The organism is Roseibium algicola (assembly GCF_001999245.1).
In the GTDB taxonomy this organism is placed as follows: Bacteria; Pseudomonadota; Alphaproteobacteria; order Rhizobiales; family Stappiaceae; genus Roseibium; species Roseibium algicola.
Genome location: NZ_CP019630.1, coordinates 4233198 through 4290868 on the forward strand (window position 1 = coordinate 4233198; position 57671 = coordinate 4290868).

Consider the following 57671-nt stretch of genomic DNA (forward strand, 5'->3'; position numbering starts at 1 on the left):
GGCTGACTTAAGCTCGTCGCGGATTTCGATCAGGACGTCGATTTCCGACGGGCCGGTCTTGACCTCAGGCTCTACGTCGTCCGGCTTTTCAGCCATGGACTTGATCCGATTGACCGACTTCACAAGCATGAAGACGACAAATGCGATGATCATGAAGTTGATGCAGGACGTCAGAAAGGCGCCATAGGCGAAAACGGCGGCTCCGCTTTCACGAGCAGCGGCAAGACCGGTGCCGGCAGGAACCTCCCCGGACAGAACGACATACATCGAGGTGAAGTCGATGCCGCCGATGATGAGCCCGATAATCGGGTTGATCAGGTCATTGACCAGGCTGGTGACGATGGCGGTGAATGCTGCGCCGATGATGATGCCGACGGCAAGGTCCATGACGTTGCCCTTGGCGATAAAATCCCGAAATTCCTTGATCATATGCATACCCCAAAAGTCTTCGGATCGCTGACCAGAGTGCGCGCGGTAGCACCTTCAACGAATTGGGCTGCGGCGGGGCTTCTTGTCAGAAAAACTGATAATCCTGCTCTGGGAGGCTTTGTCCATCACAAAGTGAGGGCACTGCGACCAGTCCGAGGTGCGGTTCTGAAAGGTTCCGAACGGAAAGTGGCGATCAGCCCAGCTTCCGCTCGCTCCAGTGACGGCGGCAGAGCGAGACGTACTTGTCATTGCCACCAATAACGACCTGGTCGCCTTCCTCGACGATCTTGCCGTCCGCATCCAACCGGGCAACCATGGTTGCCTTGCGTCCGCACCAGCAGATGGTCTTGATTTCCTTCAGATTATCCGCAAGCGCCAGCAAGGCGGCGCTGCCGGGGAAGAGCTTTCCCTGGAAATCCGTTCTGAGGCCGAAGCACATCACAGGAATGCGCAGCGTGTCGGCCACGCGGGCGAGCTGCCAGACCTGATCTTCCGTCAGAAACTGGGCTTCATCGACGAAGACCGCGTCGACCTTCTTCGCTTCGTCGGCGCGCAGTATGTGATCAAAGACGTTGTCAGCCGAGTTGAAGACATCGGCATCCGCTCCCAACCCGATACGCGATGCGATCCGACCCTTGCCACCGCGGTCGTCGAAGGCGGCGATCAGGAGCAGCGTGTTCATCCCGCGCTCCTCGTAGTTATAGGCGGCCTGCAACAGCACTGTCGACTTGCCGGCGTTCATCGAGGAGTAGTTGAAATAGAGTTTGGCCATGCGGAACTTTGGGAATCGGTCTTGAAGTTGCGGGCAGTTTTCAGGAAACCACCCGAAGCCTCAAACACTTTCCGGTTGAAGTCACAGCCAATGTCGCAATTTTCAGGTGCCGGGCGCAGATCGCCGAAGTCAGTTGGTCGGCGTCTGGGCGATCTCCACGATCAGCGGCAAATGATCGGAACCGATATCGGGGCCAAGCGAAACGTTGACGATCTGGATGTCCCTGGAGACGGCGAACTGGTCGACAGGCGCGCCGAGGATCCAGTGCAGGCTGTAATCGAAGAAGAAGCGCGTCGTCTGCGGCCATCCGTCCGGATAGGCCGTTTTCAACCCGTTTCGTGTGAGTGTCTGCTGGAACCGGGCAGACCAGGGTGAACTGTTCCAGTCGCCGATTGCCAGAATGTTGCTGCCGTTGTCGGCCTTCAAGGTATCGATGACGCTATCGGCCTCGTCGAAATATCGGCGCTTGTTCTCCCAGCGGATCTTCGAACGCGGGCTGTCGGGATGAATGACCAGGAGATGCAGCGGAGCCGAACCGGTGTCGACGGAGAGAGACAGCAGTTCCCTGTCGCCATCGTAATAGACATTTGCCCCGGGAGGGACGTCGCCAGAGATGACACGGGTTTCCTCCGACGTCAGCGGAAAGCGGGAGTAGACCGCCAGGCCTCCCAGGTCTCCGACCTTCAGGTATTCGGGAAATCCGTTCTTGCCGGCACCGCCAGCCGGCAGCCCCAAGCGTTGCCAGCGGCGTTCCTGAAGCCACCACAGCACTTCCTGAAACACCACGACATCAGGCTGCTCCTTTTCCAGAAAGGCCTGCAACACCTTGTCCCCCAGAAACAGGTGTTCAAGGTTGATGGAGACGATCTTGAGCGGACGATCTCCTGGCGCGGCGGGACCAAGGGGCTTGGTGTTGGCAAGCGTGCGAGCTCCGGTGAACCCGGCCAGGCTGAGAAAGGCGATCACGGCCACGAACCAGGTCAACCGGTACATCAGACGAAGCCGGTGCCGAACGAGGAAACCGGCCGCACCGCCAAGACACCCCGCCAGGCCAGCGGCCAGAAACTGTCTCAGGAAGAAGCTCATGTTGTCCGCAAGCCAGACGTCCGGCGCCAGAAAGGCAAGCAGGCCGAGCACACTGACTGCAATGGCACCAAGGCTGCCACACCAACCAATCAGGGATAATACGCTATGGATCAGGGAACGCGGTTTAGCCTGGGGCTTTCGAAACATGGCAGCCTGGGTCCGATTTCATGAGAAGGCGGCTGTGCTTAGCACGGACTGCGCGGAAGGTGCGACCTGTTTTGCCGCAAAGTCAGTTCGCCTTTGCCTCGAGCGCTGCCAGCAGCGGCTGAATATGCGCTTGATAAGCCTTCCAGCGCCCGACGGACGAGCCATAGACAGGTCGACGTGCCTGCTCGCGGCTGAAGGTGAAGATCTGGGTGGTCTCGTCAGGGGGCTTCAGGCAATCGTCGTCCCAGTCCAGGCCGGTATGGGCGAGCAGGGCCCGACTTTCCGTCTCATTGTCGCTGACAAGGCTTTCATAGGACTGATGCCTCAAGGCAACCGGCAGAACCTCTGACCAGTGGGCCATCAGATCACGGTAGAGATTGAAATAGCGACCGAGTGAAGCCTGGCTCTCGTTGTAGGAATGATGCGGCGGTAGCGGCGTCATGTAGATCGAAAGACAGGTGTCTTCCGCGGTCCGCGTCACATGCACGAAACTGGCGTTGGGAAAAAGAAGGGCGAGAAGCCAGAGGTTTTCGAAATTGTGAGGCATCTTGTCGATTACACGGTGTGCTCTCTTGTCGATAACCTCCAGATGGGAGAGATAGCGGCGGCCGATGCGCTGAGCCTCCTGCCGTGTCATCTGACGGGCTGCCTCAAAGAGGCGCGGGTCGTGTATCCGGCCGGACGCCAGATCATGAATCCGATCGGGGATGAACTGAAGCTCCCCCGCAGCCCGTGCGGCAGGGTGCCGGCCGATGATCCGCTCGACCAGGGTCGTGCCGGAACGAGGCATGCCGAAAACGAAAACCGGCCTGTCACTTGAAAGCGCCCAGTTCTTCCGCTGTTCGAAAAACTCCCGGTCAAAGGCGGCCTTGCAGCTTTCCACGAAGGCTTTCTGCACGCCCGGATCGTGGGCGGGGTAAAGGCCCGTCCGGTATCCGTCGAAAAAGGAAAATGCCTTGCCGGTGTCGCCTGCGGCGTCGCAGATCTTGCCTGCGGCAAACGCAAGACGGGTGACTTCGGCGGTTGCGGCGCCTTGTGGCAGGTTCGCAAGGTGCCGTTCAATTCCGTCAAGGACACTCACCTTGAGAGTTTCGTCCTGAGCTTCGGCGGCCGCGGTCAGGATTGCGGGATCGGAAGGGGCCTCTGTGAAAGCGATGTGAATATGGTTTTCAGCAAGGTCCCGATTGCCGAGTGTCATTTCCAGTTCGAAGAGGCCCAGATGAGCACGTGGCGACTGCGGATCGGCCTTCAGAGCCTGCTCGAAGGCCTGCCGGGCAAGTCCGGAGCGCCGGAGATCGGCGTAGACTTCACCAAGGACGCGTTGCGCGTATTCAGACCCCGGTGCGAGCGACGCCCCCTTGCGCGCATGAGGCAGTGCGTCTTCGCTGCGCCTCTCGATGTTGAGCGCGCTTGCGAGTGTGGTGTGAACCACTGCTTCCTTTTTCGCGCCTTTTGCGGCCTCTTCCAGATGCGGGATCGCCTGCGCGGTCCGGCCGAAGGAAAGGCAGGCGATGCCCAGGCCATACCGTGCGCGGGCATTGCGCGGATCGTTCTGGAGCACTGCCTCCAGAAGCGTCTGAGCGCGGTCGAATTGTCCTGCTTGAAGAAGAGCGAAAGCTTGTTCGGTCGGATCTGGGTGCATCTTTGTCCGGTGGTCTGCACCGCACAAGCGGCTGGTCTCGCGAACACACCCGTTTCCAAAAAAGGCGCGAAAGATGCGCCGGGTGCCGGTTTGTCGCTACAGCTTGTGATAAACCGGCCTGAAGATGCAACCCTCCGGTGTCAGGTTTCGATCTCTGCAAGTCCTTCGAGCAGCGGGCCAATGTGATCCCGGTACTTTTCGAAACGGTTCACGGCCCCAGTATGAATGGGTTGCCTGACCTGGGCCATGGAGAAGGTGAAGACCTGCGCCTCATTGCTTTCGTGATGGCGGCAAGCCTCGTCCCATGCCAACCCGGCGTGACTAATCAGTGCGGGGCGCTCCGTATCCGGATCGCTCACAAGGGTTTCGTAGGACTGATTGCGGATCTCAACCGGCAGCACCGTGCTCCAGTGCGTCATCAGCTTTCTGTACTGGCGATAATAATGGGCGAGCGATTGCTGGCTTTCACAGTAACCGTGCTTGCCGGGCAGGGGCGTCATGTAGATGGAGACGCAGGTGTCGGCCGGGTTGCGGCTGACATGGCAGAAATGCGCGTTTGGGAACAGGAGGGCGATCAGCCAGAGGTGCTCGAAATTCTGCGGCATCTTGTCAATCACGCGGGCACTTTTCTTGCTGAAACCGTCGAGCAGGGTCAGGTACTTGCGGCCGATGCGCTGGGCGCTCTTGCGGTCGAGGGCCAGGGCGGCGTCGAAGAAGGCGTTGTCACCGGTGTGGCCTGCCGTCAGGCCATCAATCTGTTCGTCAAAGAAGCTCAATTCACCTGCGGCAGTCGCCTTGGGATGAGCGGACAGGATGGCCTCCACCAGCGAGGTGCCTGATCGCGGCATGCCGAAGACGAAGATGGGTCTGTCGTTGGTGAGGGCAAAATCCTTGCGGTCTTCGAAAAACTGTTTCGAGAAGACTTCCCGGCAGGTTTCGACGTGGCGTTCCTGCCGGTCGGCATCATAGTGACCGTAAAGGTCGTCTCGATGCAGGCCGAGGTAATGGAAGGCCTTGGGAATGTCGCCGGTGTCGTCGCAGATCTTGCCGGCTGTGAAGGCAAGCCTTGCCCGCTCGACCTTCGCCATCGGCCGGTCCGCATCGTTCAGCAGGGGCTCGATCTTTTCCAGCGCCTCTTTCTTCAGTGAAAGGTCGGAGAGGTCCCTTGCACTGATGAGCACCGAGGGTTCCTCGGGAGCCAGTTCCAGCGCCCGCCGGAAATGGGTTTCGGCCTCGTCCATCTTGCCGAGCGAGACTTTCAGCCGCGAGAGCGCCAGATGCGCGATCGCCGATGCCTCGTTGATGGCAAGCGCGTTTTGAAAGGCATGTTCGGCCATGACGGGCCGCCGCAGTCTTGCGTAGATCTCACCCAGGGTGCGGTGGGCGAATTCGGACTTGGCGTCGAGAGCGACTGCCTTGCGCGCATATGGCAGGGCCTCCTCGAAACGGTTGTCGAGGGTGAGGGCATCCGCAAGTGTTGCGAAGATGACGGCTTCCTTCTTCGCGACCTTCGCGGCAGCTTGTAGATGTTCGATTGCCCGGGATGCGTGACCGTGGGTCAGATAGATGACACCAAGCCAGTGATTGACCTGAGGATCGCGCGGATTGGCTGCATTGAGATCGGTCAGGATCTCCAGCGCCATGCCGTAATCCTTTGCGTCGATGCACCGAAGCGCGGCTTCCAACGGGTTTGACACTCTCAGAATTCCTTGGCTTTGGCAAAATCATTGGCCGGGAGGAAACGCCGGCCGGACGTCCTATTCATGAAAATGGTCATAGACCAGTTTGGCAATCGCCTCGGAAATGCCGGGCACGGCGGCCAAGTCGTCGACCCCTGCCTTGGAGACGGCCTTGGCCGTGCCGAAGTGGCGCAGCAGGGCCTTCTTCCGCGTCGGACCAACACCCGCGATCTCATCCAGCGGGTTCCTGGTGATGTCCTTCTTGCGGCGGGCCCGGTGGCTACCGATGGCAAAGCGGTGCGCTTCGTCGCGCAGGCGCTGCACGAAATAGAGGACGGGGTCGCGCTCGGGCAGCATGAAGGACTGCCGGCCGGGGATGAAGAATTTCTCCCGTCCGGCATCCCGGTCGGGCCCCTTGGCGATGCCGACGAGCGGGACATCGGTGATGCCGAGGCTTTCCAGAGTCTCGCGGGCCGCTGTCAGCTGGCCCTGGCCACCGTCGATCAGGACCAGTTCCGGCCAGGCCGGTACGCCGGTATCGGCAGGGGCCGTTTCCTCTTCGCCCTCATCGGTATCCTGGAGGGCTGGGTCGACCGCCTCCGGTTTGCTGTCTTCGCGGGCATGTTCCTTCAACAAACGGGAGAAGCGCCGCGTCAGCACTTCGCGCATCATGCCGTAGTCGTCGCCCGGGACGAGATCCTCCGACTTGATGTTGAACTTGCGGTACTGGCCCTTGGCGAAGCCTTCCAGGCCGGCAACGATCATGCCGCCCACCGCATTGGTGCCCATGATGTGGGAGTTGTCGTAGACCTCGATCCGGCGCGGCGCTTGGGGCAGGTCGAAAGCTTCCGCGACGCCTTTCAGCAAACGGGCCTGGCTGGAGGTTTCCGCAAGTCTGCGGCCGAGCGCCTCGCGTGCATTGGTCAGTGCGTGGTCGACCAGCTCCTTCTTTTCCCCGCGTTTGGGGCAGGCGACGTCGACTTTTCGGCCTGTGCGTTCGGAGAGCGCCTGCGCGAGAAGGTCCTGTTCGCTCAGTTCGTGGGAGAGCAGGATCTGCCGTGGAGCCGGTTTGTCGTCATAGAACTGCGCCAGGAAGCTTTCCAGAATATCGGCTTCCTCGAAGGACTTGTCGGCCTTGGGAAAGTAGGCCCGGTTGCCCCAGTTCTGTCCGGTGCGGAAAAAGAACACCTGCACGCAGGTCTGGCCGCCTTCCTGGTGGATGGCGAAAACGTCGGCTTCCTCGACCGACTGCGGATTGATGCCCTGATGCGCCTGAATGTGCGACAATGCCGACAGGCGGTCGCGGTAGATGGCGGCGCGCTCGAACTCCAGATCGGCGGACGCGGCTTCCATCTGCTTTGCAAGCTGAGTCTTGATCAACTGGCTGCGGCCGGAAAGGAAGGCCTTGGCCTCCGACACCAGGCCGGCATAATCCGCCGGATCGATTTCCCCGGTGCAGGGGCCTGCACAACGCTTGATCTGATACTGCAGGCAGGGCCGGGAGCGGTTTTCGTAATAGCTGTCCGAGCAGGTCCGGATCAGAAAGGCTTTCTGAAGCGCATTGATGGTGCGGTCGACCGCGCCTGCCGAGGCAAAGGGTCCGAAGTACTCGCCCTTGCGCTTGCGGGCACCGCGATGCTTGACGATCGCGGGGGATTCATGGTCACCGGTCACCAGGATATAGGGAAAGGACTTGTCGTCGCGCAGCAGCACGTTGAACCGTGGCCGAAGGCGCTTGATCAGGTTGGCTTCCAGAAGCAAGGCTTCCGGCTCTGTCTGGGTGACGACGAATTCCATCGACGCCGTCGCCAGGATCATGCGCATGATCCGGTTGGACTGGCCCTGCAGACGCGTGTAGCTGGTGACCCGTTTCTTGAGGCTGCGGGCCTTGCCGACGTAGAGAACCTCGCCGTTTTCGTCCAGCATCCGGTAGACGCCCGGCCCGTTGGGCAGGCGCTTGACCTCGTCGGCAATGACCTCGACACCCTTGCGTGCGGGGGCATTGCCGGTCTCCGGCGCGGATACGGCGCTTTTTCCAGAATCAGTATCGTCCTGCATGCCAGACATTTAAGCCGCGCAAGGCAATAGGGAAAGAGGCGGGTGCGGCGAAGCGGTGCTCTGCTGCCAACCGGCGGCCAAAAATGTCTTCAGGAGGTGTGACCCAGCACATAGACGGTGGCGATATAGGCGCAATAGGCCGCCGTCATGACTGCGCCGGATATACGGCCGAGACAGATGCGCATTCCAGCCAGGATTGTCAGCAGGATCGCACAGGCCAGCATCACCCAGATATCCAGCTTGAGGACTTCCTGCGGCACGTCGATCGGCACGATGACGGCGGTGATGCCGATGATGGCAAGCAGATTGAAGACGTTGGAGCCGATGACGTTGCCAATGGCGACGGCACCATGCTGGCGAATGGCGGCCATGACCGTGGTGGCAAGTTCGGGCAAGGAGGTGCCGAGGGCGATGACGGTCAGGCCGATGACGGCTTCGCTGACGCCCCAGGAGGTTGCGATCGACGTTGCTCCACTGATGGTGAAATGCGCACCGAGCGGCAGACCGACCAGACCGAGAAGAATATAGGCAAGCGCGATCCAGACGGAATCGGGAACATCCTCAACCTCGTCCAGGCCATCATCGTCTTCCATCGGGATATCGGCAGCGGCGGCGCCCGCGGATGCGGCGGCGATGGCTTTCTGCTCTTTCCTGTGCTTCTGCGCCATCATGGTGGAGGCTGCAAGGAAGACACCGAGCAGTGCCAGAAGAATGAGGCCGGCGGTCAGGCCGATGGGCGTGAAGAAACAGAGCGCCATGAAAACAATGGTGACTGCGACCATAAACAGCGCATTGCGCGTTGCGCCGGTTTCACCACACGGGGTTGCCGCAATTAGCGCGGGCATGCCCAGAACCAGAAGCACGTTGGCGATGTTGGAACCGACCACATTGCCGATGGCGATGCCGCCGGCGCCTTCCAGCGCGGCTTTCAGGGAAATGACCAGTTCGGGAGCAGAGGTGCCGAAGGCGACGATGGTCAGACCGATGACCAGATTGGGAATGCCCAGACGCTGCGCAATACCGACCGAACCCCTGACCAAGACATCGCCTGCGATAATCAGAACAACAAGTCCGCCTGCGAGGCTGATGTAGTCAAAGAGCATTTACGAATTTCCGGTTCGGGTCAGTTTCAATCTTCGAAGGCGGCTTCAATGTGGCAGCGCCAATGTTCAACTTGGCGCCTTATACGCAATAGATCGGTGAGGGGAAAGCCGCGGACAAGGATCTTTCTACCGGCCAAATGGGGTTCCTGAATGCAAATTGCAATTGTCTTTACGGGTCTTTCATCCTGTCAGAATGTTGCCTCCATTTGTCATCAAAACTCCCCATTCTCAATCCTGATCCGCCACAAACGATCTCCATATCTTGTCACTGGGGGAGAGTGAGGACGCGGCTGTATACCCGTCCAACTCGCAACTGGCCGGCAGTTTCCGGCCAACGCACTAATGGATAAAGTGGATCTGGAGTACTCAAATGAAACGTCTTGCACTTGCTGGCATGGCCCTGACAGCCGCGACGGTCGCATCGGCGCCTGTCCTGGCTGCGGATTTGCCGCAGTCGCCGGCACCGGCCTATGAGGCGGTTCCGGCTCCGCAACAGAGCATCGATTGGACCGGCCTTTATGTCGGTGGCAATCTCGGATGGGCTTTCGGCCAGTTCGACAACAAGGCCGGCAACAACACCGGGCTTGGAGTGGATGCCAACGGCATCGCCGGCGGTCTTTACACCGGTTACAATTTCCAGGTGACGCCGAACATCGTGGTCGGCGCGGAAGCGGACTTCAGCCTGACCGACCTGGAAAAGTCCAAGTCCAACGGTGGCCTGACCCTGCGGTCCAAGTCTGACTGGAACTCCAACTTCCGTGGCCGTGTCGGTTACGCCTTCGACCGTTACATGGTCTATGGCGCCGGCGGTCTGGCGATTGCCGACCTGGAAGTTTCCGGCAATGGCGACACGGACAGCAAGACCGCCCTGGGCTGGACCCTTGGCGCAGGTGGCGAAGCAGCCATCACCAACAACATCAGCGCCAAGCTGGAATACGTCTACCAGGATTTCGGCGAACAGGATTTCAACCTGAACGGAACCGGCGTGAGCTCGGATTTCAACAATTCGCAGGTTCGCATGGGTATTGGCTACAAGTTCTAAGCCAGCCTCCCGGCCGATACGGAAAACCCGGTACCGCAAGGTGCCGGGTTTTTTCTTGTCTGCTTTCCGGGTGTCTTCGGCCGGCTGCGGCAAAGAGAAGCGGCTGACGGGCGAACAGGCGGCCGGCGTATACAAGACGATACAAGTCGTTACAAGCTTTTCAGAATTTCGCCCCAGTACCGTGTTACTTAAGGGACCTGACGTTAAGTGCCGGTGCCCGGGTGACTTCCTTACACCCCGCTAGTCCGGCCCTTCAGGTGGAGAGGCGAATGCGGTTTCTGATGCGCGGACTTGTCGGTCTGGCATTGATGGCGATCATGATCGGGTTTGCCGGTTTTGGCGGCTACCGTCTGTATACTGCCATGACGGCAGAAGAGACCGCGCAGCGACGTCCTGCCCGCGAACGCAGCTATTCGGTCAATGTCGCCGAGCTGACATCGCAAACCGTCGCGCCTGTCACGACTGCCTACGGCCAGGTGGAAAGCTGGCGGACGCTGGAACTCAGGGCCAGCTCGGAAGGCAGGCTTGTCGAGGTTGCCTCCAAGTTTCGCGACGGTGCCGCCGTCGCAAAGGGCGAACTGCTGCTGAGGATCGATCCGGCCAATGCGGAATTCCAGGTGCTGGACGCGGAAGCGGCCCTTGCCGATGCCGAGGCCCAGAAGGCGGAAGCCGCGGAAGCCATTGTCGGTGCCGAGCAGGAACTGGAAGCAGCCCGGCGCCAGCTGGACTTGCGCAAGCAGGCGCTGGAGCGCCAGCAGCAGCTGAGGGACAAGGGTTATTCCACGGCCGTACAGGTCGAGACCGAAGAACTGGCCGTCGCCTCCCTCGAACAATCGCTCAGCAATCGCCTGCAATCGGTCATCACTGCACGCAAGCGCATCGAGCGGATGGATCTGACGGTCAAGCGAGCCCGGCTCGCTCTGGACGATGCCAGGCGTACCCTGGAGGAAGTCACTCTGACGGCCCCCTTCACAGGCTACCTTTCTGAGGTCAACGCCACGCTGGGGCGCCGCGTCAGCTCTTCGGAGACGCTGGCCCTGTTGATCGATCCGGCGGCGCTGGAAGTTCGTTTCTCGCTGTCGACCGACGAATTTTCCCGGCTGCTGGATACCAGCGGAAGTCTGGTGAAGGCACCCGTCACAGCAGTCCTGCAGCTGGGAGGCCGGTCGATCGAGGTTCCAGGTACCATTGACAGGGCCGCGGCCGTGGTCTCTGAAGGCGAAGCGGGGCGAACGCTGTTTGCGACGCTGGATCTGGAGCCGGGTACGGTGCTGCGGCCGGGCGACTTCGTGAAGGTGAATGTGCTTGAACCGGAGCTGACCCGTGTCGCGAAGGTGCCTTCGGCGGCGCTCACGGAAAACGGCCGCATGCTGATCGTTGGCGAAGGGGATCGGATCGAGGAAATCAAGGCGACGATCCTGCGCCGGATGGGCAATGAAGTCATCGTGGCCAATGTCCCCTTTGGCGCTGATTACGTGCGTGAGCGCTTGCCGCAGCTTGGCACCGGTCTGAAGGTTACTCCTCGGCGCAACACCGGGGGGCAGGATGACCCGCAACCTGGCGAGCCAGCGACGGCGCAAGCGCTGGAGGCAGGCGAAGCGCGTCTCTCCGGCGACCTGGTGGCGCTGGAACCTGAACGACGCGCGGCGCTGATCGATCAGTTGAACAGGTCCGACATGCCGGAAAACCGCAAGGCCAGGCTGCTTGCCCTTCTGAACAAGCCGATGGTGCCGAAAGAGCTGATCGAACGGCTGGAGCATGGCGGCGGCAACAGCGGCTGAACACCGCTGCAAACCCTGTCACATCCGACCTGATATTCTGATTGGAGTGTCCCGACATGCGTTCTCCTGGCGGATCGCAATTTGCCTCGCTGCTGGACTACATGGTCCGGCACCGCACAGCGGCGAACCTGCTATTGGCCATGATGCTGATCAGCGGGTTCGCGGCCTCGACGCAGATCCGGACGCAGTTCTTTCCCGATTTTGTCCGCGAGGAAGTGGACGTCGTCGTCAATTGGTCGGGCGCGGGGCCCGAGGATCTCGACCGGGCCGTTGTCGAAATCCTGGGGCCGCAACTGCTTGCCATCAACGGTGTCGACGAAGCCACATCCGTTGCGCGCGAGGGCCGGGCCAGCATCGAACTGGAGTTCGAGGACGGCTGGGACATGGGCCAGGCAACCGACGAGGTGAAGGCCGCCGTCGATCAGGCCCGCTCCAGCCTTCCCGAAGGCATTGACGAACCGGTGGTCACCCGCAGCGTCTATTCCGACCGGGTGACAGATGTCGTCATGTATGGGCCGGTCGATATCGACCAGCTTGCCCGCTTTGCCGAAGATCTCCAGACCGTCTTTTTCCGCCAGGGCGTCACGCGGGTCACCATTCGAGGACTGGAAGACCCGATCATCCGGGTGAATGTCGGCGAGAACATGCTGGTGCGGCATGGTCTGACGCTTGCCGAAATCGCTGACGTTGTTTCGGCGGAGATGGAAACGACGCCCGCGGGCGATGTCGCCGGCAGTTCCGCCCGGCTGCGTACCGGCCAGACCCGGCGCAGCGAGCAGGAGCTGGGAGAGATCGTTCTGAAAGCGCCCTCGCAGGGGGAAAAGCTTGAGCTGCGGTCCGTTGCGGACATTGTCACCGAAGGGGTGGAAAGCGGCCGGGCCTATTATCACAAGGGCATGCCGGCGGTGGTTCTGCGGGTCAGCCGCAGCGCCCAGGGAGACACCATCGAGATCCAGCGGGCCGTAGAACGGATCACGACGGACTTCCAGCACACCCTTCCAGAAGGTGTTGTCGTTCAGCTGACCAACACCCGCTCGCAGGCGATCATCGACCGACTGGACATCCTGGTTGAAAACGGCATCTTCGGGCTGGCCCTGGTGCTGTTGTTCCTGTTCCTGTTTCTTTCAGCCAGAACGGCCTTCTGGGTGGCCGCCGGAATTCCGGTGGCGATGGCCGCCACGATCGGCCTGATGTATGTCTTCGGGATCACGCTGAACATGATCTCCGTGTTCGCGCTGATCATCTGTCTCGGCATCGTCGTGGATGACGCCATCGTGGTCGGCGAGCATGCCGACTTCCTGCACAGGCGCGGCTATTCGCCAGCGGAAGCCGCCAGTCTTGCGGCAAGGCGCATGACGGCACCGGTCTTCTGCGCCTCCATCACCACGCTGATTGCCTTTGTCGGGCTGGTTGCCATCGGTGGGCGCTTCGGCAGTCTTGTGGCCGATATTCCCTTTACGGTGTCGGTGGTGCTGATTGCCAGCCTGGTGGAATCCTTCCTCATCCTGCCGGCCCACATGAACCACGCGCTGAAGGCCAGCAAGAAGAAACACTGGTTCGACCTGCCCAACCGCCTGTTCAACCGGGGCTTCGTCTGGTTCCGGGAAAAGCTGTTTCGCCGGTTTGTCGGCTGGGTTCTCGCCGTGCGGTATCCGGCTATCGGCTTTGCGCTGATGGTCCTGGCGCTGTCGCTCACCTTGGTTTTCGACAAGTCGGTTCGCTGGCGGTTCTTCAATGCGCCGGAACAGGCGGTGGTTTCCGCCAGCATTGCCATGATGCCCGGGGCAAAACGCGATGACACCAAGGCGATGATTGCGGAGATGGAACGCGCGCTTGACGTGGTCAACCAGCGGTACGGCGAGCAATATGGTGCCGAACCGGTGGTCTTTGCGCTCTCCACCGTCGGTGCGACGGCGGGGCGCGGCCTCATGGGGGCAGATACCAAGGATGCCGACCAGCTTGGCGGGATTTCCATAGAACTGCTCGACCCCGACCTTCGGCCCTATTCGGCCTTTCAGTTCATCGGCGACTGGCGCGAGGAGATCATAAATCCGCCGCTTCTGGAAACGCTGGCCCTGCGCGGCGAGCGCTCAGGCCCGGGGGGCGACGCGATCGACATCAAGCTCTACGGCAACTCCACGGAAAACCTGAAAGCTGCTGCCGAAAGCCTGAAGCAGTCTCTGGCGCCTATGGAAGGCGTCAGCGCGCTGGAGGATACGCTGGCCTATGACAAGCCGGAGCTGAACCTGACGCTGACACCACGCGGCGAAGCCCTTGGCTTCACCACGGAGGAAATCGCCCGCATTCTGCGCAACCGGCTGGAGGGCATCGAGGTTGCCGAGTTTCCGATCGGCAGGCGAACGGCAACGGTGAAAGTGCTGTTGCCGGATGAGGAAACGGATGCCGCGTTCCTCTATTCAACGCGGGTGCGCACCGATGCCGGCACCTATGTTTCCCTGAGCGAGATTGTGAGCATCGACAGCACCTACGGCTTTGCCTCGGTCCGCCGCAGCGACGGGCTGCGCACGCTGCGGGTCTTCGGGGATGTATCGGAGGACAATCCGGCAGCCGCTGCCCGAGTGACCGACATGCTGCAGAACGAGCTTCTGCCACAGCTTGCCGCCGACTATGACGTCGAAAGCGAGATGAGCGGGCTGGCGGAGCAGGAACGCTCGTTCCTCTCCGATGCACTGATCGGCTTTGCCATGTGTCTGGCCGGCATCTACCTGGTGCTGTGCTGGATCTTCGAATCCTGGACCCGGCCGCTGATGATCATGATCATCATTCCCTTCGGCTGTGTCGGCATGATCTGGGGCCACTACCTGCACGGCATTCCGCTGTCGATGTTCTCCGTGGTCGGTTTCATCGGCATGGCGGGCATCATCATCAACGACAGCATCGTGCTGGTGACCACTATCGACGAATACGCCAAGGACCACCCATTCCGGCAGGCAGTGGTCAACGGTGTTTGCGACCGGTTGCGGGCGGTCGTGCTGACGACTGCAACGACAGTGTTCGGCCTGGCGCCGCTCCTGTTCGAAACCAGTCGCCAGGCCCAGTTCCTGCTGCCGACAGTCATCACGCTGGCCTACGGGCTGGGCGTCGGGCTGTTCCTTGTCATCCTTCTGGTGCCGGCTCTGCTGGCGGTGCAGAAGGACTTCGGTCAGGCGATCACCAGTGGCAGGCGCCTGCTCAAGCTTCGGGGCAGGGCACCGCTTTCCGGCGGACAGGCGTGACCGCAGGGGGAGGGGGTAGTGATGGACTGGAGCAAAGCCTGAAACCGGATCGGAACACCTGATCCAATCCCGACGTCTTACCAGAAAAGTACCTGATCAAGGTCAGTTCAATCAATCGTGGAAGGAGACACGCATTGGACCGTCGTTGGCTGGGCGATCGTGCCCTGTCTGTGCCCGTTCTCAGCTTGGGGACGGCGAGTTTCACGTCCGGGCCATGGTCTGGCAATGATGCGGGTGCAGCCCGGCGTCTTGTCGACATCTGTCTCGAGGAGGGGCTGAACATGTTCGACACCGCGGACGTCTATGCCGGCGGAAATGCCGAAATGGTGCTCGGACAGGCACTCAACGGGCGCCGGGACAAGGTGATCATCTCCACGAAGGCGGGTTTGCGGACCGGGGCGGGCGAACATGACGTGGGCAGTTCACGCGGCCACCTGCTGACTGCTGTCGAGGGAATGCTGAGCCGTCTGCGCACCGACTATATTGACCTGTTCCAGCTCCATGCGTTTGACGCAATGACACCGGTCGAAGAGACCATGGAGGTGCTGGATGACCTGGTGAAAGCGGGGAAGGTTCGGCACCTGGGTGTCTCGAACTATGCCGGCTGGCAGTTGATGAAGTCTCAGGCTGCGGCACGATACAACGGTTGGCAGCCGCTGGTGGCGCACCAGGTGTATTATTCGCTCATCGGCCGCGATTACGAATTGGAATTGATGCCACTGGGCCTGGATCAAGGCGTTTCAGCCCTGGTGTGGAGCCCGCTTGGGTGGGGGCGCCTGAAGGGTGGCGGGAAGCACGCTTCAGCAGGCCGGCACAAGGACGCAACCCCGGACTATGCACCGCCTCTTTACGACGAAACCCTTCTGGAGCGCGTACTTGCAGCGTTGGGGGAGGTGGCTCGTGACACAGGCAAAAGCGAAGCCCAGGTCGCACTGAACTGGCTTCTGCAGCGGCCGACCGTGGCTAGCCTCATCATCGGCGTTAGCAGCGAAGCTCAGTTGCGCAACAACATGGAGGCCACCGGCTGGGAGATGGATGCCGAACATATGCGTCTGCTTGACGAAGCCAGCACCACTCCCGTTCCCTATCCGTATTGGCACCAACGCGCATTCCCGGAACGCAATCCGCAACCGGTCTGATCATCGTTTCATCCCATGCCTGAGGGGCGGGTGTGAAAGTCCTAACTGGATCAGAAGGGTCAGATTGCGGCCAATGTCACATGCCGGTTTGCGGGAGCATGCCGAGGCCATGCCATACGGCCTGATCCCGCGTTTGGGGGCATTCAACATGCCGAAATGCTCGAATAGCATGCAGTGTCTGCGAGACAAATCTGAAAGGATGGCTGCTCACGAAAGGTGATGTAACGGATCCCGGCATCGTTGCAGCTAGGCTGGCGAGCACGTTTCCCACCCGGCAGCAGCATCCACAGTCCCCGACCTGCGTTGCTTCAACGCCTCCTTGCAAGCAGCCCGGTTCGCGGCTTTGTACTTCGCTTGAGCCCTATGGCTCATGCCTCCCAGGTTATCAATCCGGGTTTACGCAGTGGATCCCTCTTTCGATTTGTGCAAAACCGCATCATGTGCTTAATTTTTACGCGAATATTAACTGGGGACTAACCCCGTCGATTTTGATATATATAGTACAGGTTGTTTACCTGTGTGGTTCCAAATGAGTGATCATCAGTTCAATACCTCGGTCAGGATGGGCTCCGAACGGAATTTCGGGCTGGTCTTCGCTGCGGTCTTTTTGCTGATCGGGCTGTGGCCGGTCACTGGTGGCGCCGCGCCGCGATGGATTTTGCTATCCCTTGCGGCTGTTTTTATTGCCCTTGCCATGTTTGCGCCGCAGAGCCTGCGCCTACCCAACAGGTTGTGGTTCAAACTGGGTCTGCTGCTTGGTGCCGTGATGGCGCCGGTGGCGATGGCGGTTGTCTTTCTTTTAATCTTCATTCCCATCGGTCTTGCGATGCGAGCCAGCGGGAAGGATCCGCTTTCAAGGAAAGTGGATCCGAATGAAAAATCTTATTGGATTCCCAGAACCGACCAGCCGAAGTCCATGAAACTGCAATATTAGGACAAAAATACCGGCACGGTTCCCAGACAAAGCAAGGAATTGCCTCTATGTCGATGATCGCCGAATTGTGGGGTTTTCTGCGTGATAGGCGGAAATTCTGGCTTTTGCCAGTTTTCATTGTACTGGCGATTTTCGGAGCGCTGATCGTGCTCAGCCAGGGCTCGGCGGTCGCCCCCTTCATCTATGCGCTGTTCTAGACCAGTGACCGCGATCCTGGGGATCTCGGCGCTGTATCACGACAGCGCCGCTGCACTGCTGGTCGATGGCCGGATTGTGGCCGCCGCGCAGGAGGAGCGCTTTACCCGGCGCAAGCACGATGCGGGCTTTCCCGCCCATGCCATCGCCTATGTGCTGGACGAGGGCGGGCTGGACCTTGCCAGCGTCGATCACGTTGCGTTCTACGACAAGCCTTTCCTGAAGTTCGAGCGCTTGCTTGAGTCCTATCTGGCCTATGCCCCGCGTGGTTTCAATTCGTTTCGGATGGCGATGCCGGTCTGGCTGCGCGAGAAGCTGTTCCTGAAGGACCTGCTGAAGCGAGAATTGAGCCTTTTCGACCCGGGCTTCTCCGTGGACAAGCTGCTGTTCGCCGAACATCACATCAGCCATGCCGCCAGTGCCTTCTACTCGTCACCCTTCGAAGAGGCGGTGGTGCTGACCATCGACGGGGTGGGGGAATGGGCGACGACCACGGTTGCGATCGGACGCGGCAAGGATCTGGAAATTCAGCGCGAACTGCATTTTCCGCATTCGCTGGGCCTGCTCTATTCCGCCTTCACCTATTACACCGGCTTCAAGGTGAATTCCGGCGAATACAAGGTGATGGGTCTGGCCCCCTATGGGCAGCCGCGATTTCGCGACCTTATGCTGGATCGGATCGTCGACGTAAAGCCGGACGGCTCGTTCCGGCTGGATCAGCGCTACTTCAACTACGCGGCGGGTCTGACCATGACCAGCAAGGCCATGGAGGACCTGTTCGGCCACCCCGTGCGCCAGCCCGAGACGGAACCGCTGACACAGTTCCACATGGATATCGCCGCCTCTGTTCAGGCCGTGACCGAGGAGATCCTGCTGCGCATGACCCGCGCGCTGGCGCAGGAATACGGGATTCCCTCGCTGTGCCTTGCCGGCGGGGTGGCGCTGAACTGCGTGGCCAATGGCAAGATCCTGCGCGACGGTGCCTTTCGCGACATCTGGGTGCAGCCGGCGGCGGGCGATGCCGGGGGCGCGCTCGGGGCGGCGCAGGCCGCGTGGCATATGGAACTGGGCCAGCCCCGACAGGCAAAGCCCGGCGATGCCATGCGGGGCGCCTATCTGGGTCCAGCCTTCGACGACGACCGGATCGCGGCGGATCTGACAGCGGCGGGGGCCAGCTTTACCCGGCTGGACGAGGGTGAGATCCTGGCCCGCAGCGCACAGGCGCTGGCGGATGGCAAGGCCGTGGGCTGGTTTCAGGGACGGATGGAATTCGGGCCGCGCGCCCTTGGCAACCGATCTATCCTTGGCGACCCGCGCTCGGGCTCCATGCAGAAGTTGCTGAACCTCAAGGTGAAATACCGCGAGAGCTTCCGGCCCTTCGCGCCCTCTGTCCTGCGCGAGCATGTCAGCGAGTGGTTCGATCTGGACGGGGACAGCCCTTACATGCTGCTGGTCGCCGATGTTGCCGAACGTATCCGGCGCCAGATGACGTCCGAGGAGCAGGCTCTTTTCGGCATCGACAAGCTGAACATCCGCCGCTCGGACATCCCCGCCGTGACCCATGTCGATTATTCGGCCCGCGTGCAGACCGTGCATCGCGACACCAACCCGAAATATCACGCGCTGATCTCCGCCTTTCACGACCTGACCGGCTGCCCGCTGCTGGTCAATACCTCGTTCAACGTGCGCGGAGAACCGATCGTCTGCACTCCGACCGACGCCTTCCGCTGCTTCATGGGCACCGGGATCGAGATGCTGGTCGCCGGCAATTGCCTGCTGGAGAAAGAGGCGCAGGACGCCTCACTGCACGAGAATTACGAAAACATGTACGAACTGGACTGACCGGAGGAGCCCTTGCACATCTTCGGCCGCCATCGCCGGATCGCTACCATCTTGTGCCTGATCCCGGCGGGTTACTTCCTGCTGACCGCGATCTTTGCGCTGGTGCATTTTGACGATTTCGCCTCAGACCTGCCCAGGCTGCTGCGTTATGTCCTGGGGCCGCTGGCAATTGCCGCGCTGCTGGTTGGCTGCGCCTGGCTGCTGTCGCCCGACAACGCGCTGACGATGGGGATTACAGCCTGCTCGATCCTGGCCGGGATGTTCATGTTCGAGGGGTACATGCGCTGGCATAACCTGCCGCAGCGGATGGGGCTGGCCGGGATCGTCGATGGCGGAACCGATCTGGAGCGCTATGGCGGCGCCATGCCTCCGGCCTATACGATCAAGGCGCTGAATGCCAAGTTGGGGACCGAAACTCTGGCCGAGGCGGTGCTGGCCGGGACGCCCGGAGCCGAGATGCTGCTGTGCAGCCGTATGGGCGTGCCGGTCACGACACGGATCGACAGTTACGGTTTTCGCAATCCGCAGCCGGAAACTGCCGCACCGGTCGATCTGATGATCCTCGGCGATTCCTTTGCCGAGGGGATTTGCCTCGACGATGGCCAGCATTTCGTCGACCAGATGCGTGCGGGCGGGGCTTCGATCCTGAACACTGCCAGCCGGGGCGCAGGCCCCTTGTATGAACTGGCGGTCCTTGGCCGCTATGGCCCGCATTTTCGCCCCCGCATCACCGTTCTGGCCTTTTTCGAGGGGAACGACTGGGAAAACCTGTCCGTTGAAACAGAACAGCCGTGGCTGCACGAGGCCCTGGCGCCGGAGGCTGATTTCGGCCCGATCGAGTTGGATGCGGCGCGGCGCGCGGACGCGGCCCGGATCATTGCCGGCTGGTGGCAGGGCACTGCTGCCACTTTGGAGGAATATCTGAGCCGCCGGGCCTATTTGCGCAATTTCCTCGCCCTTCAGGAAACCGCCAGCATCCTGGGCCTGCACTACCCCAAGGCGGCCAGCGACAACCCGGTTTTCGAGCAGATCCTGCATCGCATGAAGCAGATCGCAGATGGCTGGCAGGGGCGGGTGGTGGTGGTCTATATCCCCGCTCTCGACCAGTTCGGTGGGGTGTTCCCGCATGGCTTTCTCAGCGCTCCGCTACGCGAGAATGTGGCGCGCGCAGCCGAGAGCGCAGGGCTGGGCATGATCGACCTGACCCCGACCTTTCGCGACTATCCCTCGCCGCTGGGCCTTTATGCGCCGGATGCGCATCTGAATGCCGAAGGCGCGGCGCTTGCCGCCGGCACGATCATGGCCGACCCGCTGATGGCAATTCCCTGACACCGCCTTGCCGAGTGGACGCTTGGTGCCGCGATGCCGTCGTTTTCCGCGCCCTGGTTGCCGAACTTTGCACATGGCCGTGCACCATCCCTCCAGCGTCGGAATGCCCTGTTTCTGGCAACGGCGTTGACAGGCAGCCTCATCATGTCTCCCGGGCTGACGACGCCGGCACGGGCACAGAATCTGAATTGGGACGGCGCGGGGGCGACAGCCCAGGGCACTGTCGAAGGCGGGTCAGGACAAGGCGGCCAGGGCTTCTGCGTGCAGTGCGGCGTTGGCCGCGGCGAGAACCTGACCTTCGGAGTGCAGGCCCAGCCTTTCACCTTTCCAGTCGGTAATCACGCCTCCCGCACCCTCGATAACCGGAATGAGGGCCATGTAATCGTAGGGATGCAGATTCATTTCGAACACCAGATCAATGTGGCCTGAAGCCAGCAGTCCGTATCCGTAGCAGTCGCCCCCGAAGCGTCGCATGGCGACCTTGCTTGAGAGTGCCTCGAACTGCGCGCGTCCCTCGGTGTCGAACGTGTCGGGCGTGGTCGTGTAAAGGATCGCGTCGGCCAGTCGGTGCCTGCCACTGGTGCGGCAAGGTCCACCATTGAATGTTGACGGTTCACCGCGCCGCCCCATCCAGCGTTCGCCTGTCGGCGGTATCGAGATGATGCCGAGTTCCGGTGTCCCGTTGAAAAGGCAGGCAATGAGCGTGCCGAAGGTCGGCATCCCGGAAACAAAACTCTTCGTCCCGTCAATCGGGTCGAGCACCCAGAGGTATTGGGCATCCAGACGTGCGTCCTCGTGCTCTTCGCCAAGAATGCCATGGGCCGGGAACTCTTTGAGGATGCTTTCACGCATCGCGGCCTCGATGGCGCGGTCAGCCTGCGTGACCGGGGAAAGGTCGGCCTTTTGTTCCACGTCCAATGGCTTGCGGAAGTAGGTCATCGCCATGGCGTCGGCCACGTTGGCGAGCCCGTCGGCAAAACGCGCCAGCATCTCCGTTTCGGGCGGCGTCGTGGAGCTTTGCATGGGTTTTCCTTGTCTGCGGGGAAGCTGGCAACGATGGTCAGCCGGCAAATTAACTCTAGACAAAATCCACAAAAATGCAAGACTACACAAATATCCCCAGAACCGCGAACAGAGGACGCGGCAATAACAAAGGGTCTCGGGAGGATCCGATCCGGGGCAGGCACTGGCACACGAACACGTGGATCAACAAGGAGAGACGACAATGAAGACCTGGACGAAATTCACCTTGGCTTCGCTGTTTGCCGTCGGCATGACGGCAACAGCCTCTGCCGACGAAATCACCGTCTACACTGCGCTTGAGGAAGAAGAGATCGCGGCCTATGTCGAGGCCGCCCAGAAGGCGATGCCCGATACCGAGATCAATGTGCTGCGCCTGTCCACCGGCAAGCTGGGCGCGCGTCTTCTGGCAGAAGCGGGCAACCCGCAGGCCGACGTGATCTGGGGATGGGCCGTCAGCGCCATGATGGATCCCCAGATCCTGGAGATGCTGGAACCCTACGCAGCCAAGGGCGTCGATGTTCTGCCTGCCTCCTTCCGTGGTGAAGACGGCAAATGGTTTGCTCCGATCGGCTACATGGGCGCGTTTTGCGTGAACACGGCACGGCTTGAGGAAAAGGGCCTGCCAATGCCCAAGAGCTGGAAGGATCTCGAGAACCCGGACTTCAAGGGCGAGATCCTGATGCCGGACCCGAATTCTTCCGGGACCGGATACCTCCACGTCAATGCGGTTCTGCAAACCATGGGTGACGAGGCCGGCTGGGCACAGCTCGAAGCCGTCGATCCGAACATGGCACAATATACTTCATCCGGTTCCAAACCCTGCAAGTCCGCACGCGTTGGCGAATACACCGTTGGTATCTCTCTGGCATTCACCGCGATGCAGTCCATCGAGGAAGGTTATCCTCTGGCAATGGTCTTCCCAGAGGAAGGCGTTGGATATGAACTGGAAGCATCCGGCCTGATGGAAAGCTCCGACAACAAGGATGCGGCAAAAGCCTTCCTCGACTGGACGATGTCTGACGAGGCAATCGGTCTCTACCAGCAGTACAAGGCGCTGATCACGGTTCCGGGTGTCGATGCTTCGCAAGCAGCTGAAAAAGCGGGCCTGCCGGCTGATATTTCGACCGTCCTGGCGAAAATCGATTTCGTCACAGCGGCCAAGAACCAGACGGCCGTGAAGGAAACCTGGAAAGAAAAGCTGGGCCGCTGATCGTGCCCGCGGCAGCTTCGGCTGCCGCCAGAAGCGCGCGGGGCTTTACTGGAGGCCCGCGCACCTTTGACAGGAGACCGATCCGCCGTGTACTTGACCGTCCGTAACGCCACCAAGACCTTCGGGTCCTTCAAAGCGCTCGACAATGTCTCGATCGAGATCGATCGACGGGAATTCGTTTGCCTGCTGGGTCCCTCCGGCTGTGGCAAGACGACACTCCTGCGGCTGATCGCCGGCCTGACGGAGCTGAACAGCGGCGAAATCCTTCTGGAGGGGACGGCGCTTTCGAACCTTCCCGCACGCAAGCGGGGCTTCGGGATCGTGTTCCAGTCCTACTCGCTCTTTCCCAACATGACAGTGGCCGAAAACATCGGTTACGGGCAGAAGATCCGTGGCACGCCGCGGTCGGAGATTTCACGGCGTGTGACGGAACTTCTGGAGCTGGTGAAATTGCCGCAAGTCGCAGGCAAGTTCCCCGGTCAACTGTCCGGCGGACAGCAGCAGCGAATCGCATTGGCCCGGGCAATCGCCGTCGACCCGCGCGTCTTGCTGCTGGACGAACCGCTTTCGGCGCTCGACGCGAAGGTCCGGGCCGAACTGCGAGACGAAATCCGCCATGTTCAGCGTTCGCTCGGGATTCCAACCTTGATGGTGACACATGACCAGGAAGAGGCGCTGGCGCTGGCGGACAAGATCATCTGCATGAACCATGGTGTCGTGGTGCAGGCCGGCACGCCGGAAGACCTCTACCATCGACCGGCGACGCGCTTTGTGGCGGACTTCATGGGGATCAGCAATCTCGTTTCTGCCGCCCCGATCCGGCGTGAATTCCCGGATCTTATGGCAAAGTGGCCGGGGGGAGCGGGGACGGAGCATGTTGCCTGCATTCGCCCGGAACAGATCGGTCTGACCCCGGCGCAGGACGGCAACGCCACGGTGCGCAGCATCAGTTTCCTTGGCAATCTCAGACGGCTTGAGGTCGAGAGCGCGATCGGTCCGCTGGTCGTCGAGACACACGGGTATAATTCCTGTCACGAGGGCGAACGCGTGAACCTGAGCATTCCACCGGAAGCCTGCACCTGGGTGGCTGACGACATCACCCACAAGCCTGCCGAGACCGCCGCATGAGCGGTGTGGAAACGATGACCACGCCTGCGCGCAGGCAACTGGATGCGGACCGGCTGCTGACACTTGTTTGCGTTGGGCTGCCACTGATTGGGCTCGTCCTCTTCTTTCTCTACCCGATGGTGATCGTGTTCCTGCGTTCCCTGACGGTTGACGATGGTTACGGGTTTGCCAACTACACAAGGGTTCTGGGGTCGACGGGGTTCTGGCGTGCGACCGAACATTCCCTGATCATGGGGGCTGCCACCACAGTTCTCAGCGTCTTCCTTGGTTTCATCATCGCGCATGGGCTCTATCGCTGCGCTTTCCGGGGCAAGTGGCTGATCCGCGGCGTGATCGTTCTGCCGCTGCTCGCCCCTTCTCTTGTGCAGGCGCTCGGGCTGATCTTCCTTCTGGGACGCAACGGCGTCATCAGCCGTGCCCTGGGTGTCGAGATCGAAATCTACGGCTTCTGGGGGCTGTTGATCGCCAACACTCTTTATGCCTTGCCGCAGGCGGTGATGATTATCGGCGCGGCGCTGGTCCTGCTGGACGCGCGTGTTTACGAAGCTGCGGAAGTCATGGGCGCTTCGCCGTCACGCCAGTTTCGCGACCTGACCTTGCCCGCGGCGCGCTTCGGGATACTCAACGCGGCTTTCGTCTGCTTCACAATCACGATCACCGATTTCGGCAACGCGGCGGTGATCGGCGGGGACTACTCGGTTCTGGCGACCGAAATCTACTCCCAAGTGGTTGGCCAGCGGAATTTCAACATGGGAGCTGTCGTCGGCATCATGCTGTTGTTGCCGACGGTGGTTTCCTATGCGATCGAGCGTCAGGCAATGAAGCGGCAACAGGTCGGACAGATGGCCGGCCAGGTGCCGTATCGGCCCTCCTTCGCACCCGTGCGCGACCCGGTCATGGCGTTCCTGTCGCTTCTGGTCTGCACCGGCATCGTCGCGGTTATCGGCATTGTCGTCTACGCAAGCTTTGTCACCCTGTGGCCTTACAACATGGCGCTGTCGTTCAAGCACTACGACATCACATTGGCTGGGGGGTATTCCTCGCTCTGGATGACCATCGTGATATCGCTCATGGCGGCGTCGGGAGGCACGCTTGCCGTCTTCCTCCTGTGCCTTGGGCTGCGCCGCCTTCCGCGCAGCGTGGCCCAGCCCATCCAGATGCTGGCCGCCATGCCGGCCGCAGTGCCCGGGATGGTTCTGGGGCTTGCCTATATCCTGACTTTCAATTCAACCGCGACGCCGCTCTACCTTCTCTATGGGACGGCGGCCCTCATCGCGATCATCAACTTCTACCACTACCACACGCAGGGTTTTCTGACGGTGATGACCGGTTTTCGCCAGTTGCCCCGGGCGCTCGAGGAAGCCGCAGACAGTCTTGGAGCTGGAATGGCAAGGACGGCCGTCGATATCATCGCGCCGTTCATTGCCCCAATGCTCGTTTCGGTGTTCTTTTTCCTGTTCATGCGGTCCATGGTAACCCTGTCGGCAGTCGTCTTCCTCACCACGCCTGACCTGAGCGTGGCGGCTGTCACCATCATGCGGCTGGACGATGCCGGTCTGACTTCGCAGGCGGCAGCCTTTTCCACCTGCGTGATGGCAGTCGTGTGTATTGCGCTTTTGAGCATGAAGGGAACGCTGGTGCTGATGGGACGAGGTAACCGGAGCAAGGTGCGGACCTGATGTGGGCGAAAGAACGTCACCGGCTCATCCTCTCCATGCTGAGCGCGAGCCAGCAGGTGAGCGCCAACGATCTTGCGCAGATGCTGAACGTCTCTCGCGAGACGGTGCGCCGCGATTTGCTGGACCTCGAAGAGTCTGGACAGGTCAGCCGCGTCCATGGCGGCGCGGTCTTGCCCGAGCCGCGTTCCGAGGAGCCCTTCCGACAACGGATGACGACGCAGATCCGGGCAAAGTCGGAGATTGCCCGCAAGGCTGCCGGACTGATCCAGCCCGGACAGACGATCCTTGTGGACGCGGGCACCACTACAGCCCTGTTTGCCCGTGAACTGGCCAAGCTGTCGGATCTGTCGGTGATCACCAACTCGATTGATATTGCCACCACGCTGCAAGGGGCGGGCAAGGACGTGCTGCTGCTCGGTGGGCGGATGGCGGCCGACGTCCCTTCGACAGTCGGCGAACTCACCCTGTCTGAAATCCGCCGTTTCCGTGTCGACCTGTGCTTTTCGGCTCCGGTTGGGGTGCATCCGACCAAGGGTGCGTTCTTCTACGACCTTCAGGAAGCCGAAATCTCCAAAGCCATGGCGGCACAGGCGCAGCAGACGGTTATTCTGGCCGACCAGAGCAAGCTTGGAAAAACCAGCAGGGTTCAGGCCTTGGAGGCCGGAGAGATCGGCAGGCTTGTGACAAACAGGGCAGCAACTGAAGAGCAGGTAGCGGCCTTCCGCCAAGCGGCCATAGACGTAATGGCTTGAGAAGCGAAAACCGCTCGATAGACAGGAGCAGATTGCACAACGCGGTACAGATTTTCTGCACTCGCGCCTGGTGGGGTAAACTGAAACGTCTGTTCAATGTCGTCTTTGTTCAGCTGTGGTGGAGGGAACGGCCATCGCGACATGGGGGATCGGTACCCGCATCACGTTGCCGCTCCGCCCCATTCATCCCAAGCCTGCGTTTCTCCCGACCTGATATAGACAGCCCATGGTTTGAGCTTGCCGGCTCCAGCCATTTTCAGGCCTCAAGGAAGGGTGCGGAAGGTCCCAAATGGATCAGCCGGGCCGGACAACGGGCAATGTTCCGTGCCGGTTTGCGGGCCCTCGACGCTTGCGACATGATACAATTGATACAAACGGCAAGGCCAAACTGAAAAGAAGCTTACGTAGAAATGAGGTCCGGCCTGCCGCCCTTGCCGAGGCGTTGATACAAAGTGAGATCCAATGTTGCTTCAAGACGGAGCGAGTGCTTCTGAAAGTGAAGCCGATAGAAACCGGATCCAGCTGCTCATGGAAGAAGCTGTCGAGGCGCTGAGCGATGGCTTCGTTCTCTACGACAGTGATAGAAGGCTCGTTTTCGCAAACAAACGCTATGCGGAGATGCTGGGTCCACACAAGAATCTGCTTGTTCCCGGCGCGCGGCTTGACGACATCGTCGGCAGTGCTGTCGGCAGCGGGCACATTTCATTCGTTCGCAGCCCTGAAGGCGGTTTGCCCGGTGTCCTGGAAACCCTGGCAGGCAGGGGAAAACTGAAGATCGAGATCAAGGTTGCGGATGGCAGCCAGCACAAGATCTATCTCAAGCATCTGAAAGACGGCAGCATTGTCGTGAAGGTTCGCGACATCACGGAACAGCGGACCGCAGAGGCGCGTGCAAGAGAGATCCTTTACGGCGCGGTTGATGCCGTCGACGTTGGTATCGCGCTCGTCGATGATGATGACCGGCTGGTGTTTGCCAACAAGAAGTTTCGGGAGATAGGCGACCCGGACGGCAGGCTTTTCGTTCCTGGCCGTGCGATGCGCGACATCCACGCCGAGGCCATAGCATGCGGCCTGATCCCGCTTTCTGGGGGCATGAAACCCGCCGAAATGCTCGATGAGCTGGATCGGCTTATACGCCTTGCCATCAAGGGGTATCCGATACCCAACAATCAGAACAGGGAACTGGTCGGCAGTGCCTACGAGACAAATCTGAAAGGACGGCTGCTCACGATTGAAGACGTCACGGATCGCGTCAGGGCGGAGCGGCGCTTTACGACCGCGGTTGAACGGTTGCCGGTTGGTATCGCCTTTGAAGGGCCGGACGGGCAGTTCACGCATTGCAATGATGCGTTTGCAGCGCCCTTTCACCTGACCGCGGCCGAAATTCTAAAGCTGTCGGATATTGAGCGGATCAACTTGCTGGCACCGCAGATATCGATGGTTGCCGGTCAGGAAGTAGGTGACCGCGCGGCTGAGCTCTTCACCGCTGCGGTGAAGCAGCAGCGCGAGACGCTGGAACCCATGGAGGTTCGCTTCTGGGATGGCCGGCACTACCGTGTCGAGCGAGCCATCTCCGAACACAACAGCCGCGTTGTCGTGGTCACCGACATCACCGCCTTGAAAGAAACCGAGGCCAGAAGCCTGGCCACCCTGAATGATGCCATTCAATCTCTCGATGAGGGGTTGGTGCTCTTCGACAAGAGCCTCAATTTCGTGCTCGGAAACCGGCTCTGGTACGAAATGTACTTCAGTGAACTGGCGCCGCCCGTTGCCGGGGAGAACATTCTCACCATCCTGGGCCGGTTGATCGACAACGGCATCGTTCTTGTTCCCGAGGGCGAAGACAAGACGTCCTATATGTGCGAGCTGACGCTTCTGGTGAAATCCTACCAGAAGAAGCAGGCCATCCATCTTGCCGGTGGACGTATTCTGCTGGCGTCAGCCCACAGAACCGAACTGGACGGGTACCTCGTCTCCTTTATCGACGTGACCGAGCAGCGACGTGCCGAGGAAGAGCAGCGCGAGGCAGATCTGCTTCTGCACAAGATCGTCGAGGCCTGCCCGGCAAACTTTCTCGTCTCTCGCATCGAAGATGGAAAAATCATCTACTGCCCGCCCGCTTCACGGGAGCGGTTTGGCGATATCGACACGACCCTCAATTTCTTCTTGAAGCCGGAGGATCGGGAGCGGTATCTGGAAGCGCTCTTGCCGACGGGAACTCTTGATGATTACCGGGTTCAGTTCCGCAGGGCCGACGGCTCAATCATGGAAGGCATCACCGCCGCCCGCGTGACCGACTACAAGGGCGAGAATGTCATCGTGTCCTCCACAAGGGACATTTCGGACCTTCTGGCCATGCAGGAGGAATTGCAGAAACAGCGTGACATTGCCCACCAGAACGAAAAACTGTCCGCCCTGGGTGAGCTGCTTGCCGGTGTCGCGCACGAACTCAACAATCCCCTTTCCATCGTTACCGGTTACGCCCAGATGCTTCAGGGAAAGCTCAAGGACCCGGTTCTGGAAAAGCGCATCGACCGCATCGCGGAGGCTGCCGACAGAAGCGCGCGGATCGTCAGGGCTTTCCTGTCCATGGCGCGCCAGCGACCGGCAAATCTGGAACCTTGTACGCTGAACGAAATCGCCTCGGTTGCCCTGGATCTTGCCGGCTACGGGCTGCGCTCCAACGGAGCCAGGATTGAGACGGAGTTTGATGAGGATCTTCCGTCAATCCTCGGCGATACGGACCAGCTGGTCCAGGTCGTTACGAACCTCATTATCAATGCGGAACACGCCCTTTCGCCGCTTGGCGAAGACGCGGTGCTTGTGCTGCGGACGTTCCACGACGGAAGAGACGGCCAGGCAGTCCTTGAAGTCCGGGACAATGGTCCGGGGATGACGAAGGAAATCAGGGACCGCATCTTCGAGCCGTTTTTCACGACAAAAGACGTGGGTGAGGGGACGGGTGTCGGCCTGGCATTCTGTCACCGGGTTGTCGACACCCATGAAGGCACTCTCGAAGTCAGTTCATCCGTTGGCAAGGGGACAAGTTTCTTCGTGCGGCTGCCCGCAATGGAAACAGAGGCTTCAACTGACACCTCGCAGGCCCAGCCAGGCGGAACGCATCATCGCAAACGGGTGTTGGTCGTTGATGACGATGTCGCGGTCAGCGAGCTCGTTTGTGACCTGCTGGCAGATCTCGGATGCCAGGCAATACAGGAAACCAGCGCACGCAAGGCTCTTGCGCGCCTGTCTCACACATCTGTCGATCTGATTATCAGCGACTACAAGATGCCGGGCATGGACGGTGCCGCATTTTACAACAGCCTGATCGGGTTATCGCCCGGTTACAAGGATCGTATCGCCTTCATGACGGGCGATGCCATGGGGAAGTCCGTTCAGACATTTCTGCTGGAAAGCGAGCGCCCCTACATTGAAAAGCCCATTTCCAAGAAGGATCTGGCTTGTTTGTTAAATCAACTGGACAGCAGGAAAAACACATCATGAGCGGGGCTCCGGGTGCGAAGCAAATTTTGGTCTGTGACGACGAACCTCATCTTCGCGAAATGGTTGCCGAGTATCTCGCCGAGCGCGGCTATGACGTTGTTGAGGCGCCGAACGCCAACGACATGAAACGGCTTCTGGAGAGCCTGGAACCGGCGCTGATCATTCTGGACGTGAACATGCCTGGTACGGATGGTCTGACCGCGTTGCGTGACCTTCGAACCACCTCGACCGTGCCGGTGATCATGTTGACCGCAGCAAGTGATGTGATCGACCGCGTGGTGGGGCTGGAAATGGGAGCCGACGATTATGTCGGCAAACCTGTCGACCTGCGCGAACTGGAGGCCCGGATCAAAGCCGCACTGAGGCGCAGAAGTTTTGACGAGACAAGTGCGCAGCAGAAGGATCGGCAAGCAGGCACAGTTCCCTTTGGCACTTGCCGTCTGGATCTGGACGGGGCGAGGCTGATCGGTGGCGACGGTCAGGAAATTGCGATTACGTCCATGGAGTATCAGCTGCTCAGGGTGTTCGTTGAGAACCGTGGACGCGTTCTCAACCGCGACCAGTTGCTGGAGCAGGCGCATGACAAGGGCTGGGAACCTTTCGATCGTTCGATCGATCTGCGTATTTCAAGGCTGCGCCGCAAGATTGAACTCAATCCCACAAAACCCGAGACCATCAGAACGGTCCGAGGGTTGGGCTACGTCTTCGATTAAATGCTCTTCCCGGCGACCCGGGAAACCCCTTAAGCTGTGATGCCTGCCGCAAATTCCAGTTCGTCAGAGCCGGAATTTGCGTCCTGTTGGTCAGCATCCCGGCTTTTTGGCGCATCAATCCAGCCCCAGATCCGCGCTGTCTCCTTGTGAACGGTAACAATTGTACCTTTGGTGTGTGCAAGGGCGGGGTTTTTGATACCGGGCGGACATGGGAAAAAGCTTTCCCCGGCGCGTGATGCGGCTTTCCAAGTTTTTTCAAAAGATGTTTTTCTTCAGTCGTTTACACTGGTCTTGTCTGGGGTTTTGTCGCCCAGCTCAATGCCCGTTCAGACCTCGCATTTGAAACAATGTGTCGGATATTTCTGTGGGGCGAACGCCCGGATACAATTGAAACACCCGGTGAAACGGGGCTGAAAAGAAAGGTTCCCATCTTTGGTGTGTCGGCAAGGTCGCCGACGCCAAAACCAAATGGAGAACTACTATGATGAAAACCACTTCTTTCGCACTGGCTGCTGTCATGTCCACGTTCCTGATCCAGGCAACGCCTGCTTCCGCTGGCCAGAGCTGCTGGGGACTTGAAGGTCAGGCGCTTCAGGATTGCATCGACAATCTTGTCGACGAACTTGGCAAGATCGGTCACGAAAGCAATTCCGAAACGCAGACCGTGAAGATCAAGAAATCTTCCCGTCAGAAATCTCGTTGAGGCCTAACCTCGACCGGAACTGACAACCAGAAACCCTCGGCGTGAACAATACGCCATAAGGGTCACCTCTCCTGCGGTGCAATTCGACTGGCATTGATGTGTTTTGGCTTGCTTGCCAGGGTATACCCATCAATCCGTTGAATTGCCCGCAGACAGGTTTTCAAGAAGAAGACATCTGAAACGGCCGGTTGGCCCCTTCAGGCAAGCTCTCTTCTCCAGGCGTTTTGAAATTTCTACGCCTTTTTTGAATGCCTGCTTTTACCACCTAGCCCAAACTGTCGAGCAACCGATTTCTAGGCACGGCGCTGACTGACTTGTTCGGTTTTCGGTCCGGCTCATTGCAGGAAACGGAGGTGCTCGATGAACCAAGAATTGGTCAGCCCTTCTGATTACTGCTCTGCTGGTGTTGCAATAAAGGGCTTCTGTCTGTCCAACAACAACGGTCTTACTCAAAGCCTAGGAACCGGTATCGCTATCTGGTGAGGCGGTGTGAGGTTGGGTACTAGTATCAACGAAAGTTAGACGTCAGAGTTGAACTTATGCTCGCATTGACGTTGATGCCGAAAATGGAGAAGCAATTGTCTCGCACTGCGGTACCGCCATACGGCGGGATTTCAGACTGGAGCACACTGCGCGAGGTGGCAGCGCAAGGATACTCTGATGCAATTCTTTGCCTTGCCAGCATAGAGATTGTTGAGCGCTCCAACCGTGATAGCGTCTTGGGCCCACTAAACGAAAATGAAGCTACCAAGGCGGCGCGTTTGATGGTTGATGCTACCCTTTTTCGGGTCCAAATCTTTATAGTTCGCGCGTTTGCCCTGCACTGAGACCCAATCTTGGATCGCCGGAGGTTGGAGTTTTCCGGCTTCTTCACGGTGATGGGCTGGGGATGCCACCGTGATTATGCAGTGCAATCGGGACGTTGTACCCGATCGCCGAATGAGGACGATCCTCATTGTAGTGTCTACGCCAATCCTCCATCTTTTCACGGGCATCTGCAAGCGTCAGAAACCAATGCATGTTCAAACATTCCGCCCGAAACTTGCTGTTGAAGGCTTCGATGAAGCCATTATCGGTTGGCTTTCCGGGCCGTGAGAAGTCGAGCGTGACGTCATTTGCATAGGCCCACAGGTCAAGATCTCGGGAGATGAATTCGCTGCCGTTGTCCACCCGGATTGTCTTCGGATAGCCAATCAGGCCGCACACCTGTTCCAGGGTCTGCACCACATCCTGGCCGCGATAGGCAAAGCGTGGATCGGTCGCCGGACAGAGCCGTGAATGGGTATCGACGATGGTCAGGATGCGCAGCTTCTTGCCTGTCGCCAACTGGTCGTGGACAAAATCCATTGCCCAGACATCGTTTGGCTCGACGGCCTCCTGGCGATCCTCCCGAAGCTTCGCTTTCACCCTTCGCTTGGGGTGCTTGTTCCTGAGCTGAAGGCCCAACTCATTGTAAATTCTGCGTGTCTTCTTCATGTTGATCAGCCAGCCCTCGCGGCGAAGCAACACATGAACGCGCCGGTAGCCGTAGCGAACCCGCGTCTCGCAGATCTCCTTGATCCGTAGTTCGAGGCCGGCCTGCCCAGTGCGGCGGGATTTGTAGTGGTAGGTCGAAGTGTCGAACTTCAGCGCCTTGCAGGCCCGTCTGATCGATATCCCCCAGTCTGCCAACATCCCGTCAACAAGCTTGCGCTTTCGGACAGGCCTCAGAGCTTTCGCCGAATAACGTCCTGAAGCATCTCGCGGTCCAATGTCAGGTCCGCCACGATCTTCTTGAGCCGATTGTTCTCGTCCTCGAGTTGCTTCAACCGACGCATCTCGTCAGGCAACAGACCCGCATACTTCTTTTTCCAGTTGAAATACGTCGCCTGGCTGATCCCGGCCTTCCGGCAGATCTCTGCAACCGGAACGCCATCGTCGCCCTGCTTCAGAATGAACGCCTTCTGTGCGTCCGAAAACTTCGATGCCTTCATCGCTTCCGCTCCTTCTCCCAGCCGGGATCCTAGCGCGGAAAACTCCAGTCAAAAACGATCCAATTTTCTGGGATCAGAGCAGCCCCAGTTCGGTACCCAGACGATCTTCATCTTAGAGCGGCAATAGAATTTTTAAAATATGACAACAGAGTCACTGAGGAACAGCAGATTGAACGCCGTTCTAACCTTGAAATGGCAATAGCGCTTTTCGATGCTGCGGCTGTAGATCAACGCCTTGAGCCACTAAAACACATGCGGGACAAGATGCTGGCACATTGGGCGCGGCCAAACGAAAGCATCCCCAAGCCCCGGTATGTTGACTTGTTTAGTTTTGCTAAAATGACTTGCTCCATTTGGGAAGAACTCTCATTTGGTGCGGGAACAGTCATGATCGAACTTGATAATCAAATTGACGCTTACCGTGAGGCGGCTGACGACTTTTGGTCTATTTGGGAAAAGAAGTAGGGGGCTTAGGCTAACTACCAATAATTGATTCTGATATTTTCTACAGCTAGATGGCGAGAAGCCACCCGAAGGGGCCAAGACATGGCTTGGGCCCCTCCTGTTCTGTGACGGCAGGGTTATGCAGGGACGGACGGGTATTTCATGCCCGCGACTTCCTGCATCAGGCGGATCACCTGTGTGCTGTAGCCCGCCTCGTTGTCATACCAGACGTAAAGGACCAGCCGGTCGCCGTCGACGATGGTTGCCTGGCTGTCGACCACACCGGCATGGGTGGAGCCGACGAGATCGGAGGAAACCAGTTCGGTCGAGGCCGTGTAGTCGATCTGGTCCTGCATCGGCGACTGCACCGAAATCCCGCGCAGGTAATTGTTCATTTCCTCGGCCGTCGTCTCGCGCTTGAGGTTCAGGTTGAGGATGGCCATGGAGACGTTGGGGATCGGCACCCGCACCGCGTTGCCGGTCAGCTTGCCCTTCATTTCCGGCAGGCACTTTGCGACCGCGCTGGCAGCGCCCGTGCTCGTCAACACCATGTTCAGGGGCGCGGACCGGCCACGGCGATCCCCGCTGTGGTAGTTGTCGATCAGGTTCTGGTCGTTGGTGAAGGCGTGGATGGTTTCCACGTGGCCGTTCTGGATCCCGAACTCGTCGTTGATCACCTTCAGCACCGGCGTGATGGCGTTGGTGGTGCAGGAGGCCGCGCTCAGGATCCTGTCGTCTGCCGAGATGTCGCCATGGTTCACGCCATAGACGATATTCTTGATGCTGCCCTTGCCCGGTGCGGTCAGGATCACCTTCGCTGCGCCCGGGCACTTCAGGTGCTGGCCAAGACCATCCTCGTCGCGCCAGATGCCGGTGTTGTCGACCACCAGTGCATTGCGGATGCCGTATTTGGTGTAATCGACCTCGGCAGGAGAGTTGGCGTAGATCACCTGGATGTAGTTGCCGTTGGCGATGATCGCATTCTGCTCTTCGTCAACGGTGATGGATCCGCTGAAAGCGCCGTGGACGGAGTCCCGTCGCAGCAGGCTGGAGCGTTTCTTCAGGTCGCCGGCCTTGCCGCCGCGCACGACAATCGCGCGCAGGCGCATCTTGTTGCCGGCACCGACGCGTTCGATCAGCATGCGGGCAAGAAGGCGTCCAATACGCCCGAAGCCGTAGAGAACGACATCCTGCGGTTCCTGCAGGATGGATGTCTTGCCGGTGTTGATGCTGGCCAGCTGCTTCTCGAGGAAGCTCTTAACGTCACCGCCTTCTTCCATGTAGCCGTGGCACAGCTTGCCGAGGTCGACGCGTGAAGCGGCCAGGTCCATCTCCAGCATTGCCTTGACGATTTCGAGGCTCTTGGTGACGTCCAGTTCCTGTCCGGTGATCTGCAGGGCATAGCGGTGTGCCTTGAGGATCTCGATGGCGGAGTTGTTCAGAAGACGCCGGCCAAAAATCCGGATGTTGATGCCGTAGTCACGGTAGAGATGCCCAACCAGCGGGATCATCTGCTCGGCAGCGGACTGTTGTTCCTTCCAGTTGTCGAAGTGGTTATCCATGGCCGCCATACACAAAACTCCCTTATGGTCTTTCCAGCGCGCTGAGTGGCAAGTCTTTGTCCTGCGCACGGTCTTTAGCTCTTGTGGAAACGTAATGTCCATAAGCAGTTTGAAGACTAATCGATTGAAATTTGGGGAGGGTGCTTTTGGTCGCATCCAGGCCGCTGGAAGCGTTACATCTGGAATCTTGCAAGTGCAGATAATCAACTCGTAGAGACTTGGTCTGAACGTAGAAGTGCAGAGCAAAACCTGGCAATTCGTACCTGTCTTCGGCAATTGCGGTCGAATTCGAACTGCGGTTTCAAGCAGACATCGGGCGTCAGGCAAGTCCTGTGTTGATGACGGATCGGCTTCCCGAAGTCATGGGGTCGCGAAGCCTTTTCACACCCCGAGTTCTCGCAGGCCTTTCTCTATCGTTTCGCGAGCGCCGTTTTCGGCAAACGGGAAGGACGCGAAGAAGACTTCCGAACTGATTTCCGGATCTGCCTGTCTCGCCCGGGCGAGCCATTGCCGGGCTTCTGCATTCTTGCCGACCAGGTGTGATGTCAGGGCCGCGATCAGGGAGATATGCTTGTGCGCACCAGGCATCTGCGCTGCTTTCACGGCAAGCTCTGCCGCCCTGTGCCCGTCGCCCAGTTGCAATTGCACCAGCGCACGTGCCGACACCATGCCATAGGCGAGCGGGTCGAGAGGGCTGAGGTCCAGCGCCAGAGCAAGATCTGCATCGGCCTGCGCTGCCTGACCTGCCATCACGCTCACCAGCCCGCGTGTATAGACACCCTGCGCAAAACTGGGGCTGAGGCTGGTTGCCCGGTCAAACCAGGCGATTGAATCTTCCAGCCGGCCATCTAGCCAGGAACACCGCCCGGCATTGAAGTGAGCAAAAGGATCGAGCCTGTCGGTCTCCACCGCCTGCTGCGCCAGCGCGCGAGCCTTTTCGACCTCGGCTTCGGGATCTTCCGCAAAGCGCATGAAGGCTGATTGAAAATGCGTGAAGGACAGCCCGCCCATGGCGCCGGAAAAATAGGGATCGCGTTCCAGGGATCGTGTGAACAGTTCTGACGCGCGGGCGTTGTCCTGCCGGTTGAACCGGTACATGTGATCCAGCCCCAGGTGAAAACAGGCCCATGCATCCAGTTCTCCCGGAGCGCGTCTGCGTGCGATGCGCACTTCGTTCTGCGGGATCTGAACCGCCAGACTGGCAACGACATGGCTTTCGATTTCCGGTCTGAGCTGCTGCAATTCGGACAGGCTGCCACGATAGTGTTCCGCCCAGATCGTGCCGCTGCTGGTCATGTCGATCAGCGAAACGCCGATCGTGACGCTTTCACCCGCAAGTTCGACCGTGCCGGTGAGCCCATAGCGAACGCCGAGTTGGCGACCGGCGGACAGCGGGTCCACATCGGGTCCGCGAAAGCGGAAGCTCGATCCACGTGCGATAACGAACAGCCAGTGCAGGCGCGACAGATCAGCAATGATGTCGGCAGGCAGCGCATCGGCCACGATTTCGTGCTGGCCCGGTTCGCCAAAATACTGGAAGGGCAGAACGGCGATGGAGGGCCGCCCGTCGCGCGCGGTCTTCAGCGCTTCCTCAATTGCCGGGGCGGCCTGTTCCTCGGTGATCAGGCCCGAACGTGCCGGGGGTGCCTTTGCCTGGGCACTGGAAACCTCGGTCTCCGCGACAAACCGGAACCCCTTGCCATGGATCGTCCGGATGACTTTCTGTGTGCTGCCCTTGTCCCCGACAGCCTTGCGCGCGGCCTTGATCCGCGCTGCCACGGCGGTTTCTGAGACAATCCGTCCGTCCCAGACATGCTCGATCAATTCGTCCTTGCTGACCATCCGGTCGCGGTTTTCGACCAGCAGCAAGAGGAGGGAGAGGACCTGCGGCTCGATCGCCACGCGTTCGCCATCACGGCGCAATTCGAAACGTGTGCCGTCCAGTTCAAATCCGTCAAAGGTAAACACCAGGGCGTCGGCTTGCGGCACACGTTCCCCTTTCCCCGAAAGTCTTCATGAAAAGGTCAGTTATATTCATGTCCCCGTCAAGCATTGCCGCTGGGTAAGGCGTATCTCTTGTTCATCGGGAACGTCCGATGTTGCTTGGAAACACTGTTACTTGAACTAGGAGATATGAAATGCCGCTGGTTACGATCGATGTCATCAAGAACGTTTTCACCCCCGAACAGAAGCACCAGCTGATCGAAAAGGTGACCGAAGCCATGGTCGCCGTGGAAGGCGAAGCCATGCGCCCGGTCACCTGGGTCCGCATTATGGAAGTCGAGCAGGGTGACTGGGCCATTGGCGGTCAGCGCCTGGGCGCCGCGGACGTTCATGCCATGTCGGGCAAGAAAGTCGCCTGACGCTGCAAAAAATCTGTTGCAAGAAGGGCCGTGCCTAGTGGTGCGGCCTTTTGCGTTTTGAACGGAAGATGCCATCAGGCGCTCATGCGCAATGAGACCCTTGCTTCCATGCTGAACGCATCACCTGCCGTCAAACCTCAAGCGAGGGAAAATCGTCCTGCAGCTTGTCGGAATACCTGCCGTCGAACGTATGAAGCCCCGCATGGCGGATTTCGGTCTGGTAGTCCAGCCAGATGGTGCCGCCGCAACCGCGTACCCAGCGCAGGCTGAAGCTCTGGTCCTCATGCAGGAACAACCGACCGCTTGGCGTCGGAAGGTGGCCGAAGAAGTCGTAATACTCCATGTCGGCATGGGCGGGGATCAGCGACATGTCGGGGTAGTTGGTGACGACACCGCGTTCCACCATCGTTTCCGGCACCTTCCGGCTCAAGAGCGTCAGGCCCTGGCCTCCGGCGGGAATGGAGATGAAACCATCCCGGTGCTCGGGGTGCCAGTCAGTGTTGTCATAGTCGCGAAGCTGGTGATTGTAGGTCATGCTGCGGGAAACGAGCTGTTCCATCGGGCTGCGCTCGGCTTCCGGCAGGGCGGTTTCCGCTTCAATCAGCTGGCGGAGCAGATCCCAGTTGTAATATTTCTGCGGGTAGGACGCGCTGACGAAATCGCCGCCGAAGGCGACCAGACGCCACACGGCCTCAGGCGTGAACTCCATGTCGGAGTCGAGCATCAGCATGTGGCTGAACTGCTTGTGGGCGAGGAATTTGCTCATAAGGTGGTTGCGGTTGATGACGAGGTTCGCGGCACCATAGGTTTCGAACGCAAACGGCAGTCCGTGGTGCTGAAACTCCTGCGTCAACGCGATGAGGGAACGAACCGTCGGCAGTTCGACCTGGCCGCGGGTCGGCATCGCGATCATGATGATGAGCGGTGTTGCTCCGTCGGCCTCATTCGCCATTTCCTGTTGCCTCTCTGAAGGTGATGCCGGGGCATGGATGCCGGGTGTCTCGGGTCAGGCGTCAGGACCTCGGCAGAGTTTCACCGGTTTCCTATGGTGCTTTCTTTGGAGTTACGAGTTGCGCCGGTCGCAGCTCTTCTGCTTCCTTGAACAGTGAAAAGGTCTGGTTCACGTAGCCGACGACGCCATTGATCTGCTGCAAATAGGCTTGCAGCTCCGGAGTGTGTTCCGCTTCCACCAGCTGGATGGCGCGGGACTGGGGGTAGACTTCAAAAAGAACATAAAACAGCGGGTCTCCGCGGCGCAGGATGAGGGGAGCGGAGATATCGTGCCATTCGAACGCCCATGTCAGCGTTCTCGGCCAGACGTTGATCGGGAACCTTCCCGGTATCATCAGGCCGGGAAGCGAAGATTTCCCGACATGCTGAAACGGTGGCAGCTGCGACATGTAGGTGGGCTCGTCCGCAACGAAGATATACGGCAGGCGCATCTGCAGGATGGGGCGGTCGGGCGAGCGCCATTCTTCGCGCGGATGAAGGATGATCAGGTGAGCGAAGACATCGTCTCGAACCGAGGACATTGGCCCGTCGGCGTTCACGACCACGGGTTCACCGAAGTCGGTTTCGGCCATCTGAAGGGAAAGGTCGCAAGGGCATAGTACTTCGAAAAGCCTGCTTTCGAGCCCCAGGACCGCAGGGCAGGCTGTCACGGATTTGGCATGGGTTCGCTGGCGCGGGGCTGAGGGCTGTTTCAGCCTTTGCGGTGGCTTGTAGACCAGTTGGGATTCGTCGCCCGCCAGCAGCCAGCCGATCGTTGCCTGCCCGCTACCTTCAGTGTTTCCGCCGCTTGCATCGACGGTAACGTTGAAACTCATCACGGGAGCACCGCCCTTGTTATCGCCGGAATTGTGCACTGATCCAGGGCGGAGCTGGGAGCCAGCGATTGAGGCTCTTGTCGAGATAAAGGCCGGTGACGGTATTGTAGGAAACGGTCACGGGCTGGCGGGTAAAGGGATCCGTGACTTGCCGCGTCTGAATTTGAGACACGCCGTAGCCCGGTGAGAAGACGGTATTTGCGTTTGGAACCCGTGACCCCGCGCGGCCCCCGTAGACGGTGTTCATCACCGCGCGCCGTGAGCCGGGATGTCCCGGGTGGATGGTGTTCATTCCCGGTCGGCGGTAGCCTGCGCCACCAGCATAGACGGTCTCCATAGCTGCCCGCCGGAAACCGGGATGGCCGGCATAGATGGTATCCATCGCAGGTCGGCGATGGCCGGGATGTCCAGCGTAGATGGTATCCATCACCGGTCGGCGATAGCCTGGATGACCGGCATATATGGTGTCCATCACCGGTCGCCGCGAGCCCGGATGTCCTGCATAAATGGTGTCCATCGCCGGCCGTTTGGAGAAGGGAGCGTATCCAGCCGGACCGGCGGTGAGGGTTTCGGAATGCATCTGTCCGGGCCGACTGCCCATGGAGCTGTCGGCTGACGGTCTTCTGCCTGCGCCCAGTTTTACGAGATCTTGATCGATCCCCGGTTTCTTTCGGTCAACCAAAGCTTATCCCTCAAGAACCAAATACTATAAAAGATTTAAGTGCTAAACTGACATAAAGTTACAAAATGCCTCTGCTTTCCGCAACTCCTTTCAGAGCTTCGCCTACGTTCCTGACGACATTGCTCCAGTCACGCGGATGCTGTTGCCGGAAAAAACGCATTCCCGGATACCAGTCCGAACGATCTCCCTCAAAGCAGTGATACCAGTGGGGAAAAGTGTCTAGCAGCAGCCAGACCGGTGTGCCGATCGCCCCGGCAATATGTCCCACCGCACTATCGGTCATCACGATGACGTCCAGCGACTGGATCATGGCGGCGGTTTCGGCAAAATCGAAATCGTCGCAATCGATGACAAGATCACCCAACCCGCCTTCGATAAGCTGGCGATGGGGCAGCCCTTTCTGAAGGCTGTAGAGTTGAACGAAGGGCAGTTCGGCGAGCGGCAGAAAATCCGAGAGCTGCGCTGCCCGGTCCGCGTTGCCACCGTAGTCCACGTTTCCCGACCAGAGGATTCCGACACGAAGCGGTGCTCTCGCCCTTGCAAGCAAGGCGTCCCGCCTTTCGGCAAACGCCGGATCGCACTTCAGGCGCGGAGGTGGGTAACGGGACGGATCATCGACACCAAGCAGATAAGGCAGTGACAGAAGCGAGATCTGATACTCGCAGCCATACCCAGGGAGCTCTTCAGCATTCTCGACCCAGATGTCGACACCTTGAAGGTTCTGCAGGAGGTGCGACAGGGCAGGGGGACACAGGAAATGGACGCTTGCGCCGGCAGCCTTCAAGCCTGGCAGAAACCGCGTGGCCCAGATGATGTCGCCGTGCCCACCCTCGGGCAGAACCAGGATTTTCCTCTCCGTTGGCGGAGATCCGTCCCAGAAGGGCAGGTGGTGAACGGCGGCCGGAGTGACGCCGGCGCCGAAGCGATGCTCCCAAAGCGGCCAGCCACGCCGATAGTCCCTTTGCCCCAGAGCCAGCCAGGAGGCTTCGATAGCTGAACCGGCATCGTCCGGATCGTCGCGCAAGCGCCTCTGAAAGATGTTGAATGCCTCGCCATGCCTGCCTGATCTGGAGCGGGCGATGGCCAGGACATAGTCTATCTCAGGATCGTTCGGCTGCAGGTTTTTCAGCTGTTCTGCCACGGCCAAGGCATTTTCCGGGCGTCCGAGGCGCAGATAGTGCGCAGCAAGGCGGTGCAGGGCGACGATGCTTGGCGGCGTGATGGAAGCAGCCCGGGTAAGACAGGCGAGTGCAGCCGTATCCCGCTCCTCCAGTAGATGCACCTCCGCCTGCAACAGCCAGGCGTCCACATGACCCGGAGCGAGCTTCAGGCAGGCATCGGCATAGGCAATTGCCGTGGCACATTGCTCCCGGCCGAAGCTTCGCAGCGCCATTTCGTACAAGTCATCTGCCGTCAGGGGGCCGGGGGCTCTGGTCATCTGGTCTGCTGCGCTGTCCCGTTCACGTTGCTCTGTAGACTTCGTCTATGCCGATAAACTCGATCACCTCGTATCCCTTTCCAGCCATGAAGGTAGGGATCTCGGGACTGTCGGTAATGTTCTCGATGGTCCACACTTCGACCGGGATGGTCTCGAAGGGAAACTCTTCCAGGACAGCCATCTCGCCACCTTCAACGTCGAGAGACACATAATCGATACGCTCAATTCCCGCGTCTGCCAGTATCTCCCTGATCGAGTGTACCGGTATCTTTGCAATGCGCTCGTCGTGCTCGGGGTGCCGGCGGATCCTCTCCAGAAAGTCCGGAGCGATGTTTGCGAGCAGACCGCCGCTTTGGGTGTAGCCGGCTCGGATTTCCAGGAAATCCGCGAAAGGTGTCGGCGAGCCGACCGCAGCGTTGAGGCAGCTGCAGCCGCGAACGGACGTCGCCTTTGCAAAGTTTGCCGGCGACGGCTCAATCAGCAGTCCGGTCCAGCCAAGCTCCTTTTCGAAGAAAAGGCTGTTTGAACCAGTGAGCCCGTCATATCCGCCAAGTTCCAGGAAAACGCCGCCTGTACGGTGTTTCAGAACCTCGTCGTTCAGGAACTTGTCCTGGCCGGATTGGCTGAAATACTGCTGGTGCATGCCCAGGGCCTTTTCCACGGCCCAGATCTCGTGCCGCAAGCCGCCCCGGCTCGGCCCGAAAACATGTTTCAGCTGACCGACAAGCGTTTCCCGGAGGTCTGTCAGGGCTTGCGAGGAATACTCGCTGTAGAATTCCGGCATGGTCATGAGGCAGTGAGGTCCTGGCTGATCTGAAATTGCCTTGAATTGAATGGTTCAAATCCATGCGAAAGTTACCTTAGGTTAGTTCAGGGTGCGGCCCAAATTCAAAGGCTTTGATGATCCCGCTGTAAGAGGCGGAAGGAGCACGCACTGGAGATGGCGAAAGGTGACGGCGCGAATGAAAGACCAGACATCCGCATCCAGCCTGACCGAGGCATTCCTGGAGTGGTACATCGCCAACCGGCACAGTCCGGATCTGGCCGAGCTGAATGACTATCTGCTGAATGCCGCCTTGTCGGCGCGGGGCTACAACAATCTGGAGAGCGGCGAGACCTTCTTCGTGAAAGAGATCCTGGCCGCCACTGCACCGAGGCTCTGTTTCGACATCGGTGCGAATGTCGGCCGATACCGTCTTGATCTGTTGAACTACACGTCCGCCGACGTCATTGCCTTTGAGCCGCTGCTCTCAACGCATGGAGAGCTGGTGCGAAACACACAGGTGTACGGCGACAGGATCGTTTGCGAAAATGTCGGGGTTGGTAACTTCGACGGCGAGGGGATACTGCATTTCGATGCAACGAACCCTGTTCTTGCCTCCTTCTCGCAGGAGGTGAAGAAGGTGAGTTATGTCACAAACGAGCAAACGGTGAAGGCGCGGGTGACGTCGCTTGATACCTATTGCCGGGTAGCCGGAATAACGGCGGTAGATCTTATCAAGATCGACACGGAAGGCTTTGAGACCGAAGTGTTCGAAGGGGCTGCCAGGGTGTTTTCCGAAATCAGGCCGCGGTTCATCCAGATGGAGTTCAACTGGCACCAGATGTTCCGCAGCAGGACGCTGAACGACTTCGCGGAAATGCTTCCAGAATACGACGTCTATCAGTTGCTGCCGAACGGTTGGACGCGGCGGGAGCCGAGAGATCCATTGGCGAATTTCTAGCAGTTTTCAAACTTCGTGTTCGTCTTGAACGGACAAGGGGAGTTTCTGCAGACTGCTGACGGCGGCGTATGATTTTATCTCGACAATACGAGACCCGAGTTCCGTATTGATCTCCTGCTTCAGTGCCGCGCGTTTGTCATTTGTCTGGTAAATGCGTCGTGCCAGATCCACGAAGCGGTCCTTGCAATCCTGCGATCGGTCGCAGTTGCGGATGTCGTCTTCGAAACTCCACAGACTTTCATTGAGGCTTTTCAGCCGGGCCTTCCAGGTGTGGACCTGGCCCGTATCAGGCATGTGCCGGTCGTAAATCTCTCTGAGCGAAGCCAATTCGAAGCGGACGTGTTCCAGTTTCTCCGGAGCGGATATGCGGTCGGCCTTGATTTCAAGGATGGTGATCTTGTCGAGGAGTTCAGCCGGTGAAATCGGTATGTAGATCATCTCGACCAAGACACATGCCTTTATGTTCTTCCCGCTGGTATCAGAACTGTAGCATCAAGTCGCTGGTCCGTTAATTGGCGTGCTTGCAGAGCAGGGGCACTGAACCTCCCGCCGAACAAAAAAAGCCAGCCCTGCGTTACCAGGGCTGGCTGATTGCATGTTGCTGCAGGCAGGCGATTACTGCAGCAGGGCCGGGGCGTTGTCCGGAACGGGGGCAGGCGGCACCTTGGTGTCGGTGAAGGCGGGGACGGCTGCTTCAAAGGCGTCCAGCCAGGCCACAAGTTTCGGATGGGTCTGCCGCCATTCGCCGGCAAAACGGATATCCAGGTAGCCGAGGGCGCAGGCGAGCGTCAGGGAGCCGGCATTGGCGTCTGCAGCGGTTGCCGGAACAGGTGGCGTGTTGTCTTCAAAGTGCTTCAGGCCACGGTCCATCTTGGCTGCCTGATAGGCGTCCCAGGCCGGATCACGGTACTTCGGTTCCTTGAAGCGCTTCTCGTAGACCCGAAGGATGGCCGCATCCATGATTCCGTCCGCCAGTGTCTGGTCCCGCAGGACCGGAAACCGGGCTTCACCCTCCGGAAACAGCTTGCCGCCGCCCGCCAGGAAGTCGAGGTATTCCAGAATGACGGAGCTGTCGTAGAGAACGTCGCCGTTTTCCAGGACCAGTGCCGGGATCTTGCCGAGCGGGTTCTGGCTGCGGAGGCTGTCAGAGGGATCGGCAGTATTGGCGTCTTCGATCTCGACCTTGCCCTTGAGGCCGAGAATGGACAGGGCGAGCTTCACCTTGCGGCCGAAAGGCGAAGGGGGAGACGAGCGAAGTTTCATCATGGGTCCGAACTCCTGAAAGAAGAAGGCGGTTGGGGTGTATAAGACGGTTAGCGTGCGCCGGGTGGCGGCACGGACAGGCTGCCGGCGCGGCAGCCGGATCTGTCGACCTCGCGGCAGGCACGGAATTCCAGATCCCGCGTGAGGCAGATGCGGACTTCCTCAAGTTCGCCCCGGTCGCAGGTGACGGCAAGCCCGTCCTCCTTGAGGCCCGGATTGGCAAGCCGGAAGGCTTTCTCAACGGTATCGGGTGCGGCCTTGCCGCGCTTGTCGAGTGTGCGGAAGGCCCCGGGGATCGTGATCTTGTCGAAAGCCTCGCGGGTGAGGTCGAAGTAGTCTTCCGGCGTCAGGCCGGAGCATGTGCCGTGCTTGCGCCATTCGTGGAAGACGAGATTGTGGCTCGGCATGATGTCTTCCATCGAAACGGCGATTTGCCGGTCGATGCGCTTCGGCGCGCCGGGGCAGCTTTCCGGGAAGCCACGCTCGTATTGGGGCCACAGGCCATGCACGACGAAGCGAAAGGGCTTGGAGACATCACATTGATGTGGATTGGCATCCGCGCCCTGTTGCTTGCAGTAGGTCGGCGACCAGGACAGGGCGAGGACATAGAAATCGAATTTTCCGGACTGATCAGCAGAGGCTGGCAGGCTCAGAAGTCCCGCCAGAAGGCAGACGGACAGTCTTCCGATATGGCCGAGCAGCGCCATGGATCAACCTTCTTGGGGAAGCCGTGGCCTTAGTGCGGGCGCGCCGTGCTGCAATGGTCGCCGTAGACCCGCCACTTGTCCAGAGGAGCGAGGCAGGCCTCCACATTCCAGCTGAGCCCGACGAAACCGGCGTGCTCTTCCACCATGTAGTGGACGGACTGAATGGTGCCGTCCGACAGGCTGGCCGTGCCCTTGCAGTAGCGGCGCTCGATCGGGCTGACGTCATTGCCGCTGTTGTTGACTTCACTGATGCCGTCGATGCTCAGGATCGTGCGGCCGCCGTAATAGTCCTTGCGAGCCCGGGCGACGGTGCCTGCGACGGCACTTTGAACGGATGCGGCCGTGCAATCCGGCAAGCGCTTGTCACTGCCAAACGAGAAGTAGACACGGTCGTCATTCGCGGCAGCCGGTGCAGCCAAGCTTGCGCAAAAGGCCAAGGCTGACAGGGTCAAGCAGACGGATCGGGCAATACTCACGGCATAAACTCCGGAAATCAAACTGTGTAGGAGACGATGGGGGAGCCGGGTCGGAAGGTCAAGGTTCGATCCCGGTAAAAGTGTCACTGTAGGGGCTTTATTCGCCGATCAGCTGCGTTACGTTCCAGCTGGTGCCGGGTCCCTGGTGCAGGACGTCGCACAACCAGGGCAGAACCAGGCGCATTTCCTCCGCAAGCGTGAAAGGGGCGTTGATCAGTGTCATGCCCGAACCGAGCATTCTGGTGTCCGGGCCGCTCTTGCCGACGTTGAGGTCGAGGCTCAGTACGTCGCGCAGGCCAGCTTCGTCGAAGTCGCCATGCATGCGCCGGATCGCTCTGACATCCTTCATCGGATACCAGAGTGCATAGGTGCCGCCTGGCCATTTCCTGTAGGCCTTCACCACGGCGTCGGTCATGCGGGAGAATTCGTCCGTCACCTCGAAGGCGGGGTCGATCAGCACAAGACCGCGTTTCTCCTTGGGGGGCAGAAAGCTTCCCATGGCAAGCCAGCCGTCCAGGTGGATGGTCTTGACCTGATGGTCTCCCGCGAACCGCTCCGCGAGCGTCTTGAAATCCGCCGGGTGCAGTTCCGTCAGCGTCAGGCGGTCCTGCTTGCGCATCAACTGCCGTGCGACCATGGGCGAGCCCGGATAAACCTTCAGCGCGTCGCCGTCGTTGAGCGCGCGCACTGCCGTCAGCCAGGGAGCAAGCAATTCGGCTATCTGAGGCGGAATATCGGCCTCAAGCACCTTGCCGATGCCCAGTTGCCATTCACCTGTCTTCTGCATCTCCTGCGAATTGAGATCGTAAAGACCGATGCCCGCGTGGGTGTCGAGGATGCGGAAGGCTTTGTCCTTGCGCTGGAAATAGGCGATCAGGCGGGCCAGTACGACGTGCTTCAGGACGTCGCCGATGTTTCCCGCATGATAGGCATGGCGGTAGTTCATTCGGACTGGTTCCCGGTGGCAGGTTCAGCATCGCGCTTGAAGAAGATGACTGCCTTGTCGCCATGGTCTGCCTTGCCGATTTCCGAGAAACCGAGACGGCTGTGGAACCGTATCGAGCCCGGGTTGGCGGGGCGTTCGTTGACTTCGCAGACGAAAACACGACCACTGCCGGCAAAACGTTCAAACAGCGCGCCGTAAAGGGCGTCGCCGATCTTCTTGCCCCGAAGGCTCTCGTCGACGCAGATCCGGTCGGTGTAGGCAAAATTTGAAACGCGTTCGCTCAGCCATTGATAATTGCGGCTGTCATAGCCGGCGCCGTCACCCAGGCACAGCAGGAAACCGGCAGGCGTGTCGTCCACGACTGCAACAAGACAGACAAGGGCGGAATTGACCAGATCAAGCAGTTCTTCGGCTGTCAGTTCGTTGACGGCCGGAACAGCAGCATTGTTCAGCGGCAGCAACGCGCCGAGGTCGCCCGGCAGGAACGGTCGGATGGTCAGGGTATCGGATGAAACGGCAAGCATGGGGCACCACGGTGGATTTCGGACCCGCCTTATAGGGGCTTCGGCAGGAAGTGGAAAGATGTCCGCTGGATCCGTTGATTGCAGCTACTGCTGAGGATCAAGGGAAACCGGCACGGCTCCAAGTCAGGTCGGGGGAGGCGGTGCCGGCATTGTCGGTAAAAAGAATGTGGGCGCAGCAAGGCTGCGCCCACTTGCTTCATGCTCTCAAGCCTCTGTGTGGCAGGGGCTAGGGGAGCTTATTCTTCGGCAGGTCCGCCGTCGTCTTCCTGCGGTGCGTCGCCTTCTTCAAGCGCCTGCAGGTTGACCGCTTTGGGGCCCTTGCCACGACGATCCGGTTCGGTCTCGAAGGACACCCGCTGTCCGCTGTCCAGGCCGGCAAAACCGGACCGCTCGACCGCGGAAATGTGCACGAACACATCCGCATCGCCTTCGTCCGGAGTGATGAAGCCAAAACCCTTGTCGTTCTTGAAGAACTTCACGGTGCCAGACTGACGCGGGCCACGCTCGACCGGGGGCATGTCGCGCCGCGGGCGCTGCTGACGGAAGCCGTCGCCTTCGCCGCCTTCGCGCGGGCCGCCGCCATATCCGCCGCGTCCGCCACCGCCGTAACCGCCTTCACGGCCACCGCCGCCACCGTATCCGCCACGGCCACCGCCGCCGCCGCCATAACCGCCGCCATCGCGACCACCGCCGCCATAACCGCCGCCTTCGCGTCCGCCGCCGCCATAGCCGCCGCCTTCACGTCCGCCGCCGCCGTAGCCACCACGGCCACCGCCGCCGCCGTAACCGCCGCCGCCTTCGCGGTCGCCGCCACCGCCGTAGCCACCACGGCCACCACCGCCGCCGTAACCGCCCCGGCCGCCGCCATAGCCGCCTTCTTTATTGTCGTCGCGGCCGTAGCCGCCACCAAAATCATTGTCGCGTCCGCCGCGGTAGCCGCCATCCCGGCCGCCGCCATAGAAGTCTCCACCGAACTCGCTTCCGCCAAAATCACTGCCGAAGTCTTGCGGACCGCCAAACTCGCGCTTGCCGCCGCGCCGACCACGCGACCGCCGGTCCGAATCACCATCGTGCATTACCGAATCACCTTAATTGTTGCGCCCTTTCGGCACATAACGACCAACCTCACCCGCCTTCACAGTCGAGTCACCACACTCAGGCGCACTCCGTGCGTCTGATCAACATTCTGGGATCGGGTTGAAACAATCTTGCCACATCCCTCTCCAGCCGCTGCGTTATCATCATAAGGGCGGGACAGGGAAAATCGCAAGAAAATCCTTGGTGCAGGCGCTAATTGGAAGCGTTTTTCGGAGGCCAGGTACTTGACCAATTGGACAAGTCAGGTTCCGTACCGTCACATGTTTTCCTGGCCGCTTCTTCCAGCAGCACCAGGCCGGTGCCGTTCCACACCCATCGGTTCCACAGGCCGCATTCGCCAACTCCTGAACCCTTGAAGTAACTTACGAGCTGTTGATCGGCCGGAATCCATCTTGCGTTGTAGATGAGATCCGTTGCGACCGGACCCTTTTCCGACATGCGGGCGACATGCACCTGACGGGCCGCGCCGTCTTTGCCGGAAAGGACAGCTACGTAGGGGCTGTTGTAAGCGGTTGGAGCCCCGCAGGGGATGATGTAGAGCGCGGCGCTATCGGCAAGCGGCACGCGAACGGCGTTCAGGCTGGCGAAGATGGTCGGGTCGATTTCAGAGCACAGGCGGTTGGCAGACCAGACGGCAGCCACTTCCGGCGGGAGCTGGTCGGCGCTCATCAGCGGAATGGCGTGCGGGGCGTCCCTGGCAGGATCGGTGCCGGGGGAGACGATGGCAGCAACGGTGCCGGTGCGGTCCTGGCGATTGTCGAGCCACAACAGACTGGATTTGAGGCCGAGGAGGGGGACGGGTACCGCGACCGGGTCGGTTCCGGTGGTCGCAGGTACGCTGATGGTGAGTTCCTTGCCCTTGCGCATGGCGTCAAGCAGCGTCGTTGTCGCCGGGCCTGTCGGATACCAGAAGCCTTCTCCACCGAGCGGACGGAAGCCGGCTGGCGGATTGACAGCCGGCTGCATCTCACGCAGCTGTTCGATCGGCAGCGCCTCGATCGGAGCGCCGTCGACCTCGAACTTCAAGGTGCCGTCCTTGGGCAGCTCGGTGTTGGTGGTTACACGGACAAGAGGCTGGGCCTCCGCCTGCCAGTCGCGGACGATGCGCACATCGACCCAGACCGACTGGCTGCGGGTGAACGAGGAGGCAAAGCACACGCCGGTATTGCCGCAATCGACCGTCCAGCTTTCGAAGCTGGGCGTCGTCCGGCCAGGCTGCGCCATTGTGCTCGAAGCGCCCAAAAGCGCTGCGGCAACAGTCATCAGCAATGTCAACAGTCGTGGCGTCATCAGCTCCGGCTATCCGAATGTGCTTGGCGTCTTCCAACAGGTCCATACATCTTGTACGAAATGCACGCGGCCAGGTGAAGCCGCGATTGACCAGAAACACGACACCGGATGGTGTTGTCCCGTATTTGTTACAATGGGCCGTGCGAGGCCGCTGTTGAAGGAGGCTACCATGGCGCAGGACACGACGAACTCCGGTGGGGATGAAAATCCGGAAGACGGCATGCCGCCAATCCAGGTGATGGTGATTGCCGTTACGCCGTTTCAGCAGAACTGTTCGCTCATCTGGGACCCTTCATCCATGCGCGGAACGGTGGTTGATCCGGGCGGCGATGTCGACAAGATCCTGGCAGCGGTGAACAAGCAGGGCGTGAATGTCGAAAAGATCGTTCTCACGCACGGTCATATCGATCACGTTGGCGGTGCGGCCGACCTGGCCGAAGCGCTGAAGGTGCCGGTGGAGGGGCCACACGAAGCCGATCAGATGCTGATCGACAGGGTGGCCGACCAGGCGGTGCAATTCGGCGTGGAAGGCGTCAAGCCCGTGATGCCGGATCGCTGGATGGTTGAAGGCGACCAGGTGGAAATCGCCGGGCGGATGTTCGATGTTCTGCATTGCCCGGGCCATTCACCCGGCCACCTGGTGTTCTTCGACAAGGAACTGCGTTTCGCGATTTCCGGCGATGTTCTGTTTGCCGGCTCCATCGGTCGCACGGATTTGCCGGGCGGCGATCATGCGACCCTGATCAAGTCGATCCGCGAAAAGCTGCTGCCGCTTGGTGACGATGTCGCCTTTCTTCCAGGTCACGGCCAGGCCTCGACGATCGGCCATGAGCGTGAGACCAATCCGTTCCTGACCTGAGGTGCGGTGATGCCTTGATCCGGCGAGGGGCTGCTTGCTTCGGGCAGCCCGCAGCGGGTCGAAACACTAGTAGCCTGGCGTCGTTAGGGGGGCGGCTGCGCCGGTAGGGCGAGGGCTGGTGACTTTACCTGTCAGAGCAGGGCTCTCAGATCGTCGATGCGATCATTGACCAGCCAGCCGTAGTAGTTTTCCTGCGGCCAGCTTTGGCCGCTGCGGCGGTATTTCGCAGCCCGGCCCCAGGGATCGCCGAGATTGTAGAGCGTCGCGGTCAGGCCAGGGTTTTTCGAAATATCCACCTTGCCGACGGATTTATAGGCGGCAATGGAGTCCTGGATGATCGCGGCCATGTAGTGCAGCGAGATGTTCGGGTCCATGGTGGCCTTGTAGACTGCCTCTGAATCGGCTGCCGTCAGCTTGCGGAAGTTGCTTTGCTTGGCAACCCGGTCGGTCATCTTGAGGACCGTGAGCGGGCTCAGCTGGCCAAGGCCGAAGCTCTGGCCGGAATAAAGCGGCTGGAAGAACGCTTCGTTGAAGTTCTTTTTCGGGTAACGGACGCCGTCAACCGAACGGCCGCGAAACTTGCCGTTCCAGACGTTCTCGTAACAGGACCAGCGGCGGTCCGAGCTTTTCTGAACATGGTCCTTGCGGCAGCGTTCGAACTCCGGGCGTTCGACGAACTTGTCGACGTGCACTCCGTTCAGCTCGAAGTCGAAGCGGATGCCGGCATAGGCGAGAGCCTTGACGTAGTAGGACTGGGCGCTGTCGAGTGTGTCGTAGTTGTAGGTGTGTTCGCCGACGATGGCGCCGATGATGTGGATCGGGTCGATGCCGTAGCGGGCGGCCACGCGCTTGATGGACCCGATCAGGCGGCGATCACGCTTCAATACGGCCAGAACCTTGTCGAACTTGGCATCGTAGGATGATTTGGAGGCGGCGGTACGGCGCGAAGAGGCGAAGGGGATCTTCGGCTGGCTCTTGAACCGGTTGCCTTCCGGCACCACCCGCACGGATTGGGCTTGCACGGTCGTACTTGTCGCGAGAGGCAGCGCCAAAGGAGCCAGGAGCAGGCCAAAAACCAGACATCCAGTCACCAGTCTGGAAATTCGGCCGAGATGACGGGTCTTCCTGCACACCATAATTTTTCTGCGCCTGGCTTTATCTTGTGTTTCTCGCCGACCAAATGCGGTCGTGCCGGCGAGCTCCAGTTGGTTCACATAGCTCGCTGGATGCGACTGTAAATAACTCATCTTGCAAAAAGCCCCCAGAAAAAACCACCGCAGCCGCGAAGATGCAACCGGTTCCTGTCTCTAGGGCAGGGACATCAACAAAGAAGTGATACCGGTCACAGCCCGGTGCATTGTCAGGAGCCGGGTGCCGAACGAAAGGCCGTGGCAGGCCCCATGCGCAGGCGGACAGCCTTTGGAACGTCCAGGAAATCGTAGAAGGCCCGGTGCTGACGCAAGCCGCATAACTCGCGCTGGATGGTGACATGCCAGAGCGCTTCACCGGCTTCGGCAAGCCGGTTTTGCAGGGTTTCGCAATCTGTTTCGGAACCGTCTTCCGCCGATTTCAGATCGGCGAGAGCCGTCTCCAGCTTTTTGGTAAGCCGCGAAAGCGTGGATGCCTTCTCGTTGAGAATCTCGTTCTCGAGCGCTGCCGCGAGCGGATCCTTGTCGGCAGGTCTGGTCAGTTGAGGTGGGCGTACGGTCATGACGTCGGAAACTGTTGCGGCAATCTCACGCAGGGTCACACGACGGCTCCTTTCAAGGCAAGCCTTTTTCCGCAAGAGCCGACGTCGATTGAAACGCGGTGAGGCTCGGCCTCGGGAGGGGCCGGAAGGTCGATCTCTTTCTCGGGAATTAGTCAATTCAACCGTAACTTTTAGGTGCTACCTACCCGATTATCTACGCATTTATACGGATCATTCCCGACCATGTTCAATGTGCTTGGCTGCATCTTCTATCAGCACAACATCGCGCTTGTGGGGCTCGCAGCTCTCGTTTGTCTGTTTGGATCGGCCGTTACCCTGCGGCTGTTGCGGCGTTGTGTGCGTGCGCAAGGCACACAGCGTCTCGGGTGGCAGTTTCTGGCTGCCGTTGCCGGTGGAGGCGGTGTCTGGACCACGCATTTCGTTGCAATGCTGGCCTACGAGCCGACCGCTCCGGTCTCGTTTGATCCGGCTCTGACACTCATTTCGCTGGTGATCGCGATTGTCGGGCTGTTTGTCAGTTTCGTGGTCAGCGGCCTCGGTAGCGGAAAGATCCTGACCGGCATAGGTGGGGCTCTCGTCGGAATTTCATTTGCGGCCATGCATTACACCGGGATGTTCGCCTACCGGATCACAGGGCTCGTCGAGTGGGACTTCGGCTACATCGTCGCGTCCGTCCTTTTGTCTGTTGCCCTGTCCGCTGCCGCGATCACCTTGATCTGGCGCACCTACCTGGGCTCTCGTCGGTATTGGGTTGCCGTTGCCCTGATGGTGACCGGGATCGTAAGCCTGCATTTCACCGGCATGACCGCGTTGCGGATCATCCCGATGTCGCAGAATTTCACGGAGGTCGATAACGGTGCTGCCCTTGCCCTTGCGTTGGCGATTGCCGTTGTTGCCCTGCTGGTTGTCGGCACCGGGCTGACGAGCTTCCTGATCGACAACAATGTGCGAGCCATATCCAGGCGGCAACTGCACCATGTTGCCGCTCATGACGCACTCACGGGCTTGCCGAACCGCACGAGCTTCCAGAGACAGCTTGCCGGAAATCTCGATGGGTATTTGAACCCCGGCAAGAAGCTGGCGGTGATCGGGATCGACCTGAACCGCTTCAAGGAAATCAACGACACCTTTGGCCACGCTGCGGGTGACGAGGTTCTGCGCATCCTGGCCCGGCGCATGGAGCAGATCCTGCGCGATGATGAATTCATCGCCCGCCTCGGCGGCGACGAATTCGCAGCCATCAAGCCTTTCAGCGACAAGGATGAAATCCTGTCTTTTGCGAAACGGATAGAGAGCGTTTTCACCCGTCCGATCGAAATAGGCGCAATGGACGGCATCGTTGGCGCGAGTCTCGGGGCGGCGATCTGGCCTGACGATGCCCAGACGCCGGACGAACTGGTCAACAATGCCGACCTTGCCATGTATCACGCCAAGCATGGGTTTCTCGAAACGATCTGTTTTTACGATGCCAACATCGGTGCGACGGTTCGAAACAGGCGGCAACTGGCAGAAGATCTGAGACGGGCGCTGGAGCGCGGCGAGCTCGAGATCCATTATCAGGTGCAGATGTCGCTGAATTCCAGCCAGGGCATCCGGGGATATGAGGCCCTGCTTCGCTGGACCCATCCTGTAATCGGCCCGATTTCACCGTCCGAGTTCATTCCCGTTGCCGAGGAAAACGGGTTGATCGCTTCCCTTGGAGCTTGGGTGCTCAACAAGGCCTGCGAGGACGCCTCGCGATGGGAGCCTGCCTACCGGGTTGCCGTGAACGTTTCCGCTGTACAGTTCATGGACACCAACCTGCCACGGCTGGTGCATGAAGCCCTGGTGACGACCGGACTTTCACCACACCGCCTGGAACTGGAGCTGACGGAAACCGCCCTTGTGAAAGACAAGGCCCGTTCGCTGCACATCATGCGCCAGATCAAGGATCTGGGCGTCGGTCTTGCGCTGGATGATTTCGGCACAGGCTATTCTTCGCTTGAAACCTTGCGAACCTTTCCCTTCGACAAGATCAAGCTCGACAGGGCGTTTGTTGGCGAAATGGAGCAGGACCGCCAGTCCAAGGCGATCGTGCGCGCCGTTCTGGCTCTCGGAAAGAGCCTGGACATTCCGGTGCTGGCTGAGGGCATTGAGACTGAAGAGCAGATGGAGATCCTGCAACAGGAAGGCTGCGACGAAGGTCAGGGCTTTCTGCTGGGGCGTCCATCGCAGGTCGATCGCCTGATCCAGCACGGCGGGCCGGTGCAAAACGAGGCGCGCAAACCGGCGGAACCAACGCGCAAGATGGCAGCATCGAAGAGTGAAACTGGAGGCGACAAAGATGGTGGCCCGGTTTCCCTGCGTTCGCCTCTTGCCGCACGCAGTTGAGGCAGGGCTGCGGTCTTGTCGTCAGGGTTGCAAGCGGCGTGTCGAGATGCCGGGACGGGTTACCCAGCGGTTTTTTCCTGTGTCAGGTCCTTTTCAAACGCGATCAGGCACAAGAGTGCGCACAGTTTGATGAGGCAGGGCACGCCCGCATAAGTGAGGCTGAGCAGAAAGCCGAGTTGTGCGGTGAGGGCAGTTCCCGGCTGATACCCGAACAGGCCCAACAAAGGCAGCGTGAGGCCGGTGGCAAGGGCGAGACCGGACTTGGACAAGAACGCCATAACCGCAAAAAGGCGCGAAGCCTCCCCCTGGCGCCGGTCCGTGTCGATATGGTCGGCCAATATGGCGGGTGGCAAGGCAAGGTCAGCGCCTAGCGCCAGGCCGGACAGTGCACAGACAAACGCATAGGCTGTCAGATCTCCCTCTCCCAGAAGAGCGGCCCAGCAGAACGTGAAGATGGCGCCGGCCAGTGACATTTGCCATGCCCGCACCTTGCCGAAATGTCGGGCAAGCCGGGTCCAGAGCGGCATCGAGATGACGCCTGACAGGAAGTAGACCAGCAGAAACAGCCCTGTGTAGCTCTCGGCCCCCAGTCTGTCGCGGATGAAGAACAGCACCAGGACGGCGGGGATCGCGCTTGCGAAAATATTGAGAAACAGCAGTCCGAAAAACAGGCGCCTCCAGCGGCTCCGCAACAGGGTCCACCAGCCCATTACCGGACCAGCTGTTTGCGGGTTTTCAAGGGGTGCCGACCGCATCCATCGTAACAGCAGCCACAAGGAGATCGCCAAAAGTGGCAGATAGCCAAGCGTCACATAGAGAAATGCCGTTTCGATGCCGGTCCGTGTTGCCAGTGCGGCGGGCAGGACCGAAGCAATGAGGAGGCCGGCAAGACCGAACCCTTCGCGCGCTGCCGTTACCGGGGTCCTGTCGGAGGCACTTGTTTTCCAGAGACCGCCCAGTGTCTGGTAGTTGATGGTGACGACCGAATATCCTGTGGTGCAGATGAGCACGGAGGCAGCAAACCAGACAAGCGGTGCCTCCTTCCAGGGATGAAACAGCATCCAGAAGCCCACGCCAAGCAGGATTGCGCCAAGTGCCAGAACAGTCCCGCGCCACTGGTGAAACCGGTCGCTGAGGCTGCCAATGAAAGGATCCTGGATGGCGTCGAACAGGCGCAGGGCAAGAAGAATGGCGCCGAGCGTCGCCACGGGTTGCTGCAATGTAACGGCATAAAAATCCGGGGCGTGCAGGTAGATCGGCAAACCGGCAAATGCCAGGGGAAATGCCATGACCCCATAGGTCGCAAGGCCGGAAAGCGTCACGCTTCCAGTATTACCGGATTTTTTTGGCAGAGCCGCAGCGTCGTCCGACAATCGTGTCGTCACGAACCGGACCCGACCAGTTGCGCGCGCAACTGGGGATCACGCGTGTTGTTGCCCAGCCAGATAGCGAAGAACTTCTTCGTGAATGCCGGGTCGGAGATCGTACCGAGCTTCTGGTTGCCGAGATAGAACTCGGCCTTGCCGCTGCTGGTGCGTACACCCGTAATCGATTGTCCAGGGGAGACATTTGGAAACAGGGCTTCCATCTGGGTTTGCCACTTGGCAAGCTGAGCATCCGAGACGCCACCCTGCCGGCGGATTTCCTTGACCGAGCTTTCGGCGATCTGCTTGCCCTTGAAGGTGCGCAGATAGGTGAGCTTCAAGGCAAAAGGGGCGGACGGGCTATAGGTGCCCTGCGGGGCATAGAGTTCCGCGTCAAACACCTTGAAGCCGAGGAAGGTCATCCGGCCCTTGCCAACCAGTTCGGCAGACGGAAGCAGCCTGGCTGCTGAACCCAGGTCGGCGAAGGCCGCGCCGGCAGGTGCTGTAACAGCGAATGCCAGGGCGAGCGCGAAAGCGAACCTGCGCCACCGGAACCCTTGTGTCTTCAAATGAGGAAACATCGAACAACCCTCCGCAGATCTTGTCGTGTACCCAGCCTGAAAGGATCTACGGGGGAACCGCGTTGCCGGATTAGTGAAAGCAACCTTCTTTCGGAAAACCGCCACAGAGGAAACGGCCTGCTTTTCATCTCGCGGCTGTCTGGCGTCAAAACCACGGCTCTATGTGCGATACGGTCTCATCATGTCTCGCCTGCTGTTTTTTCTCGAAACGGTGGCAAGATTTCCAGCTGTCATGTTTTCTTCGATTTCGCGATGCAGTATAGTAAGGGAAAGCATGGGCCTGCTGCGGACGCTGCGTCACTCAAGATGACGGCATCTGGAGCGGATCGGGTCTAACAGCATGCAGCCGGTGAAATTCTCCGGCACAATTTCCATTTCTCAGGTGAGACCGCATCGTGCGGAACCTTAGGCGTCAGCTTGGACGATTGTCATGAGTGAGATCGATTTCAAACCGAAACTGAAGCAAAAGACGAAGGTGCAGCGGCCAAAGCTTTACAAGGTGATGCTGCTGAACGACGACTATACGCCGCGGGAATTTGTCGTCCTGATCCTGAAGGCGGAGTTCCGTCTGGATGAGTCCCAAGCTGAGGTCGTGATGATGACAGCGCACCAGAAGGGCATCTGTGTTGTCTCCGTCTATCCGCGAGACGTCGCCGAAACCAAGGCTACGCGCGCTATCGATGCTGCGGTTCAGCTTGGCTATCCGCTGCAGTTCACCGTTGAGCCTGAGTGAATCTACGGTCGGCTAAATTCCTTCGTCAATTGTCATCGTCCATGCAGGCTTAGCCGCGCGCTCTGCCGGCAGAGACGATCTTCTTGTGTCAGGTAACTGACAAAAAAGAGCTATTTGTCTTGGGGTGACTTCCGGGGCGCAACTCGTTCTCGCCAAACACCGGCCAGGGACGCTGTGCTGCTAAGACTGCGTTTCACCCTTGCACACCCTCATGCCGGAGGTGACTGGCACGAAATCTGCTGAATATGCAATCAAACGCTGCATATATCAGGATTTGTGCCAATATGGAACATTGTGCAAAGACAGTTGCTCCGAAACAGAACATTTCCTTCCGCAAGATCGTTGTAACCGGTGGCCTGGGTTTTATCGGCTCCAAGGTGTTCAGACGTGTTGCAAGGATGGCGAATGTCGCCGAGACGGTGATCCTGGACCGGGTCTCCTACGCGGCTGATTTTCGCCGCCTGGCACCCATCGGTGAAGCGGGAGATCTTCCCGTCATTCGCGGAGATATCCGCTCGCCGATCGATGTGGCGGCTGCGCTGCATGAATGCGACGCCGTGATCCATCTGGCGGCAGAAACCCATGTGCCGCGGTCGTTCGCAGACCCGGAA

Annotated in this window: 51 protein-coding genes (2 of these 51 cut by a window edge); 23 read left to right on the forward strand and 28 right to left on the reverse strand. The window is 59.7% G+C overall.

Annotation, left to right across the window (positions count from 1 at the left end; all coding sequences use genetic code 11):
• The 7 genes from mscL to B0E33_RS19565 all read right to left on the reverse strand — a co-directional run.
• Positions 1-429, reverse strand: partial view of a large conductance mechanosensitive channel protein MscL gene (mscL, locus tag B0E33_RS19535; RefSeq protein WP_031268245.1) — the 5' portion only. The gene continues 15 nt to the left of window position 1, outside the view; only the first 429 of its 444 coding nucleotides appear in the window; the start codon lies at positions 427-429; the stop codon falls past the left edge of the window.
• A gap of 193 nt (positions 430-622) precedes the next feature.
• Positions 623-1201, reverse strand: a complete 579-nt coding sequence (locus tag B0E33_RS19540) for a thymidine kinase (RefSeq protein WP_022998058.1) — start codon at positions 1199-1201, stop codon at positions 623-625.
• Between the two features lie 129 nt (positions 1202-1330).
• Positions 1331-2434 (reverse strand): endonuclease/exonuclease/phosphatase family protein, encoded by a 1104-nt coding sequence (locus tag B0E33_RS19545; protein WP_077292139.1) that lies wholly within the window; start codon positions 2432-2434, stop codon positions 1331-1333.
• Positions 2435-2516: 82 nt separating this feature from the next.
• Positions 2517-4076 (reverse strand): tetratricopeptide repeat-containing sulfotransferase family protein, encoded by a 1560-nt coding sequence (locus B0E33_RS19550; protein WP_077292140.1) that lies wholly within the window; start codon positions 4074-4076, stop codon positions 2517-2519.
• Between the two features lie 140 nt (positions 4077-4216).
• Positions 4217-5773, reverse strand: coding sequence for a tetratricopeptide repeat-containing sulfotransferase family protein (locus B0E33_RS19555; protein WP_156912443.1), 1557 nt, complete (start codon positions 5771-5773; stop codon positions 4217-4219).
• A gap of 60 nt (positions 5774-5833) precedes the next feature.
• Entirely contained in the window at positions 5834-7813 is a 1980-nt protein-coding gene (gene uvrC, locus B0E33_RS19560; protein ID WP_077293470.1) for an excinuclease ABC subunit UvrC, read from the reverse strand.
• Positions 7814-7902: 89 nt separating this feature from the next.
• Positions 7903-8916 (reverse strand): calcium/sodium antiporter, encoded by a 1014-nt coding sequence (locus B0E33_RS19565; RefSeq protein WP_022998053.1) that lies wholly within the window; start codon positions 8914-8916, stop codon positions 7903-7905.
• Between the two features lie 370 nt (positions 8917-9286).
• Here B0E33_RS19565 and B0E33_RS19570 point away from each other — a divergent pair, with 370 nt between their 5' ends.
• The 8 genes from B0E33_RS19570 (at position 9287) to B0E33_RS19600 (ending at position 20414) form a co-directional block, all read left to right on the forward strand.
• On the forward strand, positions 9287-9958 hold the full coding sequence (locus tag B0E33_RS19570) for an outer membrane protein (protein WP_055655843.1): 672 nt from the start codon (positions 9287-9289) through the stop codon (positions 9956-9958).
• Positions 9959-10227: 269 nt separating this feature from the next.
• On the forward strand, positions 10228-11739 hold the full coding sequence (locus B0E33_RS19575; RefSeq protein ID WP_077292142.1) for an efflux RND transporter periplasmic adaptor subunit: 1512 nt from the start codon (positions 10228-10230) through the stop codon (positions 11737-11739).
• Positions 11740-11795: 56 nt separating this feature from the next.
• Entirely contained in the window at positions 11796-14975 is a 3180-nt protein-coding gene (locus B0E33_RS19580) for an efflux RND transporter permease subunit (protein WP_077292143.1), read from the forward strand.
• Between the two features lie 134 nt (positions 14976-15109).
• The gene (locus tag B0E33_RS19585) at positions 15110-16114 is read left to right on the forward strand and encodes an aldo/keto reductase (RefSeq protein ID WP_077292144.1); all 1005 of its coding nucleotides are present in this window, start codon (positions 15110-15112) and stop codon (positions 16112-16114) included.
• A 529-nt stretch (positions 16115-16643) separates the two neighbouring features.
• Positions 16644-17048 (forward strand): SxtJ family membrane protein, encoded by a 405-nt coding sequence (locus B0E33_RS19590; protein WP_156912444.1) that lies wholly within the window; start codon positions 16644-16646, stop codon positions 17046-17048.
• 47 nt (positions 17049-17095) lie between these two features.
• On the forward strand, positions 17096-17245 hold the full coding sequence (locus B0E33_RS31140) for a DUF5989 family protein (protein WP_022998046.1): 150 nt from the start codon (positions 17096-17098) through the stop codon (positions 17243-17245).
• A 4-nt stretch (positions 17246-17249) separates the two neighbouring features.
• On the forward strand, positions 17250-19085 hold the full coding sequence (locus tag B0E33_RS19595; protein ID WP_228148030.1) for a carbamoyltransferase family protein: 1836 nt from the start codon (positions 17250-17252) through the stop codon (positions 19083-19085).
• Between the two features lie 12 nt (positions 19086-19097).
• Positions 19098-20414 carry an SGNH/GDSL hydrolase family protein gene (locus tag B0E33_RS19600; RefSeq protein WP_077292147.1) on the forward strand — a complete coding sequence of 439 codons (1317 nt, stop codon included), beginning with the start codon at positions 19098-19100 and terminating at the stop codon, positions 20412-20414.
• Between the two features lie 234 nt (positions 20415-20648).
• Here B0E33_RS19600 and hisN read toward each other — a convergent pair whose 3' ends face one another.
• Entirely contained in the window at positions 20649-21437 is a 789-nt protein-coding gene (hisN, locus tag B0E33_RS19605; protein ID WP_077292148.1) for a histidinol-phosphatase, read from the reverse strand.
• Positions 21438-21639: 202 nt separating this feature from the next.
• On the opposite strand from hisN, the gene B0E33_RS19610 reads away from it, so the two are divergent.
• From B0E33_RS19610 to B0E33_RS19645, 8 genes are all read left to right on the forward strand, one after another.
• A complete protein-coding gene (locus tag B0E33_RS19610) occupies positions 21640-22647 on the forward strand; it encodes an ABC transporter substrate-binding protein (RefSeq protein ID WP_077292149.1) in 1008 nt (335 codons plus the stop codon).
• Positions 22648-22734: 87 nt separating this feature from the next.
• Positions 22735-23775, forward strand: a complete 1041-nt coding sequence (locus B0E33_RS19615) for an ABC transporter ATP-binding protein (RefSeq protein WP_077292150.1) — start codon at positions 22735-22737, stop codon at positions 23773-23775.
• On the forward strand, positions 23772-25454 hold the full coding sequence (locus B0E33_RS19620) for an ABC transporter permease subunit (protein WP_077292151.1): 1683 nt from the start codon (positions 23772-23774) through the stop codon (positions 25452-25454). The genes B0E33_RS19615 and B0E33_RS19620 overlap by 4 nt, the downstream gene beginning before the upstream one ends.
• Positions 25454-26206 carry a DeoR/GlpR family DNA-binding transcription regulator gene (locus B0E33_RS19625; protein WP_077292152.1) on the forward strand — a complete coding sequence of 251 codons (753 nt, stop codon included), beginning with the start codon at positions 25454-25456 and terminating at the stop codon, positions 26204-26206. The genes B0E33_RS19620 and B0E33_RS19625 overlap by 1 nt, the downstream gene beginning before the upstream one ends.
• 462 nt (positions 26207-26668) lie before the next feature.
• Positions 26669-29710, forward strand: a complete 3042-nt coding sequence (locus tag B0E33_RS19630) for a hybrid sensor histidine kinase/response regulator (protein WP_156912445.1) — start codon at positions 26669-26671, stop codon at positions 29708-29710.
• Positions 29707-30423: a response regulator gene (locus B0E33_RS19635; protein WP_062487705.1), complete on the forward strand. Its 717-nt coding sequence runs from the start codon at positions 29707-29709 to the stop codon at positions 30421-30423. The genes B0E33_RS19630 and B0E33_RS19635 overlap by 4 nt, the downstream gene beginning before the upstream one ends.
• 481 nt (positions 30424-30904) lie before the next feature.
• Positions 30905-31126, forward strand: a complete 222-nt coding sequence (locus B0E33_RS19640) for a hypothetical protein (RefSeq protein ID WP_022998035.1) — start codon at positions 30905-30907, stop codon at positions 31124-31126.
• Positions 31127-31665: 539 nt separating this feature from the next.
• A complete protein-coding gene (locus B0E33_RS19645) occupies positions 31666-31953 on the forward strand; it encodes a hypothetical protein (RefSeq protein WP_077292153.1) in 288 nt (95 codons plus the stop codon).
• Between the two features lie 43 nt (positions 31954-31996).
• Here B0E33_RS19645 and B0E33_RS19650 read toward each other — a convergent pair.
• Positions 31997-33099 (reverse strand): IS3 family transposase gene (locus B0E33_RS19650; protein WP_156912411.1). Its coding sequence is split into 2 segments (ribosomal slippage): positions 31997-32838 and positions 32838-33099, totalling 1104 coding nucleotides; the frame shifts between segments, so codons are not numbered across the junction.
• Between the two features lie 123 nt (positions 33100-33222).
• On the opposite strand from B0E33_RS19650, the gene B0E33_RS19655 reads away from it, so the two are divergent.
• Complete coding sequence (locus B0E33_RS19655) at positions 33223-33564, forward strand: AbiU2 domain-containing protein (protein WP_265733575.1); 342 nt, start codon at positions 33223-33225, stop codon at positions 33562-33564.
• Between the two features lie 116 nt (positions 33565-33680).
• On the opposite strand, the gene B0E33_RS19660 is transcribed toward B0E33_RS19655, so the two are convergent.
• Positions 33681-35114 carry a glyceraldehyde-3-phosphate dehydrogenase gene (locus B0E33_RS19660; protein ID WP_077292155.1) on the reverse strand — a complete coding sequence of 478 codons (1434 nt, stop codon included), beginning with the start codon at positions 35112-35114 and terminating at the stop codon, positions 33681-33683.
• Positions 35115-35486: 372 nt separating this feature from the next.
• A complete protein-coding gene (locus B0E33_RS19665; protein WP_077292156.1) occupies positions 35487-37094 on the reverse strand; it encodes a winged helix-turn-helix domain-containing tetratricopeptide repeat protein in 1608 nt (535 codons plus the stop codon).
• 149 nt (positions 37095-37243) lie between these two features.
• Here B0E33_RS19665 and B0E33_RS19670 point away from each other — a divergent pair, with 149 nt between their 5' ends.
• Positions 37244-37468: a tautomerase family protein gene (locus tag B0E33_RS19670; protein ID WP_022998030.1), complete on the forward strand. Its 225-nt coding sequence runs from the start codon at positions 37244-37246 to the stop codon at positions 37466-37468.
• Between the two features lie 130 nt (positions 37469-37598).
• Here the strand turns inward: B0E33_RS19670 and B0E33_RS19675 are convergent, their stop codons facing one another.
• The 5 genes from B0E33_RS19675 to B0E33_RS19695 form a co-directional block, all read right to left on the reverse strand.
• Complete coding sequence (locus B0E33_RS19675; RefSeq protein ID WP_055655804.1) at positions 37599-38420, reverse strand: hypothetical protein; 822 nt, start codon at positions 38418-38420, stop codon at positions 37599-37601.
• 91 nt (positions 38421-38511) lie between these two features.
• Positions 38512-39294, reverse strand: coding sequence for a hypothetical protein (locus B0E33_RS19680; RefSeq protein ID WP_208997668.1), 783 nt, complete (start codon positions 39292-39294; stop codon positions 38512-38514).
• A 19-nt stretch (positions 39295-39313) separates the two neighbouring features.
• Positions 39314-39895: a hypothetical protein gene (locus B0E33_RS19685; RefSeq protein WP_077292158.1), complete on the reverse strand. Its 582-nt coding sequence runs from the start codon at positions 39893-39895 to the stop codon at positions 39314-39316.
• Positions 39896-40034: 139 nt separating this feature from the next.
• Positions 40035-41414, reverse strand: coding sequence for a tetratricopeptide repeat-containing glycosyltransferase family protein (locus B0E33_RS19690; protein ID WP_156912446.1), 1380 nt, complete (start codon positions 41412-41414; stop codon positions 40035-40037).
• A 22-nt stretch (positions 41415-41436) separates the two neighbouring features.
• The gene (locus B0E33_RS19695; protein WP_077292160.1) at positions 41437-42204 is read right to left on the reverse strand and encodes an FkbM family methyltransferase; all 768 of its coding nucleotides are present in this window, start codon (positions 42202-42204) and stop codon (positions 41437-41439) included.
• 172 nt (positions 42205-42376) lie between these two features.
• Between B0E33_RS19695 and B0E33_RS19700 the strand changes: the two genes are divergently transcribed.
• A complete protein-coding gene (locus B0E33_RS19700; protein WP_077292161.1) occupies positions 42377-43138 on the forward strand; it encodes an FkbM family methyltransferase in 762 nt (253 codons plus the stop codon).
• A 6-nt stretch (positions 43139-43144) separates the two neighbouring features.
• Here B0E33_RS19700 and B0E33_RS19705 read toward each other — a convergent pair whose 3' ends face one another.
• The 8 genes from B0E33_RS19705 to B0E33_RS19740 form a co-directional block, all read right to left on the reverse strand.
• On the reverse strand, positions 43145-43576 hold the full coding sequence (locus B0E33_RS19705) for a DUF6165 family protein (RefSeq protein ID WP_208997894.1): 432 nt from the start codon (positions 43574-43576) through the stop codon (positions 43145-43147).
• Between the two features lie 177 nt (positions 43577-43753).
• Positions 43754-44404, reverse strand: coding sequence for a glutathione S-transferase family protein (locus B0E33_RS19710; RefSeq protein ID WP_077292163.1), 651 nt, complete (start codon positions 44402-44404; stop codon positions 43754-43756).
• A 47-nt stretch (positions 44405-44451) separates the two neighbouring features.
• A complete protein-coding gene (locus B0E33_RS19715; RefSeq protein ID WP_062487723.1) occupies positions 44452-45108 on the reverse strand; it encodes a ribonuclease T2 family protein in 657 nt (218 codons plus the stop codon).
• Positions 45109-45137: 29 nt separating this feature from the next.
• Positions 45138-45584: a hypothetical protein gene (locus B0E33_RS19720; protein ID WP_208984223.1), complete on the reverse strand. Its 447-nt coding sequence runs from the start codon at positions 45582-45584 to the stop codon at positions 45138-45140.
• A gap of 97 nt (positions 45585-45681) precedes the next feature.
• Positions 45682-46530 (reverse strand): 23S rRNA (adenine(2030)-N(6))-methyltransferase RlmJ, encoded by an 849-nt coding sequence (locus B0E33_RS19725; protein ID WP_062487725.1) that lies wholly within the window; start codon positions 46528-46530, stop codon positions 45682-45684.
• On the reverse strand, positions 46527-47054 hold the full coding sequence (locus B0E33_RS19730; RefSeq protein ID WP_077292164.1) for a GNAT family N-acetyltransferase: 528 nt from the start codon (positions 47052-47054) through the stop codon (positions 46527-46529). The genes B0E33_RS19725 and B0E33_RS19730 overlap by 4 nt, the downstream gene beginning before the upstream one ends.
• Positions 47055-47290: 236 nt before the next feature.
• A complete protein-coding gene (locus B0E33_RS31565) occupies positions 47291-48130 on the reverse strand; it encodes a cold-shock protein (RefSeq protein ID WP_022998017.1) in 840 nt (279 codons plus the stop codon).
• Positions 48131-48344: 214 nt separating this feature from the next.
• Complete coding sequence (locus B0E33_RS19740) at positions 48345-49442, reverse strand: DUF1176 domain-containing protein (RefSeq protein WP_022998016.1); 1098 nt, start codon at positions 49440-49442, stop codon at positions 48345-48347.
• A 169-nt stretch (positions 49443-49611) separates the two neighbouring features.
• Here B0E33_RS19740 and B0E33_RS19745 point away from each other — a divergent pair, with 169 nt between their 5' ends.
• Entirely contained in the window at positions 49612-50301 is a 690-nt protein-coding gene (locus B0E33_RS19745; RefSeq protein ID WP_031268222.1) for an MBL fold metallo-hydrolase, read from the forward strand.
• A gap of 131 nt (positions 50302-50432) precedes the next feature.
• Here the strand turns inward: B0E33_RS19745 and B0E33_RS19750 are convergent, their stop codons facing one another.
• Positions 50433-51437 carry a DUF1402 family protein gene (locus B0E33_RS19750; protein ID WP_156912447.1) on the reverse strand — a complete coding sequence of 335 codons (1005 nt, stop codon included), beginning with the start codon at positions 51435-51437 and terminating at the stop codon, positions 50433-50435.
• A gap of 224 nt (positions 51438-51661) precedes the next feature.
• Positions 51662-52051, reverse strand: coding sequence for a DUF6665 family protein (locus tag B0E33_RS19755; RefSeq protein ID WP_208997669.1), 390 nt, complete (start codon positions 52049-52051; stop codon positions 51662-51664).
• Between the two features lie 183 nt (positions 52052-52234).
• On the opposite strand from B0E33_RS19755, the gene B0E33_RS19760 reads away from it, so the two are divergent.
• Complete coding sequence (locus B0E33_RS19760) at positions 52235-54382, forward strand: putative bifunctional diguanylate cyclase/phosphodiesterase (RefSeq protein ID WP_077292165.1); 2148 nt, start codon at positions 52235-52237, stop codon at positions 54380-54382.
• Between the two features lie 59 nt (positions 54383-54441).
• On the opposite strand, the gene B0E33_RS19765 is transcribed toward B0E33_RS19760, so the two are convergent.
• Both B0E33_RS19765 and B0E33_RS19770 read right to left on the reverse strand, forming a co-directional pair.
• Complete coding sequence (locus B0E33_RS19765) at positions 54442-55767, reverse strand: MFS transporter (RefSeq protein WP_208997670.1); 1326 nt, start codon at positions 55765-55767, stop codon at positions 54442-54444.
• On the reverse strand, positions 55764-56327 hold the full coding sequence (locus B0E33_RS19770; RefSeq protein ID WP_077292166.1) for a chalcone isomerase family protein: 564 nt from the start codon (positions 56325-56327) through the stop codon (positions 55764-55766). The genes B0E33_RS19765 and B0E33_RS19770 overlap by 4 nt, the downstream gene beginning before the upstream one ends.
• A 430-nt stretch (positions 56328-56757) precedes the next feature.
• Between B0E33_RS19770 and clpS the strand changes: the two genes are divergently transcribed.
• Positions 56758-57060 (forward strand): ATP-dependent Clp protease adapter ClpS, encoded by a 303-nt coding sequence (clpS, locus tag B0E33_RS19775; RefSeq protein WP_022998009.1) that lies wholly within the window; start codon positions 56758-56760, stop codon positions 57058-57060.
• Positions 57061-57344: 284 nt separating this feature from the next.
• A protein-coding gene (locus tag B0E33_RS19780; RefSeq protein WP_167579568.1) for an NAD-dependent epimerase/dehydratase family protein crosses the window boundary here: on the forward strand, positions 57345-57671 show its 5' end (the start). It continues 678 nt past the right edge of the window; the window shows 327 of its 1005 coding nt (coding positions 1-327); its start codon is at positions 57345-57347; the stop codon falls past the right edge of the window.

Coding starts and splice junctions, on each gene's coding strand:
- B0E33_RS19675 (WP_055655804.1), bottom strand. CDS start 38,420: ATGGCGAATGAGGCCGACGGAGCAACACCGCTCATCATCATGATCGCG.
- clpS (WP_022998009.1), top strand. CDS start 56,758: ATGAGTGAGATCGATTTCAAACCGAAACTGAAGCAAAAGACGAAGGTG.
- B0E33_RS19695 (WP_077292160.1), bottom strand. CDS start 42,204: ATGACCATGCCGGAATTCTACAGCGAGTATTCCTCGCAAGCCCTGACA.
- B0E33_RS19705 (WP_208997894.1), bottom strand. CDS start 43,576: ATGATCTACATACCGATTTCACCGGCTGAACTCCTCGACAAGATCACC.
- B0E33_RS19690 (WP_156912446.1), bottom strand. CDS start 41,414: ATGACCAGAGCCCCCGGCCCCCTGACGGCAGATGACTTGTACGAAATG.
- B0E33_RS19740 (WP_022998016.1), bottom strand. CDS start 49,442: ATGACGCCACGACTGTTGACATTGCTGATGACTGTTGCCGCAGCGCTT.
- B0E33_RS19565 (WP_022998053.1), bottom strand. CDS start 8,916: ATGCTCTTTGACTACATCAGCCTCGCAGGCGGACTTGTTGTTCTGATT.
- B0E33_RS19545 (WP_077292139.1), bottom strand. CDS start 2,434: ATGTTTCGAAAGCCCCAGGCTAAACCGCGTTCCCTGATCCATAGCGTA.
- B0E33_RS19635 (WP_062487705.1), top strand. CDS start 29,707: ATGAGCGGGGCTCCGGGTGCGAAGCAAATTTTGGTCTGTGACGACGAA.
- B0E33_RS19730 (WP_077292164.1), bottom strand. CDS start 47,054: ATGCTTGCCGTTTCATCCGATACCCTGACCATCCGACCGTTCCTGCCG.
- hisN (WP_077292148.1), bottom strand. CDS start 21,437: ATGCAAAGCTCCACGACGCCGCCCGAAACGGAGATGCTGGCGCGTTTT.
- B0E33_RS19620 (WP_077292151.1), top strand. CDS start 23,772: ATGAGCGGTGTGGAAACGATGACCACGCCTGCGCGCAGGCAACTGGAT.
- B0E33_RS19685 (WP_077292158.1), bottom strand. CDS start 39,895: ATGGGCAGTCGGCCCGGACAGATGCATTCCGAAACCCTCACCGCCGGT.
- B0E33_RS19680 (WP_208997668.1), bottom strand. CDS start 39,294: ATGAGTTTCAACGTTACCGTCGATGCAAGCGGCGGAAACACTGAAGGT.
- B0E33_RS19715 (WP_062487723.1), bottom strand. CDS start 45,108: ATGGCGCTGCTCGGCCATATCGGAAGACTGTCCGTCTGCCTTCTGGCG.
- B0E33_RS19760 (WP_077292165.1), top strand. CDS start 52,235: ATGTTCAATGTGCTTGGCTGCATCTTCTATCAGCACAACATCGCGCTT.
- B0E33_RS19710 (WP_077292163.1), bottom strand. CDS start 44,404: ATGATGAAACTTCGCTCGTCTCCCCCTTCGCCTTTCGGCCGCAAGGTG.
- B0E33_RS19570 (WP_055655843.1), top strand. CDS start 9,287: ATGAAACGTCTTGCACTTGCTGGCATGGCCCTGACAGCCGCGACGGTC.
- B0E33_RS31140 (WP_022998046.1), top strand. CDS start 17,096: ATGTCGATGATCGCCGAATTGTGGGGTTTTCTGCGTGATAGGCGGAAA.
- B0E33_RS19590 (WP_156912444.1), top strand. CDS start 16,644: ATGAGTGATCATCAGTTCAATACCTCGGTCAGGATGGGCTCCGAACGG.
- B0E33_RS19575 (WP_077292142.1), top strand. CDS start 10,228: ATGCGGTTTCTGATGCGCGGACTTGTCGGTCTGGCATTGATGGCGATC.
- uvrC (WP_077293470.1), bottom strand. CDS start 7,813: ATGCAGGACGATACTGATTCTGGAAAAAGCGCCGTATCCGCGCCGGAG.
- B0E33_RS19580 (WP_077292143.1), top strand. CDS start 11,796: ATGCGTTCTCCTGGCGGATCGCAATTTGCCTCGCTGCTGGACTACATG.
- B0E33_RS19645 (WP_077292153.1), top strand. CDS start 31,666: ATGCTCGCATTGACGTTGATGCCGAAAATGGAGAAGCAATTGTCTCGC.
- B0E33_RS19540 (WP_022998058.1), bottom strand. CDS start 1,201: ATGGCCAAACTCTATTTCAACTACTCCTCGATGAACGCCGGCAAGTCG.
- B0E33_RS19630 (WP_156912445.1), top strand. CDS start 26,669: ATGTTGCTTCAAGACGGAGCGAGTGCTTCTGAAAGTGAAGCCGATAGA.
- B0E33_RS19745 (WP_031268222.1), top strand. CDS start 49,612: ATGGCGCAGGACACGACGAACTCCGGTGGGGATGAAAATCCGGAAGAC.
- B0E33_RS19550 (WP_077292140.1), bottom strand. CDS start 4,076: ATGCACCCAGATCCGACCGAACAAGCTTTCGCTCTTCTTCAAGCAGGA.
- B0E33_RS19610 (WP_077292149.1), top strand. CDS start 21,640: ATGAAGACCTGGACGAAATTCACCTTGGCTTCGCTGTTTGCCGTCGGC.
- B0E33_RS19750 (WP_156912447.1), bottom strand. CDS start 51,437: ATGGTGTGCAGGAAGACCCGTCATCTCGGCCGAATTTCCAGACTGGTG.
- B0E33_RS19700 (WP_077292161.1), top strand. CDS start 42,377: ATGAAAGACCAGACATCCGCATCCAGCCTGACCGAGGCATTCCTGGAG.
- B0E33_RS19625 (WP_077292152.1), top strand. CDS start 25,454: ATGTGGGCGAAAGAACGTCACCGGCTCATCCTCTCCATGCTGAGCGCG.
- B0E33_RS19725 (WP_062487725.1), bottom strand. CDS start 46,530: ATGAACTACCGCCATGCCTATCATGCGGGAAACATCGGCGACGTCCTG.
- B0E33_RS19670 (WP_022998030.1), top strand. CDS start 37,244: ATGCCGCTGGTTACGATCGATGTCATCAAGAACGTTTTCACCCCCGAA.
- B0E33_RS19640 (WP_022998035.1), top strand. CDS start 30,905: ATGATGAAAACCACTTCTTTCGCACTGGCTGCTGTCATGTCCACGTTC.
- B0E33_RS31565 (WP_022998017.1), bottom strand. CDS start 48,130: ATGCACGATGGTGATTCGGACCGGCGGTCGCGTGGTCGGCGCGGCGGC.
- B0E33_RS19660 (WP_077292155.1), bottom strand. CDS start 35,114: ATGGCGGCCATGGATAACCACTTCGACAACTGGAAGGAACAACAGTCC.
- B0E33_RS19770 (WP_077292166.1), bottom strand. CDS start 56,327: ATGTTTCCTCATTTGAAGACACAAGGGTTCCGGTGGCGCAGGTTCGCT.